At 69.2% G+C, this 57,671-nt stretch carries 41 protein-coding genes and 2 tRNA genes (1 of these 43 running past the window's edge); 9 read left to right on the top strand and 34 right to left on the bottom strand.

Annotated elements, in window-relative coordinates; all coding sequences use genetic code 11:
- A protein-coding gene (gene leuS, locus ACWCPF_RS04890) for a leucine--tRNA ligase (protein ID WP_451043532.1) crosses the window boundary here: on the bottom strand, positions 1-246 show its 5' end (the start). Its footprint begins 2,649 nt before the window's first position; the window shows 246 of its 2,895 coding nt (coding positions 1-246); the start codon lies at positions 244-246; its stop codon lies off the left edge, out of view.
- A gap of 428 nt (positions 247-674) precedes the next feature.
- On the opposite strand from leuS, the gene ACWCPF_RS04885 reads away from it, so the two are divergent.
- The gene (locus ACWCPF_RS04885) at positions 675-1,979 is read left to right on the top strand and encodes a cytochrome b/b6 domain-containing protein (protein ID WP_451043531.1); all 1,305 of its coding nucleotides are present in this window, start codon (positions 675-677) and stop codon (positions 1,977-1,979) included.
- A complete protein-coding gene (locus ACWCPF_RS04880; RefSeq protein ID WP_451043530.1) occupies positions 1,976-3,586 on the top strand; it encodes an NADH-ubiquinone oxidoreductase-F iron-sulfur binding region domain-containing protein in 1,611 nt (536 codons plus the stop codon). Before ACWCPF_RS04885 ends, ACWCPF_RS04880 begins: the two co-directional genes overlap by 4 nt.
- Before the next feature lie 135 nt (positions 3,587-3,721).
- Here ACWCPF_RS04880 and ACWCPF_RS04875 read toward each other — a convergent pair.
- The 4 genes from ACWCPF_RS04875 to ACWCPF_RS04860 all read right to left on the bottom strand — a co-directional run bounded on the left by ACWCPF_RS04875 (position 3,722) and on the right by ACWCPF_RS04860 (position 5,882).
- Positions 3,722-3,794: transfer RNA gene (locus ACWCPF_RS04875), tRNA-Ala, on the bottom strand.
- Positions 3,795-3,899: 105 nt separating this feature from the next.
- On the bottom strand, positions 3,900-4,133 hold the full coding sequence (locus tag ACWCPF_RS04870; RefSeq protein ID WP_005479297.1) for a hypothetical protein: 234 nt from the start codon (positions 4,131-4,133) through the stop codon (positions 3,900-3,902).
- Positions 4,134-4,136: 3 nt separating this feature from the next.
- Entirely contained in the window at positions 4,137-4,310 is a 174-nt protein-coding gene (locus tag ACWCPF_RS04865) for a hypothetical protein (RefSeq protein WP_329217253.1), read from the bottom strand.
- Between the two features lie 69 nt (positions 4,311-4,379).
- On the bottom strand, positions 4,380-5,882 hold the full coding sequence (locus ACWCPF_RS04860; RefSeq protein WP_451043529.1) for an MFS transporter: 1,503 nt from the start codon (positions 5,880-5,882) through the stop codon (positions 4,380-4,382).
- A 94-nt stretch (positions 5,883-5,976) separates the two neighbouring features.
- On the opposite strand from ACWCPF_RS04860, the gene ACWCPF_RS04855 reads away from it, so the two are divergent.
- The gene (locus ACWCPF_RS04855) at positions 5,977-6,930 is read left to right on the top strand and encodes a helix-turn-helix transcriptional regulator (RefSeq protein WP_451043528.1); all 954 of its coding nucleotides are present in this window, start codon (positions 5,977-5,979) and stop codon (positions 6,928-6,930) included.
- An 89-nt stretch (positions 6,931-7,019) separates the two neighbouring features.
- On the opposite strand, the gene ACWCPF_RS04850 is transcribed toward ACWCPF_RS04855, so the two are convergent.
- From ACWCPF_RS04850 to ACWCPF_RS04820, 7 genes are all read right to left on the bottom strand, one after another.
- Positions 7,020-7,092 (bottom strand) — tRNA-Ala (locus ACWCPF_RS04850).
- Positions 7,093-7,210: 118 nt separating this feature from the next.
- Positions 7,211-7,885: a histidine phosphatase family protein gene (locus ACWCPF_RS04845; RefSeq protein WP_451043527.1), complete on the bottom strand. Its 675-nt coding sequence runs from the start codon at positions 7,883-7,885 to the stop codon at positions 7,211-7,213.
- Complete coding sequence (rsfS, locus tag ACWCPF_RS04840) at positions 7,882-8,328, bottom strand: ribosome silencing factor (RefSeq protein WP_451043526.1); 447 nt, start codon at positions 8,326-8,328, stop codon at positions 7,882-7,884. The genes ACWCPF_RS04845 and rsfS overlap by 4 nt, the downstream gene beginning before the upstream one ends.
- A gap of 141 nt (positions 8,329-8,469) precedes the next feature.
- A complete protein-coding gene (locus ACWCPF_RS04835; RefSeq protein WP_451043525.1) occupies positions 8,470-10,359 on the bottom strand; it encodes a LytR C-terminal domain-containing protein in 1,890 nt (629 codons plus the stop codon).
- Between the two features lie 17 nt (positions 10,360-10,376).
- The gene (gene nadD / locus ACWCPF_RS04830; protein WP_451043524.1) at positions 10,377-11,003 is read right to left on the bottom strand and encodes a nicotinate-nucleotide adenylyltransferase; all 627 of its coding nucleotides are present in this window, start codon (positions 11,001-11,003) and stop codon (positions 10,377-10,379) included.
- Between the two features lie 114 nt (positions 11,004-11,117).
- Complete coding sequence (locus tag ACWCPF_RS04825; protein WP_451043523.1) at positions 11,118-11,282, bottom strand: hypothetical protein; 165 nt, start codon at positions 11,280-11,282, stop codon at positions 11,118-11,120.
- A gap of 109 nt (positions 11,283-11,391) precedes the next feature.
- Complete coding sequence (locus ACWCPF_RS04820; protein ID WP_451043522.1) at positions 11,392-11,553, bottom strand: hypothetical protein; 162 nt, start codon at positions 11,551-11,553, stop codon at positions 11,392-11,394.
- 124 nt (positions 11,554-11,677) lie between these two features.
- Between ACWCPF_RS04820 and ACWCPF_RS04815 the strand changes: the two genes are divergently transcribed.
- Positions 11,678-12,823, top strand: coding sequence for a M48 family metallopeptidase (locus ACWCPF_RS04815; RefSeq protein WP_451043521.1), 1,146 nt, complete (start codon positions 11,678-11,680; stop codon positions 12,821-12,823).
- A 24-nt stretch (positions 12,824-12,847) separates the two neighbouring features.
- Here the strand turns inward: ACWCPF_RS04815 and ACWCPF_RS04810 are convergent, their stop codons facing one another.
- The 5 genes from ACWCPF_RS04810 to proB all read right to left on the bottom strand — a co-directional run bounded on the left by ACWCPF_RS04810 (position 12,848) and on the right by proB (position 17,914).
- A complete protein-coding gene (locus tag ACWCPF_RS04810; protein WP_451043520.1) occupies positions 12,848-13,942 on the bottom strand; it encodes an SCO2583 family membrane protein in 1,095 nt (364 codons plus the stop codon).
- 123 nt (positions 13,943-14,065) lie between these two features.
- Entirely contained in the window at positions 14,066-14,650 is a 585-nt protein-coding gene (locus ACWCPF_RS04805; protein ID WP_451043519.1) for an SCO2584 family spore wall biosynthesis protein, read from the bottom strand.
- Between the two features lie 117 nt (positions 14,651-14,767).
- Positions 14,768-16,054 carry a glutamate-5-semialdehyde dehydrogenase gene (locus tag ACWCPF_RS04800; protein ID WP_451043518.1) on the bottom strand — a complete coding sequence of 429 codons (1,287 nt, stop codon included), beginning with the start codon at positions 16,052-16,054 and terminating at the stop codon, positions 14,768-14,770.
- 59 nt (positions 16,055-16,113) lie between these two features.
- A complete protein-coding gene (locus tag ACWCPF_RS04795) occupies positions 16,114-16,650 on the bottom strand; it encodes a hypothetical protein (protein ID WP_451043517.1) in 537 nt (178 codons plus the stop codon).
- A 157-nt stretch (positions 16,651-16,807) separates the two neighbouring features.
- A complete protein-coding gene (gene proB / locus ACWCPF_RS04790) occupies positions 16,808-17,914 on the bottom strand; it encodes a glutamate 5-kinase (RefSeq protein WP_451043849.1) in 1,107 nt (368 codons plus the stop codon).
- A 235-nt stretch (positions 17,915-18,149) separates the two neighbouring features.
- Between proB and ACWCPF_RS04785 the strand changes: the two genes are divergently transcribed.
- Positions 18,150-19,553, top strand: coding sequence for a polysaccharide pyruvyl transferase family protein (locus ACWCPF_RS04785; RefSeq protein ID WP_451043516.1), 1,404 nt, complete (start codon positions 18,150-18,152; stop codon positions 19,551-19,553).
- Between the two features lie 48 nt (positions 19,554-19,601).
- Here the strand turns inward: ACWCPF_RS04785 and ACWCPF_RS04780 are convergent, their stop codons facing one another.
- The 14 genes from ACWCPF_RS04780 to ACWCPF_RS04715 form a co-directional block, all read right to left on the bottom strand.
- The gene (locus ACWCPF_RS04780; protein WP_451043515.1) at positions 19,602-20,831 is read right to left on the bottom strand and encodes a glycosyltransferase family 2 protein; all 1,230 of its coding nucleotides are present in this window, start codon (positions 20,829-20,831) and stop codon (positions 19,602-19,604) included.
- Between the two features lie 174 nt (positions 20,832-21,005).
- Positions 21,006-23,126 carry a hypothetical protein gene (locus ACWCPF_RS04775; RefSeq protein WP_451043514.1) on the bottom strand — a complete coding sequence of 707 codons (2,121 nt, stop codon included), beginning with the start codon at positions 23,124-23,126 and terminating at the stop codon, positions 21,006-21,008.
- A gap of 158 nt (positions 23,127-23,284) precedes the next feature.
- Positions 23,285-24,784, bottom strand: a complete 1,500-nt coding sequence (locus ACWCPF_RS04770) for an SDR family NAD(P)-dependent oxidoreductase (RefSeq protein WP_451043513.1) — start codon at positions 24,782-24,784, stop codon at positions 23,285-23,287.
- Positions 24,785-25,069: 285 nt separating this feature from the next.
- A complete protein-coding gene (locus ACWCPF_RS04765; RefSeq protein WP_451043512.1) occupies positions 25,070-26,296 on the bottom strand; it encodes a hypothetical protein in 1,227 nt (408 codons plus the stop codon).
- A gap of 192 nt (positions 26,297-26,488) precedes the next feature.
- A complete protein-coding gene (gene obgE, locus ACWCPF_RS04760) occupies positions 26,489-27,925 on the bottom strand; it encodes a GTPase ObgE (protein WP_451043511.1) in 1,437 nt (478 codons plus the stop codon).
- Positions 27,926-28,091: 166 nt separating this feature from the next.
- On the bottom strand, positions 28,092-28,349 hold the full coding sequence (gene rpmA, locus ACWCPF_RS04755) for a 50S ribosomal protein L27 (RefSeq protein WP_363168531.1): 258 nt from the start codon (positions 28,347-28,349) through the stop codon (positions 28,092-28,094).
- A 14-nt stretch (positions 28,350-28,363) separates the two neighbouring features.
- Positions 28,364-28,684 carry a 50S ribosomal protein L21 gene (gene rplU / locus ACWCPF_RS04750; protein ID WP_007381993.1) on the bottom strand — a complete coding sequence of 107 codons (321 nt, stop codon included), beginning with the start codon at positions 28,682-28,684 and terminating at the stop codon, positions 28,364-28,366.
- A 212-nt stretch (positions 28,685-28,896) separates the two neighbouring features.
- Complete coding sequence (locus ACWCPF_RS04745) at positions 28,897-29,334, bottom strand: SUKH-3 domain-containing protein (RefSeq protein ID WP_451043510.1); 438 nt, start codon at positions 29,332-29,334, stop codon at positions 28,897-28,899.
- An 8-nt stretch (positions 29,335-29,342) separates the two neighbouring features.
- On the bottom strand, positions 29,343-36,236 hold the full coding sequence (locus ACWCPF_RS04740; protein ID WP_451043509.1) for a polymorphic toxin-type HINT domain-containing protein: 6,894 nt from the start codon (positions 36,234-36,236) through the stop codon (positions 29,343-29,345).
- A gap of 237 nt (positions 36,237-36,473) precedes the next feature.
- A complete protein-coding gene (locus ACWCPF_RS04735) occupies positions 36,474-40,076 on the bottom strand; it encodes a LamG domain-containing protein (protein WP_451043508.1) in 3,603 nt (1,200 codons plus the stop codon).
- Positions 40,077-40,192: 116 nt separating this feature from the next.
- Entirely contained in the window at positions 40,193-41,791 is a 1,599-nt protein-coding gene (locus tag ACWCPF_RS04730; RefSeq protein WP_451043507.1) for a VCBS repeat-containing protein, read from the bottom strand.
- A gap of 95 nt (positions 41,792-41,886) precedes the next feature.
- Positions 41,887-43,383: a VCBS repeat-containing protein gene (locus tag ACWCPF_RS04725; RefSeq protein ID WP_451043506.1), complete on the bottom strand. Its 1,497-nt coding sequence runs from the start codon at positions 43,381-43,383 to the stop codon at positions 41,887-41,889.
- Between the two features lie 285 nt (positions 43,384-43,668).
- On the bottom strand, positions 43,669-44,283 hold the full coding sequence (locus ACWCPF_RS04720) for a Uma2 family endonuclease (protein WP_451043505.1): 615 nt from the start codon (positions 44,281-44,283) through the stop codon (positions 43,669-43,671).
- A 54-nt stretch (positions 44,284-44,337) separates the two neighbouring features.
- Complete coding sequence (locus tag ACWCPF_RS04715) at positions 44,338-44,784, bottom strand: ATP-binding protein (RefSeq protein WP_451043504.1); 447 nt, start codon at positions 44,782-44,784, stop codon at positions 44,338-44,340.
- A gap of 247 nt (positions 44,785-45,031) precedes the next feature.
- On the opposite strand from ACWCPF_RS04715, the gene ACWCPF_RS04710 reads away from it, so the two are divergent.
- Together ACWCPF_RS04710 and ACWCPF_RS04705 are read left to right on the top strand one after the other, a co-directional pair.
- On the top strand, positions 45,032-45,886 hold the full coding sequence (locus tag ACWCPF_RS04710) for a helix-turn-helix domain-containing protein (RefSeq protein ID WP_451043503.1): 855 nt from the start codon (positions 45,032-45,034) through the stop codon (positions 45,884-45,886).
- Positions 45,887-45,896: 10 nt separating this feature from the next.
- Positions 45,897-46,073, top strand: a complete 177-nt coding sequence (locus ACWCPF_RS04705; RefSeq protein WP_451043502.1) for a DUF397 domain-containing protein — start codon at positions 45,897-45,899, stop codon at positions 46,071-46,073.
- A 108-nt stretch (positions 46,074-46,181) separates the two neighbouring features.
- Here the strand turns inward: ACWCPF_RS04705 and ACWCPF_RS04700 are convergent, their stop codons facing one another.
- The 3 genes from ACWCPF_RS04700 to ACWCPF_RS04690 all read right to left on the bottom strand — a co-directional run bounded on the left by ACWCPF_RS04700 (position 46,182) and on the right by ACWCPF_RS04690 (position 54,099).
- Positions 46,182-46,646, bottom strand: coding sequence for an SUKH-3 domain-containing protein (locus ACWCPF_RS04700; RefSeq protein ID WP_451043501.1), 465 nt, complete (start codon positions 46,644-46,646; stop codon positions 46,182-46,184).
- 75 nt (positions 46,647-46,721) lie between these two features.
- On the bottom strand, positions 46,722-47,138 hold the full coding sequence (locus ACWCPF_RS04695) for a hypothetical protein (RefSeq protein WP_451043500.1): 417 nt from the start codon (positions 47,136-47,138) through the stop codon (positions 46,722-46,724).
- A 46-nt stretch (positions 47,139-47,184) separates the two neighbouring features.
- On the bottom strand, positions 47,185-54,099 hold the full coding sequence (locus ACWCPF_RS04690) for a polymorphic toxin-type HINT domain-containing protein (RefSeq protein WP_451043499.1): 6,915 nt from the start codon (positions 54,097-54,099) through the stop codon (positions 47,185-47,187).
- A gap of 797 nt (positions 54,100-54,896) precedes the next feature.
- On the opposite strand from ACWCPF_RS04690, the gene ACWCPF_RS04685 reads away from it, so the two are divergent.
- The gene (locus ACWCPF_RS04685) at positions 54,897-56,660 is read left to right on the top strand and encodes a D-glucuronyl C5-epimerase family protein (protein WP_451043498.1); all 1,764 of its coding nucleotides are present in this window, start codon (positions 54,897-54,899) and stop codon (positions 56,658-56,660) included.
- A 117-nt stretch (positions 56,661-56,777) separates the two neighbouring features.
- Positions 56,778-57,383, top strand: coding sequence for an acyltransferase (locus ACWCPF_RS04680; RefSeq protein ID WP_451043497.1), 606 nt, complete (start codon positions 56,778-56,780; stop codon positions 57,381-57,383).
- Positions 57,384-57,671: the final 288 nt, after the last annotated feature.

The following is a 57,671-nucleotide window of genomic DNA, read 5'->3' as shown; positions in this document are numbered from 1 at the left end:
GGGGTGGCCGACGTGCAGGCCCGCGCCGGAGGGGTACGGGAACATGTCCATGATGAACTTCTTGGGCCGGGCGACCAGCTCGGGGTCGCCGGCCAGGTCGCCCTTCGGGTTCGGCGCGGCGTACGTGCCCTCGGCGTCCCAGAAGTCCTGCCAGCGTGCCTCGATCTCGGCGGCCATGGCAGCCGTGTAGCGGTGCGGCGCGGCCTCTGCCGGGACAGCGGCGGCAGCGGGGTTCGTCTCGCTCATGGTCCTCAAAGCTCCATCGATCGTCTCTGCCAGCGGCCTGTCGTCCAGGAAACGAAAAATCCCCTCGCACAGGAGGGGACGCCGCGCCGATTCCGAACCGTCCGTTCACCGGCGGTCGGGACTGATCAGCGCGGCTCGCTAAGCAGAAGGCGTACAGCACGCATGGCGCTAGGGTACCGCAGGCCTTGAGCACGCGGCGACGCGCTTACGTATGCATGGTCGCGACAACGTTGCTGCAACCAGAATCGATGGGGCGAAGTTGAATCAAGGTCAAGGGTTACTTCGCGTAACAGTAGCTAAGGGACATCACAACAGCCACATTGTCGTTTCATAACAACGCAATAACTCAAACCTCGTACCCATCGGTATGGAGCCACTTAGAGTTCGGCAGCGGGACCGCTTTCCCGAAACTGCTCGGAGTTGCCCCCATGAACCCTCGTCGTAACAGCTCGCTCCCCAAGCCGGGTCAGTCGGTCTATGGGGTGGTGACTGCTGTCGCCCTGATCCTCATACCCGTGCTCGTGCTGGTCGGAGGTGACCAGTTCCAAGCATTCCTGAACTTCGGCGCGGGTGTGCTGTCCCTCGTCTCGCTCAGCTGCTCGGTGATCTGGGGCCTGGTGGCCCAGGACCGGATCTTCCTCAACACCCGCCAGCGGATCATCGGCCAGGCGGTGCACCGGACGATGGCGGTCGGCTCGATCGCGTTCCTGCTGCTGCACATCACGACCAAGATCACGCTCGACCACACCCAGCTCATCGCCGCGATCATCCCCTTCTCGCTGGGCTTCACCGGGAGCGCCGGCCTGATCGGCCTCGGCTCCCTGGCCGGCCTGCTGATGATCTTCGTCGGCATCACGGGCGCGCTGCGCAGCAACTTCGCCGCGCCCGCCGAGGTCGCCGCCCGCTGGCGCGCCATGCACATGTTGGCCTACCCGGCCTGGTGCGCCGCGCTGATCCACGGCCTCTACGCCGGTCGCCAGGCCAAGCCGATCTTCACGATCCTGTACGGCCTGTGCCTGCTGGGCGTCATGGCCGCCCTCGCGCTGCGCGCCGCCCCGCGCCCCTTCAAGCGCCAGGTCGCCGACCGGTTCGGCGCGATCCTCGGCGGCGTCGAGGACCGCTCGGCGATGGACGGCCTCGAGGCTTCACGCGCACGCGTGGGCGAGAAGGGCTCCTCCGGGCTGCCCGGCTACGAGGGCCGCTCGGGCCGCTCGTCCGACACGATGAGCTCCACCCGGATGACCCCGCCGTCATCGCCGCTGTACGACACGCCCGCCACCCCCGAGCCGGCGAACGGCTTCGCGGCCGCCTACCGCGCCGTCAACACACCGCCGCGCGGGCAGCAGCAGCCCTACGCGGCCGACCAGACGGCGCGCATGAACATGCCGTTCGACGTACAGCCCACGCAGGCGATGCCGCGGGCCGACAACGGGGGCAGCACCACGGGCAATTGGCCGATCCCGTCCCCGCCGCCGGTCGGCGAGGCGCCTCCGTCGGCCTACGACCCGCTCCAGGACACGGGATTCAACATCCCGGCCTATGGCAATTCGGGCGCTCCGGGGTACGGCGGAGGTGATGTGTACAACACCGGTGAGACGAACCCGCAGTACGGCGCGTACAACCAGAACGACACGTACAACAGCGGTCCCGCCAATGAACCATCGCCCGGCGCGCCCTTCGACGCACCGGGTTCGGGCGAACCTTGGAACACGCCTTCCGGAGGCTATAGGTGAACGAGGCCCTGCCCGACGTCCCAGAAGTCCGCGTGGTCGGCCTTCCGCAGCTCACGTCGGGTTTCGACCTTGTCGAAAGACTGGATCTGCCCATGCACCTGAAGGTGCATGGGCCGCTCGAACCCCTGGGCGGAGAAGCCCTCGCGAAGCTCTCCGAGAACATCAACCTGAAGGGCCGCGGCGGCGCGGGCTTCCCCTTCCACAAGAAGCTGCGCTCGGTCGCCGAAGCCGCGATCAAGCGCGGCGTACGGCCGGTCGTCGTCGTCAACGGCAGCGAGGACGAACCGGCCTGCCGCAAGGACACGGTGCTCATCAACCGTGCCCCGCACCTCATCCTGGACGGCGCTCTGCTCGTCGCGGAGGCGCTGGGTGCCCGCACGCTCGTGGTGGGGGTCACCCGTGAATCGACGCAGCGCTCCATGGAGGCGGCGCTCTCCGAACGCGGCCTCAGCAACGGCCGTAGATCGGCCCTGAAGGCGTTCGTCCAGCGCAACCCGATCCGCATGGTCACCGGCGCCGCCGCATCGCTGATCCGCTCCATCGACGGCGGCCCGCCGATCCCGCCCGGCCGCAAGGTCAGCGCCTCGCAGAACGGCGTCGGCGGCGCGCCCACCCTGCTCTCCAACGCCGAGACGTTCGCCCAGCTGGCCATCGCCGCCCGCATCGGCCCGGAGCGCTACGGCAACACCGGCCTGTACGACGAGCCGGGCACCGTCATGCTCACGGTCTCCGGCGCGGTCGCCCGCCCGATGGTGATCGAGGTCCCCACGGGCGTGCCGCTGCGCTACGTCCTGCAGCTCGCCGGCGCTCCGCCGGTGCCCCAGGGCGTGCTGACCGGCGGCTACCACGGCAGGTGGATCGACGCGGCGACGGTCAACGAGGCGGTCGTCTCCCGCAACTCCCTCGACGCGGTGGGCGGCGCGCTCGGCGCCGGCGCGATCCTGCCGATCAGCCAGGAGACCTGCCCGCTGGGCGAGTCGCTGCGCGTGGCGCAGTGGCTGGCCGACGAGAGCGCGGGCCAGTGCGGCCCCTGCTACCTCGGTCTGCCGGCTGCCGCACGCGGCATGGAGGACATCATCAACGGCGGCGGCCCGGCCGCCCTGGAGGCGCTCAAGCAGGTCGCCAAGAACGTCAAGCGGCGCGGAGCGTGCTCGCACCCGGACGGCTCCGCGATGTTCCTGGAGTCGACCATCAAGGCGTTCACCGACGACCTGGCCGCGCATGTCCTGGGAAATGGCTGCGGACGGCCCGTGGAGGGCGTTCTGCCGCTCTTCGAGGCCGGCACGGCCCCGGCGGGCATCACGAGCGGCAGCGCGCCGGAGGAGAGCGGCTCGAGCCGCCAGAAGATCTTCGTCGACTGGACGCTGTGCCGTGGCCACGGCCTGTGCGCCGACATCCTCCCGGAGGTCTTCCAGCTCGGCGCCGACGGCTTCCCGACGGTCGCGCAGGCGAAGGTGCCGCAGTACGCGGAGGCCAAGGCGCTGCGCGCGGTGCGCCGCTGCCCCGCGCTGGCGCTGCGCATCGAAGAGGACACGCGCGCGCAGGCGCCCGCCCGCAACCTCCCGGTCCTCTCCCAGGGCCGCGGCCGCCGCGCCCTCGGCCGCTGAGCGACACGACGACGACAAGGGCCGCCCGTTCTCGGGCGGCCCCTCGCGTTTTCGCCCGGGAAGCCCGGGAACGCAAAAAAGAGGGAACGCAAAAAAGATCCCGCCGGATCGAATCCGATCCGGCGGGATCTGCTGTGGAGCTAAGGAGAATTGAACTCCTGACCTCCTGCATGCCATGCAGGCGCTCTACCAACTGAGCTATAGCCCCTTGCGGTGTTCCGCGGGTCTCCCCGGCGGCGACGCCAACATTACCGGCCCAGGGGGTGGACCACCAAATCGTTTCCGCCCTGTCCGGTTTCAGCCGGTTTGACGGTCAAGCGGTGACGAACGAATAGAACCGTTTGAGCGTGCAGTGCTCCTCCAGGAGCCGGCCGTAGATCGGCTCGCCCTCCAGCTCACGGTAGGTCTCGATCGGGTCGCCTTTTATGATCAGCGCCCGCGCGCATTCCTCGCACCAGTACTGGTAGTCGGCGTTGACCGGCTCCATGTCACGAACGATCGGGGTGCCGCTGCCGCACCAGTCGCACTTCCGCCTGTGTGCACCCATCGATCAGCTCCAGCTGTGGCCGCAGGCCGTGCACACGTAGGAAATCCCGCCGTTGTCACCGAGAACCTGGGCCACATGGCCGGAACCGCAGGAGGGGCAGCTGAGCCGCGTGGCCTTGTCCCGTGTCAACGCCGCTTCGGAGAGGTGGCCGACCTCTCCGAGGATGCTCGCAGGCATCGCTACTCCCTCCCGTCGGGCCGCGCCCCCTTCCGGCCGTTTGATTCTGCCACGGCCGGGCCAATACGGTCAGCGACGCCTCAGTACCAGTCCGGACACGGCACCCGAGGCGGCTGTCGTAGCGAGCGCGAACATGCATGTGAGAAGCGCTTCCGAAGAGGTATACGCCTCCGGGGCCCCAAGTGACTCAAGCCGGTTGAAGAACAGTGTGCCGAAGACCGCCACCCCGATCAGCTGCCCGAGCTGGGTGACCGTGGCGAGCAGCCCGCTGGCGTCCGCCGCGTCCTCGGGCCGCACCGTCGCCAGCGCCCCGGTGAGCGTCGGACTGAAGGCGAGGGCGAGCCCGACGCCCACGCCCGCGTACGCCAGGTACAGCCACGCGCCCCCGTGGCCACCGCCGTCGAAGGCCAGCCCGACGCCGGTCACGGACAGCGCGGTGCACGCGAACCCGGCCGGGATCAGGGACCGTTGCCAGGACGCGGGCCACTTGCGCCAGGTCAGGCCGACCGCCCCGAAGACGACCGCGGTCGGCGCGAAGGTGAGACCGGCGCGCAGTGCGCTGTAGCCGAGGCCTCCCTGGACGTGCAGGGTCAGCACGAACAGGAAGCCGCCGTTGACCGCCATCACCGCCATGATGCGCAGAACCGCGAGCCCCATCCCGGGGTGACGCAGCACACGGGGCGCGATCAGCGGGGAGCCGCCGCGACGGGCCAGCCGCGCCTCGTAGGAGCAGAACAGGACGAACACCAGCGCGCCCACCGCCAGCGACAGCCAGGACCACCAAGGCCAGTCCTCCTCCTGCCCGAGCACGAGCGGCACGGTGACCAGCGAGACGGCCGCGCCCAGAAGCACGAGCCCCGGCCAGTCCAACCCGCGCGCTCCCGCACGCGCCCCTGCCGCCGCGTTCTGCTGTCGCACGCCCCCGCCACGCGGCAGGACGCGCCTGCCGACGGCCAGCAGGACGAGGCCCACCGGCACGTTGACGAGGAACACCGGACGCCAGCCGGCGCCCAGCAGATCGGCGCTGACCAGAACGCCGCCCACCACCTGCCCGGCCGCCGCACCGACGGCCAGGACCGCCGCGTAGGCGCCCAGCGCGCGCACCCGGGCGGCGCCGGTGAACGTGCGCTGGATCAGGCTGAGCACCTGCGGGATCATCACCGCCGACCCGGCGCCCTGCACCAGCCGGAACACGATCAGCTCGGTGCTGCCCCGAGCCAGGCCGCAGGCCAGCGAGGCGGCCGTGAAGAGGGCGAGCCCGACGAGGTGGACCCGCCCGTGCCCGAACCGGTCGCCGAGCCGCGCGCCGGTGATCAGCAGCACGGAGTACGTGATGGCGTATCCGGCGACGACCAGTTGGAGGTCCGCGCCGGAGGCGTTCAGGTCGGAACCGATCGTGGGGGCCGCGACGTTCACGATGAAGACGTCGAGCAGTGCCATGAACTGGGCTGCGAGCAGGACCGCGAGCAGCCGCCGAGGCCGATTGTCAGTGCCAGGGTCTTTACTGGCAGCAGGAGTTGAATCGGGTGGAACAGGCGCGGGGACCGGGCTCGTTCGAGGTGTCGTCGTCATGGCGACGAGCGTGCGGGGGATCCGGTACGGGTGCCGAGAGCCCGCTGATGCTGGTACCGACAGCACCTGGCAGGGGACGGACGGGGGATCGACCATGGGGGACGTGACGATGAGGGACGCGACGGCGGAGACACGAACGGGCAGGCAGGGCAAGGAAGCGGCCGAGGCGACAGGGGGGAGGAAGCCCGGGCCGGGGGCGGCGCATCGACGCCGGCCCGAGCTGGCGGCCTTCCTGCGCAGCAGGCGGGCCCGGGTGACACCCGGCGACGCCGGAATGGCGCCCGGGCTGCGCCGCCGCACTCCGGGGCTGCGGCGTGAGGAGGTCGCCCAGCTCTCGGGCGTGGGCGTCACCTGGTACACGTGGCTGGAGCAGGGCCGGCCGATCAACGCCTCGGCGCAGGTCCTGGACGCCGTGGCGCGCACGCTGCGGCTCGACCCGCCGGAGCGGGAGCATCTTTACCACCTGGCGGAGGTGCCCTGCACCTCCGCGCCGGAAGCCCTGGTGCAGAGCGTGGGCCCGGAGATCCAGGACATCATCGACGCCCTGGCGCCCCGGCCGGCGGTGGTCTACAACTCGCGCTACGACATCCTGGCCGCCAACCCCGTCTACCACGACCTGTTCCTCGCTCCGGCGGCCGAGCTCGCCCCCCGGGTGCCGTGCAACGCCCTGTGGCGGCTGTTCACCGTGCGGGAGGAGGACAGCCCGCTGGTGTTCCGGGACCAGGAGCTGCCTGTGATGGTGGCGACCCTGCGGGCGTCGTACGGACTGCATGCCCGCGAGCCCGTCTGGGAGGACTTCATACGCAGGCTGTCGGAGGCGAGCCCGCTGTTCGCGCGGCTGTGGGCGTCCGGTGACGTGGCGGAGCCCGGCAGCCGTGTGAAGGTCTTCCGGCACGCGGTCGTGGGCGAACTGAGGATGACGTCCACGTCGCTGTCGATCAACGGGATGCCGGAGTCCCGGATCGTCGTCTACACGCCGAACGACGAGGAGACGGAGCGGCGCACGGCCCGGCTGTGGAAGGAGGCAAAAGGAAATCCCGCCCCTTGAGGGACGGGATCTTCTCGGAACGATCTCAACCGATCCCAATCGATCTTTGACAACTCAACAGAGTGTCGGCCGACCGATCAGACGATCAGTGGAGCTAAGGAGAATTGAACTCCTGACCTCCTGCATGCCATGCAGGCGCTCTACCAACTGAGCTATAGCCCCTTGTGCCACGCGGCCGAAGCCGTATGGTGTTTCGCCCCGCTCGGCGGGGCGAACAAGAAGAACTTTAGCCTGCGACCTGCCGGAAAGTGAAATCCGGGTCCCGGCGGCCGCCCGGCGCTCAGTCGTCGTCGCCGAGCACCGGCTCGGGCAGGGTGCCGGCGTTGTGCTCGAGCAGCCGCCAGCCTCGGGCGCCCTCGCCGAGGACGGACCAGCAGCAGTTGGAGAGACCGCCCAGGCTCTCCCAGTTGTGGGAGTCCAGGCCGAGGAGACGGCCGATGGTGGTCCGGATGGTGCCGCCGTGGCTGACGACGACCAGCGTGCCGTCCTCGGGCAGCTTCTCGACGTGCCGCAATACGACGGGGGCGGCCCGGTCGGCCACCTCCGACTCCAGTTCGCCGCCGCCGCGGCGGACCGGCTCACCGCGCTTCCACGCGGTGTACTCGTCGCCGTGGCGGGCGATGATCTCGTCGTGCGTCAGCCCCTGCCAGACGCCCGCGTACGTCTCGCGCAGGGCCTCGTCGTGGGTCACCTCCAGGCCGGTGAGCGCGGCGAGCTCGGCGGCCGTGTTCGCCGCCCTCGACAGGTCCGAGGCGACGATCGCGTCGGGCTCGAGGGAGGCGAGCAGCCGGGCGGCGCGGCGGGCCTGAGCCACGCCGGTCTCGGTCAGCTCGACGTCCGTCGTGCCCTGGAAGCGGCGCTCCACGTTCCAGGCGGTCTGGCCGTGCCGCCAGAGGATGACGCGACGGCCACGGCCCGGCTCGCGGGCGGCGGCCGTCTCCGCGGCGGCGGTCATCGCAGCTCCCCGTACTCGGCGGCGTCTTCCTCCTCGGCCTGCAGCTTGGCGTGCTCCTGGGCCTTGCCGCGGGTGGCCTTGGCGTCGGCGGGCAGCTCCAGCTCGGGGCAGTCCTTCCACAGCCGTTCCAGGGCGTAGAAGACACGCTCTTCGCTGTGCTGGACGTGGACGACGATGTCGACGTAGTCGAGCAGGATCCAGCGGGCGTCGCGGTCGCCCTCCCGGCGGACGGGCTTGGTGCCGAGCTCCTTCTGGAGGCGCTCCTCGATCTCGTCGACGATCGACTTGACCTGGCGGTCGTTGGGCGCGGAGGCCAGCAGGAAGGCGTCCGTGATCGACAGCACGTCGCTGACGTCGTAGGCGATGATGTCGTGCGCGAGCTTGTCGGCGGCCGCCTGAGCGGCGGCGGTGATGAGCTCGATGGAGCGGTCGGTGGCGGTCACTACGTGGCTTTCCCTAGGCGGACACTTGTCCTCAAGGGTCTCACGGTCCGCCGACGGCACCCCACGTGATGGAGGGATCACACGCGGGGGCCGCTTCCGATCGGCCCCCGCGAGTCCTCCCCCGTCCGGGTCGTCACCGGGTCACTCGGTCGAGGTGGGCTCGTAGTCCTCGCCCAGGACGACCGCCACGTCGGCGTTCGCGGCGACGCTGCCCTTCTTCACGACGCTGTCGTCCAGGCCCAGGGTCTTGGCGACCTCGGTGGCGTTCGCCTTCTGGCCGGCGTCGGCGTAGAGCACCTGCGAGGTGGCCTTCGTGTCCGCCGGGGCGCCGGCGTCCCGGAAGGTGAAGCCGCCGTTGAGGAGCACCACGCGCGCGTCCTCGGTGTTGTCCCTGGTGCCGCTGGCGTTCTGCACGGAGACGCTGACGGCCGCGTCCTTGTCGGGGCTCTTCGCGGCGCCGCCGAGGACGTCCTTGACGACGCCCGCGCTCGCCTCGGCGCTGAGCGTGCCGTCGCTCTGGACGGGCAGCAGGGCGGTCTTGTAGTCGCCGCCCTTGGCGAGGTCGGCGAGCTTGGCGAGGAAGGCGCCGAGATCGTTGTCGGTCAGCGACGGGTCCAGGATCTGCGCCAGGGTCTGCACGGTGACGGTGGCGCCCTCCGCGTCGGAGGACACCTTGCGCATCACGCCCTGCATGACCTGGCCGAACCGCTGCAGCTGGGCGTTCTGGGCCTCGCCCGCGGCCCGGTAGGTGGCGTAGGCGACGGCCATCTTGCCGCTGAGAGTCTGGTCCTGTCCCTTGTTGACGAGTGCGGCCGCGCCCTTCTTGGCGTCCGGGTCGGGCACGGCGGTGTCGGTGTCGACCTCGATGTTGCCGACGAGGTCGACGAGGTTCTGCAGGTAGGGCGTGTCGAGCCGCCAGGTGCCCTGGATGTCCGTGCCGAGCACCGTGTCCAGCGATTCGCGCGTCCCGGCGGAGCCGTCGTCGTCGACGGACTTGGCCAGCGTCGTCGTGGTGCCGTCGTCGTCCGTGACGACGAGGGAGTTGGGCAGCAGGACCGTGGTGGCCCGCTTGGTCGTGGCGTTGTCCACGAGCAGCACCGTGGAGGTGCCTCCCGCGGCGGTGTCGTGCAGATGGACGACGACCACGTCGCGCTTCTGGGCGGCGGTGGCGGTCGTGGCGCCCGTGTCGGAGCCGGAGGACGAGGACGACAGGCCGGGCAGCTTCCCGGCGTACCCGAGGTAGCCCACTCCGCCGACCGCGACCAGCGCCAGGACCACGCCGAGGGCGACGATGCGGCTGCGGGCCCGGCGCTTGGCCTCCTCGCGGCGCTCGGTGCGGTTCTCGGTGAAGTTCAGCCAGTCGATGACGTCCTCGGAGTCGCCGTCGGGCTCCTCCACGAACGCGAACTGCTCGGTGTGGTACTCCCGTTGAGGCTGCCCGGAGGCGGCGCCGGACGTGCCGCGCGCGTCAGCCGCCGCGGCACCGCCGTCGAGGACCGCCCCGACCGCGGGGCCGGCCCCGGAGTCGGCCGCGGGCTCGGGCTCGACCGGACCGGCCTGCTGCGGGATGTAGGCGGTCTGCTCGGCGCCGCGGGGCTGCTCGCCCCGGGGCTGCTGTCCGCCGACGGCGGTCTGCCCGTAGGGGTCGTACGGGGCCTGGGTCGCGGTGCCGTAGGGGTCGTAGCCGACGGGGGCCTGCCGGCCGGTGTCGTACCCGGGGGTGGACGGCTGCTGACCCGTGTCGTACGGGTCGTAGCCGGGCTGCTGCTGCCCGCCCGTGTCGTACGGGTCGTAGCCGGGCTGCTGCTGCCCGCCCGTGTCGTACGGGTCGTAGCCGTACCCCTGCCGACCCTGCCCCTGCCCTTGCCCCTGGTGCTGCTGTCCGCCCTGCTGCCCGTACGGGTCGTAGGACTGCTGCGGCACCTGCTGGGGCGGGACCTGGACCTGTCGGTAGACGGGCTGCCCGTACTCGTCGTAGCCGACGAGTTCGTACTGGTCGGCCCCGTACCCCGCGTCGTATCGGTCGTTCACCGGTACCCCCTCTCGGCTCAGTCGCCGCGGTACAGCTCGCGCTTGTCGATGTAGCGCACGACTCCGTCGGGCACCAGATACCAGACGGGGTCTCCCTTGGCGACTCTCGCACGGCAGTCCGTCGAGGAGATGGCGAGAGCGGGCACCTCGACGAGCGAGACACCGCCCTCGGGCAGACCGGGATCCGTGAGGTTGTGCCCGGGCCGGGTGACGCCCACGAAGTGCGAAAGGGAGAACAACTCCTCGCTGTCCCTCCAGGTCAGGATCTGACCGAGGGCGTCGGCGCCGGTGATGAAGAAGAGGTCGGTCTCGGGGTTGAGGGCCCGCAGATCGCGCAGGGTGTCCACGGTGTACGTGGGACCGCCGCGGTCGATGTCGATACGGCTGACCGAGAACTGGGGGTTCTCGGCGGTCGCGATGACCGTCATCAGATAGCGGTCCTCGGCCGGGGAGACGCTGCGGTGCGTCTTCTGCCAGGGCTGACCGGTCGGAACGAACACGACCTGGTCCAGGTGGAACTGCGCGGCGACCTCACTGGCCGCCACGAGGTGTCCGTGGTGGATCGGATCGAACGTCCCGCCCATGACGCCGAGGCGGCGCTTGCCCGGGTTCCGTGGGCCGGTAGGCATGTCCTGCTCTCCCATGCGTGCAGACCCTACCGGCCGGGTCCAGGGGCCCCGGCCGATGCTTGCCCGGAGCGTCCCGCTATGCCGGACTGGCCGTCGGTGAACACGTGATGTCTCGGCGGTCGTGAGGTCTCAGCGGTCGCGGTTGAAGCGGGTGGTGATCCACAGCAGGAGCAACAGGATGAGGAGGGCGCTGCCGCCGGTGACCCACGGTTCGAGGCTCTCGTGGTTGCCACCGTGCTCTTCGCCCTCGGCTGCGAGGGTGACCAACTGGGCGGCGGCGCTGTGAAGGCTCATCTTCGGCAGTACCTATTCAGTGAGGGCGGGATAAAGACGTCGGCCCATCGTAAGCGGGAGGCTCGGCGGCGATCACGCCGACTCCGCCATTGGGAACCTTCCCGCCGGCTCAGTCGTCCTTCCGCTTGTAGCCCCGCAGCAGGAACCACGCGGCGAGCACACAGCCCAGGACCATCACGATCAGTACGACGCGGAGCAGATTCCCCGCCCCCTGCTGCTGGGCGGCGCCGGCGGCCTCGGTGAGCCAGGCGGCTGCGGGGTGGTGCTCCATGGCGCGGGACTCCTTCGGTGTAGTGCCCGTCCACGGTAACTCCGCCTAGGCTGAGCTCTGCTTCGGGGGCGCAAAGGACCGCACAAGGTCCGTAAAGGGTCATGTAAAGGCCACAGAGACGCACATGGGGGAAGACATGTCCGACGACGGCCACGAGCAGGACGACACCGCTCACAAGAACGTGCCCAGCAGGCAGCGCAGGCGCTTCCCGGAAATCTCCTCCCGTGCGTACGAGCACCCGGCCGACCGCTCCGCCCTGGTGGCGCTGCGCAAGCTGAGCGGCTTCGACACGGTGTTCAAGGCGCTCAGCGCGCTGTTGCCCGAGCGCAGCCTGAGGCTGCTCTTCCTGTCCGACTCGGTGCGGGTCTCCGACCAGCAGTTCACGCACCTCAATGACATGCTGCGGGACGCCTGCCAGATCCTGGACCTGAAGAAGGTCCCGCCCATGTACGTCAACCAGGACCCGCAGCCCAACGCGATGTGCATCGGCCTGGACGAGCCGATCATCGTGGTCACCACCGGGCTCGTCGAGCTGCTCGACGAGGAGGAGATGCGCGCGGTCATCGGCCACGAGGTGGGCCACGCGCTGTCCGGGCACGCCGTGTACCGCACGATCCTGCTGTTCCTGACGAACCTGGCGATCCGGGTCGCCTGGATCCCGTTGGGCAACCTCGCGATCATGACGATCGTGACGGCGCTGCGCGAGTGGTTCCGCAAGTCGGAGCTGTCCGCCGACCGCGCGGGTCTCCTCGTCGGCCAGGATCTGAAGGCCTCGATACGCGGCCTGATGAAGATCGCCGGCGGCAACCACCTGCACGAGATGAACGTGGACGCGTTCCTGAAGCAGGCGGAGGAGTACGAGGCCGGCGGCGATCTGCGCGACTCGGTGCTGAAGATCCTCAACGTGCTGCCCCGCACCCACCCCTTCACCACCGTGCGCGCGGCCGAGCTGAAGAAGTGGGCCGAGTCCCGCGACCACCAGCGGATCATGGACGGGCACTACCCGCGGCGCACCGAGGACAAGGACACCTCGGTCACGGACTCCTTCCGCGAGTCGGCCACCCACTACGCGACGAGCGTCAAGAGCTCCAAGGACCCGCTGATGAAGCTGGTCAGCGATATCGCGGGCGGTGCGGGCGACCTGGGCGGCCGGGTGCGACGCGGCTTCGGCGGCTTCACGTCCTCGGCGCCGCCGCAGGACGGGTCGCCGCGGAACGGCTCCGCCGACCCGGACGGCCCGACGGACCCGCCCCCGGCCGACAGGAGCTGACGGCCTCCCCCGGGCGGCGGGGGCTCACACCTTCGGCTGGACGCTCGTGGCCAGGGCTCCGCACAGGGACGCCGCGCCGTCGGTCGCGTAGGGGTCCGTGCCGGCCGGGCCGCCCGTCTTCGCGGTCTCGCCGGCGAGCAGGGGGCGCAGATGGTTCGTGGAGTCCTCGGCGCAGGAGAGCGGGCCGGCCTGGACGTAGGACATGACCAGCTGGACCTGGTGGGTGCGCAGGTCCTCGCGGTCGAAGCGGAAGTGCAGCTCGCGGCGGACGGTGAAGAGGGAGGCCGGGGCGTCGGCGGCGGCGCCGGTGGGCCGTAGGGCGTACACGAGGGTGTGGTCCGCCGTGACCTCGAGGGTCGAGGAGTCGGTCTCGGCGGCCTCCAGTGTGCCCCGGACGCGGATCTTGCTGTCGGCCAGCTGCGCCTGCGCGGGGTCGAAGCGGATCAGCCAGCCGGTCGGCGCGTGCCGCCCGTCGGCGGCCGGGTGGCTGAAGCTCTCGTCGAACTGGTCGAGCTGGTCGGCGTCGATCAGGGCGCGCACGGGCCGCACCTGCTGTCCGGTGAGCACCTCCGGGTAGAGGGAGGAGTGCACGATGTACTCCTTGGCCGTGGTCAGGGCGGTGACGACCTGGCTGTCGGAGAAGTGCGCGGTGCGCCGGGAGGCGGGCAGCGCGATGCCGTCGGCGCCGACGCGGAACTGTGCGGCGGGGCTGCGCGCGAACAGCGACTCGGGGTCGGCCGCCCCGGGCACCACGCCCTGCGGGGAGAGCGGGATGACGGTCATCCGCAGGGGCTCGACGGGCCGGCGCGCGGCCGGGCTCTGGTAGGGGTTGCGCAGGCCCATGTAGACGGCCGTGCCGAAGGCGACGGCGATCAGCAGGACCAGCAGAAGCGCCTGCCGGGACAGGCTCCGGCTTCGACCCCGGCCCCGGCTCCGGCTCAGGGGCGGACGGGTGCGGACGGCGGGCGCGTGGTCGGCCATGCGCTCCTGTGCGGAGTACTCCTGGATACGGGCAGCGCGGACGAACGATTCGTCGAAGACGACGGATCGGTACTCGTCCTCTCCACCTGCGGGAGCGCCCTCGGGTGTTCCCTCCGGTGGGTCTCCAGGCCCGGCCATACTTTCAGAGTAGGTCGCACGGAGCCCAGGTAAACGCCCTGCTGTACGACAAGTTCTGACAGGTTCTCACCAGCTCCGACCCCGCCCGCGGAGCCCTCGCACGCCCCTGCGCCGCACATGCGTTCAGGGCGTGCGCGGGACCGCCGAGACGGGTGGCTGGGAATAGTCGGCGGAGGCGGACGGCGGCGGCACGGTCCCCTGTTCGAGGCCGGTCGTGGCGGGCGGCGGCACCTGGTCCCGGCTGCCCGAGGACGCGCCCCGGTAGACCGCGGCGAAGGCCAGCGCGACCATGCCGACCCCCATGATGAGGGCGAGGATCCAGGCCACCGGGCGATGCCAGCGGACCAGCTTGCCGTAGGTCCCGGGGGCGCCGTAGCGGCCCTCCCAGGCTTCGGGGAGGTCGCCGTCGTCCAGGTCGTCGAAGTCGGGATCATGGCCGAATTCACCGGGTCCGTCGGGGCCGTAGGCGTCGTCGTAGCGGTCGCCTCTGGCGCGGGATCGGCGGGCTTCGGCCTCGGAGGCCTCGGCTCTCGCCTCCGCGGCGGCAAGGAGGCGTTCGACGGCGGTCGGCTCGTGCACCACGGCCGCCTGTACGAAGGCCTCGTCGAAGACCACGGAGGCGAACTCTTCGTCCGACACCCCGCGGTCGTGATCGTCGTCGGGCTCCCAGCCGTCCGGAAACGGCATACCCCCCACGTCCTCCGGCACAAATCCAGAGTAGACCTGGGGGGTCAATTTGGGCAGACGGTAGGGAAATTCATCCGCCGGATGAGACGCCTCTCACGGCGTCTCTCACGGCGTCTCTCACCGCGTCGCCGTGGGGGCTCAGCGCCGTACGTGGCCGTCGCCCGTGACGATGTACTTGGTGCTGGTCAGCTCCGGGAGGCCCATCGGGCCCCTGGCGTGCAGCTTCTGGGTGGAGATGCCGATCTCCGCGCCGAAGCCGAACTGGCCGCCGTCGGTGAAGCGGGTGGAGGCGTTCACGGCCACCGTGGTGGAGTCGACCAACTGGGTGAAACGGCGGGCGGCCTGCTGGGAGGTGGTGACGATGGCCTCGGTGTGGCCGGAGGTCCACAGCCGGATGTGCTCGACGGCCCGGTCCAGCGAGTCGACCACGGCGGCGGCGATGTCGTGGGAGAGGTACTCGGTCTCCCAGTCCTCCGGGGTCGCCTCCACGACGGTCGCCCTGGAGTCCTTGGCGTACGCCAGCACGCGCTCGTCGGCGTGCACGGTGACGCCGGCCTCGGCGAGGGCGTCCAGGGCGCGGGGCAGGAACTCGGGGGCGATGTCCTGGTGGACGAGGAGGGTCTCGGCGGCGTTGCAGACGCTGACCCGGTGCGCCTTGGAGTTGATCAGGATGTCGATCGCCATGTCGAGATCGGCGTGGGCGTCGACGTAGACGTGACAGTTGCCGGTGCCGGTCTCGATGACCGGGACGGTGGACTCCGTGACGACGGTCTGGATGAGCGAGGCGCCGCCGCGCGGGATGAGGACGTCGACCAGCCCGCGGGAGCGCATCAGCTCGCGCACGCTGTCGCGGCCCTCGCCGGGCACCAGCTGCACGGCGTCGGCGGGCAGCCCGGCGCCGCCGACCGCATCGCGGATCACCCGGACGAGGGCGGTGTTCGACTCGAAGGCGGAGGACGAGCCGCGCAGCAGGACGGCGTTGCCGGACTTCAGGCAGAGTGCGGCGGCGTCCACGGTGACGTTCGGGCGGGCCTCGTAGATGATGCCGACGACGCCCAGCGGGACGCGGACCTGGCGCAGGTCGATGCCGTTGGGAAGGGTGGAGCCGCGGACGACCTCGCCGACCGGGTCGGGCAGCGCGACGACGTCGCGCACGTCCGAGGCGATGGCCCGGACCCGCTCCGGGGTGAGGGTCAGCCGGTCGATCACCGATTCGGCGGTGCCGGCCTCGCGGGCCTTGGCGATGTCCTTGCCGTTGGCCTCGACGATTTCGCTCGTACGGACCTCCAGCGCGTCCGCGATGGCGAGCAGCGCGTCGTCCTTGGCGGCCCGGGGCAGCGGCGCGAGGTCGGCGGCGGCCGCCTTGGCGCGGTAGGCGGCACGGGTGACCGGGGACATGGAGTCGTACGGGGAGAGCGTGGTCATAAGGGAAGCGTAGTGCGCCGCACGGGCCCCTTCACCGTTCGTTCCACACCCCGAGACCGTCAGTAGGGGTGAACCCCGACGGGGGTCGCCGGGGCCGGGCCGTAGCCCTCGGCGATGCGCTGGTGGTAGGTCTGGCGGTCGATGACCTCCAGGCCGACGATCTCCCAGGGCGGCAGCCCGGCCGTCTGGCGGTGCTCGCCCCACAGGCGCAGGGCGACGGCGGCCGCGTCGTGCAGGTCGCGGGCCTCCTCCCAGTACCGGATCTCGGCGTGGTCGCCCGCGTATCTGCTGGTCAGGAGGAAGGGATGGTCATGGGCGAGCTGTTCGAGAGCGCGCCGGACCTCCTTCAGCGGGGCCTCCTCGCCGGAGACGCTGAGGGTGACGTGCCACAGCCGGGGTACGTCCACGGGCCGGCCGCCCTTCGACTCGGCGACCTCCTGGGCCCGGTACCGCTCACCGGCCGCCACACTGGTCAGGGCGCGCTCCTCGCCGGGCGCCCGCGACGGCGACGTCGAACCGGCCGCACGCGAGGCTGCCGCACCGGTCCCGCCGGTACTCCCATGGGCCGCTGCCACCCCAGGGCGCACTCGTCTCACGACGGCCTCCTTTACGCAGCGCTCGTGCGGATCGCGTCCCGCGGTGGCCCGCGGACTCCCGCAGCAGGTGTCCCTGAGACAAAGTTGAGCAGGCCGCACGGCTCCGTGGGGCGGTTTCACGGAACGTCCCCCACCGGTACGGACCGTTCGAGCGTGTTTACGGGTGCAGGATCACCAGGTCGTCCCGGTGGACGACCTCGCGCTCGTACTCCGCGCCCAGTTCCCGCGCCAGTTCCCTGGTCGACCGGCCGATCAGCTGGGGGATCTCCTTGGCGTCGAAGTTGACGAGACCGCGGGCCACCGCGTGCCCCGAGACGTCCCGCAGCTCGACGGGGTCGCCGGCGCTGAAGTCGCCCTCGACGGCGGCGATCCCGGCCGGCAGCAGCGACTTGCGCCGCTCGACGACCGCGCGCACCGCGCCGTCGTCCAGGGTCAGCGACCCCTGCGGGGTGGACGCGTGCTGCAGCCACAGCAGCCGGTCGGCGGAACGCCTGCCGGTGGAGTGGAAGAAGGTGCCCGTGTCCCCGCCGGCGAAGGCGTCGGCCGCGTGGACGGCGCTGGTGAGGACCACGGGGATGCCCGCGGCGGCGGCGATCCGGGCCGCCTCGACCTTGGTGACCATGCCGCCGGTGCCGACGCCCGCCTTGCCGGCGCTGCCGATCTCGACGTGGGCGAGATCCTGCGGCCCGTGCACCTCGGCGATCCGCGCGGTGCCCGGCTTGCCGGGGTCGCCGTCGTAGACGCCGTCGATGTCCGAGAGCAGCACGAGCAGGTCGGCGTGGACGAGATGGGCGACGAGCGCGGCGAGCCGGTCGTTGTCGCCGAACCGGATCTCGTCGGTGGCGACGGTGTCGTTCTCGTTGACGATCGGGAACGCGCCCATCGCGAGCAGCTGGTCGAGCGTGCGGGAGGCGTTGCGGTGGTGGGCGCGCCGGCTCATGTCGTCGCTGGTCAGCAGTACCTGGCCGACGCGGACGCCGTAGCGGGCGAAGGAGGCGGTGTAGCGGGCCACCAGCAGGCCCTGGCCGACGCTGGCGGCGGCCTGCTGACGGGCGAGGTCCCTGGGGCGGCGGCGCAGGCCCAGTGGGGCGAGTCCCGCGGCGATCGCTCCGGAGGAGACGAGGACGATCTCCTTCTCTCCCCCGCTGCGGCTCTTGGCGAGGACGTCGACGAGCGCGTCGACCCGGTCGGCGTCGAGCCCGCCGGAGGCGGTGGTCAGCGACGAGGAGCCGACCTTGACCACGATCCTGCGGGCCTCGCCCACGGCCTGCCTTGCCCCTGCCACCTTGTTGTTCGCCCCTTGCCTAGGTCCGGCTGCCGGTTTGGCAATCTACGCGAACGGGACGCGGGCCGCTCCGGGGTTTCAGCTCGCGGACAGCCCGGACGGCGTAGTCGTTCGTTCACCCGTTGCGTACGGCAAAGCGGTCGTATCGGTTCCCCATAGGATTTGAAGAGAACACAAATTTATTTTGAAGTTTGTGTCACCTACAGTTCGCCCTGTGAAGCGCATACTCCTCAGATCGGGGAAGAGCCCCTTCGACGTGGTCCCCGTCGAGGAAGCCCTCCACCGCGACGTGATCGCCACCAACGCCGGCAACCTGATCTTCAGCGACGCCGCGCACAAGATCCTCACCGTGCCGGACACCGAGGTCGTCTCCAACGGCATGCGGACCGAGGTGAAGGCGGCGGCCCAGATCAACGAGGAGTACGACGCCTTCGTCGTGCCGCTGGCCAACGCCTTCCGGCCGACCTTCGAGCCGGGGCTGCAGCGGCTGACCCGGCTCATCGGGAAGCTGAAGATCCCGGTCGTGGTGCTGGGCGTCGGCGCGCAGTTCGGCGTGACCTACAGCCCGGAGCGGCTGAAGCCCATGGAAGCCAGCGTGCGCGCCTTCTGCGCGGCCGTGCTGGAGCACAGCGCCTCCATAGGCGTGCGGGGCGAGTTCACCGAGCGCTACCTCAACGACCTGGGGTTCCGGGACGTCGAGGTCATAGGCTGCCCGTCGATGTTCCTGCACGGCGACCGGCTGCCGGTGGAGAAGAAGACGGCGGCGCTGACCGCCGAGTCGCGGATCAGCGTCAACGGCTCGCACACGGCGGTGCGCGGCGGCGGTCTGCACAAGGTGATCGCCCGCGCCCACGAGCGCTATCCGAACCTGCTCTACATAGGCCAGAACCTCAGCGACGCCAAGCAGCTGTACTGGCGGGACGTGGACTCCGTGGGCGGCCGGGTGGTCGAGATGCCGACCCACCCCGACCACCCGATGTACCGGGAGGGCAAGGCGCGGGTCTACATCGACCCGGTCACCTGGATGGACGACCTGCGGGAGTTCGACTTTTCGTTCGGCTCGCGCATCCACGGCAACATCGCGGCCCTGCTGGCCGGTACGCCCGCGACCGTGCTGGCCTTCGACTCGCGCACGCTGGAGCTGTGCCGCTACTTCGAGATCCCGCACCGGCTGCTCAGCGAGGTGCCCGAGGACCTCGACCCGGCCGACCTCTACGAGGAGGCCGACTTCACCGCCCTCACCGGCAACCACAAGGGTCGCTTCGACCGGTTCGCCGCGTTCCTGGACAAGAACGGGCTGCAGAACACCTTCACCCACGGGGACGGCGGCGCGGCCTTCGACAAGAAGCTCCGCTCGCTGTCCTTCCCGGCGGGTGTGCGCCCGTGGAACGAGGCCGACGTGGCCTCGCTGACCAGCCGGTTCGGCTGGCTGCACCACCGCATCCACGAGCTCGACTCCCAGAACGCCCAGCTGAAGCGGGACCTGGCGAAGAGCCGGACCGGCGCGCGGGCGGCGGCCAAGGCCGCCTCGGTCATCCCCTCGCCCTCGATCTACCGCCGCGCCAAGCGCGCGGTGGGCGGCCCGCTGCGCCGCGCCCTGAAGCCGAACAAGCCCTGAAGCAGAACCAGCCTTGAAGCCGAACCGGCAGACCGCTCACGCCGGCCCTCACGCCGCCGCGGTGCCGCCCGGTCGCACCGTTCGCCGGCGGATTCTGCTGAGCCGGCGGCGGACCTTGCGCGTGAAACCGCGCAGCATGGCCTCGGCGGGGTCCTCGCGCCAGCCCGGGTAGGCCTTCGCCTCGCGGGGTTCGGCGAGGTAGACCCGGTCGGGGAGGCCGGCCGCCGCCGAGCCGTAGTGCGGGTAGGCCAGATAGAGCTGGGTGTTGCGCCGCTTCAGGACCGGGTCCGGCTTGCTCTTGGCCACGATGAACTCCAGGACGTCCGCCAGGAGGTCGGGGCGCTGCCGGGCCACCAGTTCCAGGCGCAGCCGTTCGTGGACCAGGAGGCGTTGGGCGACGCCCTCGTTCCAGTACGCGTCCATCAGGGGCTTGGCCAGTTCCAGCTTGGTGCGGCGGATCTCCTCGTCGTTGCGCAGGAAGACGGGCCCGAACTGTGGCAGCACGGTGACGAGGAAGGGGCGGACCATCAGCACGTCCCGTTTCGCGCCGGGCGGGACCAGCCGCTCCAGCAGGCCCATCAGGGCGCGCGCGGAGTCGAAGCGCAGGGTGTAGCTCCCGCTCTTCGTCACATGCTTGCCGTCGGTGCGGCCCACCAGGTAGTAGCAGGTGTAGTCGGCGACGACGGAGACTCCGTCGGCCCGCAGATACGCCTCCATCGTGAACAGCGCGTCCTCGCCGGTCCACAGGGACTCGTCGAAGCGCATGCCGTGGCGTTCCAGGAACTCCCGGCGGAACAATTTCTGCGCGCTGAGGGTGAACTTTATGTTCGAGGAGTAGACGTCCGTACGCTCGAGCGTCTCGCCCCACATCGACCTCGGCGGCTTGCGGTTGATGCCCTCGACCCGGCCGAGGACCACGTCCGTGCCATTGCGGTCGGCCATGGCGACCATGCGCTCCAGGGCCTCGGCGCCGAGCCGGTCGTCGGCGTCGAGGAAGAAGACGTACCGCCCGGTGGCCTGGGCGAGGCCGACGTTGCGGGGGCCGCTGGGGCCGCCGGAGTTCTCCTGCCGGATCACGGTGACGGACAGCGGCACGCGGGCGGCGAACTCCTCCAGGCACTCCCCGGTGCCGTCGCGGGAGCCGTCGTCGACGGCTATGACCTCCAGGCGCGCCGGGTCCAGGGTCTGCGCCTCCACCGATGCCAGGCATTCGACCAGGTACGGCATCGCTTCGTACGCCCCGATGATCACGGTGACGTCAGGCTGCGCAACGGACATTTTCCCTCTCACCACGCACCGGTTTCCGACAAGAACGCTCTGGATACCAGGTAGACGGAGGATGAACGGGGCGGGTTGCCTGGATTGCGACACGTGTTCCACATCACAGGATGCACGAAAAACCGGGCCCCCGGAGAGCGATCTCCGGGGGCCCGGCCTGAGGAAACACGGACGTCAGGCGGTTGTCACGCCCTTGGTCAGTTCCGCCTCGTCGTCCGGTGGACCGTCCGCCCCGCCGTCCGCGCCGCCGAGCGCCGCGCCCGCCAGGGAGCCGAGGCCCACGTTGCGCGCCTCGGCCTTCAGGGCGAGGTCGGTGACCGCGGTGTCGAACCGTTCCAGCGAGGTGGGCCGGTCGGGCCCGAGCAGGTACTCCTTGAGTTCCTTGCGGTCCTTGGCCAGCGGATCGCCGGCCGGGTCGCGGACCGCGTCCAGCAGCTGGTCCAGCTCGGCGGCGCCGTTGCCGAGGATCACGGCGGCGCGCACCGCGGTGTTCTGCCGCTTGAACTCCTCCGCGCCGAGCTCCGCGGAGTCGGTGACCGCGTACGGCTTGCCGCTCGCGATGAAGTCGGAGACCACGCTGGAGATGTCGGAGACCATCGCCTCGGAGGCGTTGAAGCAGTCGTACAGCCGGGGTTCGGCGCCGGTGACCACCCGGTGCTCGAAGGTGGGGAAGGAGCTCCAGTAGGTCTCGTTCCACGCGGCGCGCAGCCGGGCGGCCTCCTGGTGCTTGCGGACGTCGACGATGCCGTCGCGGCTGGTCACGGCCTCGTCGGCGCGCTCGTCGAAGGCCAGCGAGAGGCTGTCCAGCCGGGCCTTGAGCCGGGTCAGCTCGGTCTTGGCCTTGGCCTGGGCCGCCCGGTCCGCGGTGAACCGGGAGTCCTCCGCGCGCTGGGCTGCGGCCTTCTTGATCAGGGCGATGATCCGCCGGTGGGCGGCGCCGGCCTTGGCGTTGCGCATGCCCGTGAACGGGTGCGGCTTGTACACGACACGGACCGGCGGCTCGGCCTCGACCAGCTTGCGCACGATGTTCTCGCCGGCCAGCAGGAGCGAGGTGTTGCCCGGACTGTCGTCCCAGCCCTCCCAGGTGGGCGCGTAGAGGATCGTCGGGATGCGGTCGGCCGGGATGCCGTCCGACGCCCGGATCGGCGCGAGCTGCGGGCGGCCGACCTCCACGATGTCCTCGTCGCGGATGCCGACGTCGGCGATGGCGTAGCGGTCGCGGCCCGCGCGGCCCGCGGTCCACACCTCGTCGTAGACCTTGCTGAACGGGTTGACGCTGGCGACCTTGTCGCTGTCGCCGTGGCCGATGAAGACGTGCTTCATGGTCGGCACGCGCAGCAGGTGGATGTTCTTGCCGACGTTCGCGCAGTACAACGCGACCCGCACCATGGACAGGTCCATGTTCATCAGGTGCACCCCCCCGGGCACGCAGATGACAGGGACGGAGGTGGGCGCCATCCGCTCCAGGATGACGCGCTCGCGCAGGATGACCAGCGGCCGGGCCTCCATCTGCTCCAGCGTCTCCAGCCACATGTTGACCTGGTAGGCGGAGTCGTCGGAGCCGGAGAAGTACAGCACCGTCTGCGGCCGGTACTCGCGCAGCCAGGCGCTGACCGTGTCCAGGACCTTGCCGGCCTTCGGCGGCAGCCGCCTGGCCCGCAGGTGCGGCACGAGCGCCAGGACGTACAGCGCGCCCAGGCCCAGGGTGACGGCGATGCCGACGTACCCCGGGAGCACCTCGACCGAGCCGGAGCCGGAGTCGCTGAAGGCGCACACGAGCAGGCCCACGACGGCGGCGAGGTCGAGGTGGAGCATCTTCACGGTGGCCCGGTTCAGCAGCAGGCGCGGCGGGGCGTCCGGTATGGCCAGCCGGGAGGCCAGGTCGACGTTCCTGGTCACGACCGGCATCTGGCGGCGCTTGCCGATCAGGGTGATCAGCGCGCCGTGCGGAGCCTGCAGACCGAAGAACACCGTGAAGCACGCGATCGCCGCGTAGAAGACCGGCTCCTGGGAGAGGTCGAGTCTCGCCAGCAGCAGGATCAGCAGCAGCTCGCGGACGAGGAACCGGGTGGACAGACCGGCCCGCACCTTGGACAGGAGGCCGATGAGGCGACTGCCCTTGCGGTGGAGGTAGAGGTCCGCCAGGTACGTCACGGCGGCCGCGGCGGCGAAGGCGGGGGCGCTCGGCACGAGCGCGGCCGCCATGAGGCCGGGGTAGCCCAGCATCATGAGGACCGCTGCGGCCAGTTCGGCCGCGCTGCCCACCCGGGCTACGCGAATAGCGGTGGATATCACGGAGAAACCTGCTCTGGGAGGGGGCCGGTCATAGGTACTTAAAAGTCCGGAAAATCCTTTTTGAAGGTTTCGGGAGTTTTACGGATTCAGGCCTCCGTGAATTCTCCGTAAACGGGGAGCCACAGAGGCCTGAAAAATCGATGGCTATTTGGTCACGATTATGCCACGCCGTTCTGTCGGTCCAGTACGTCGGCCAGCGCCTGCTCGAAGCCGGACGCCTTGCCGGCGGCCGCCGTCGGGTCCTGCTGGCGGACGTCGATGACATGGCCCGTGAGCTCGGAGAGCAGCACGTCGAGCGAGGTGCGGGCGACCGCCTCGGAGGAGAGCAGACTGCCCGCGGGCTCCTGGCCGAAGGCCTTGGTGCGCATCGGCGTCGCCGTGCGTTCCGGGTTGACGCAGTTCACCCGGATGCCGTCACCGGCCCACTCGTCGGACAGGGCCTGGGTGAGGTTCACCATGGCGGCCTTGGTCGAGGAGTAGAGGCTGTACTCGGCCCGGCCGCGGGTGTAGCTGCTGGAGGTGTACAGCAGCAACTGGCCCTTCGTCTCGGCGAGATACTTGTAAGCCGAACGTGCGATCTGCACCGGTGCCAGGTAGTTGACTTTCAGCGCTTCCTCGATGGTCGCGTTGTCCGTCTCCGCCAGCTTTCCGATGCGCAGCACGCCCGCGGTGTTGACGACGTAGTCGATGCGCCCGGTCTCGCTGTAGGCCTTCGACAGGGCGTCGTCGACCTCCTCCGGGTTCTCCACGTGCGTGCCGGTGGTGGACCGGCCCAGGGCGTAGACCTTGGCGCCGTGCGCCTCGGCGAGTTCGGCGATGTCCTTGCCGATGCCGTACGAACCGCCGAAGACGACCACGGTCCGGCCGGTGAGCAGTTCGCGGTAGACCTCCTCGCCGTTCTGCTCGGGGGTGGCGGAGGAGGCCAGCTGGAAGAGCTTGTCGGCGATGAAGACGTCGACGGGCTGGGTCACCTTCATGTTGTACTCGTCGCCCGCCACGACGTGGATCGGCACGTCCGGCAGGTAGCGCAGCACGACGGTGCAGTCGTCCGTGGCCTGGAAGTTGGGGTCGCCCGCCGCCACCTCGTAGGCCCGGCGGATGGTGGACAGCTTGAACGCCTGCGGGGTCTGGCCGCGGCGCAGCCGGGAGCGGTCCGGGATCTCCGTGATGAACTCGCCGTCCTCGCCGTGCGTGCGCGTGACGATGATGGTGTCCGCGGACGGGATGGCCACGTCGACCGCCTGGTAGCGCTCAAGCGCAGCGACGCAGTCGTCGATGACGCGCTGCGAGAGCAGGGGGCGCACGGCGTCGTGGAAGAGGACGTTGAGGTCCTCGCCGTCGGCCAGCCCCTCGCCCAGGGCGGCGATGGCGCGCTCGGTGGTCTCGTTCCGCGTGGAACCGCCCTCGATGATCGCCCGGACCTTCCGGAACCCGGCCTTGGACACGATCTTCTCGACGTCCGGCACATAGCCCGGGGCCATGAGCACGATGATGTCGTCGACCGAGTCGGCGTTCTCGAAGGTGGTCAACGTGTGCTCGATGACTGCCTTGCCGGCGATCTTCAGCAGCTGCTTGGGAATCGACAGACCCACGCGCTGGCCGGTGCCACCGGCCAGGATCACTGCGGTGGTACGGGGCTTGGCTATCAGCTGGGACACAGAAGACCTACCTTGAGACGACAGGGACGCGGAAATGGTCCCACTTGCGGTTACCGCGATGCAAGGTGAGTGCCGTTCGCTGCAAATGTGTACGCAACCTGGCATTCACCTTGCGTCGCTGACGATGCCGAGACACCGATGCGGCTTCCCAGGGAAGCTCCCGGAAATCCTGTGAGTAACTCCACAGGGGTAACGCATTGCCGAGAGTGACATGTGCCGTGACATGTGTAGCGGCATGTGCGGCACATGTGTGACGTGGCTGACTCTAACGGCTGCGGAGAGGTGTCAGCGCCGCCGCAGCCGTTTGAGGCAGCGGTGCCCGAGCACCCGCACGAGTTCCTTCGACGAGGTCTGGTGCACCGGGCGGGCCGAGGCCCCGCCCGGCCCTGCGGCCACCGCCGCGAGCGCTCCGTACAGGGCGTGTGCGGCCACCTCGGGAGCGATACGGGCCTCCCCGGCCGGCTCCCCGGCCCACTCCCCCGCTCGCTCCCCGTTGCGCTCTGCGGCCGGCTTCGCCGCGGGCTCGGGCACGGCGGACAACAGCCTTGGATCGCCGATCACTTGCACGCCCGTCAGCGCAATCCGATCGGCCATCCGGGCGCCGATCTCGGCGGCCGCCCGAACCGCCCAGCGGGGTGTGGATATCTTCACATCCCGAGGCGTGGGGCTACATATGTTCTTCATATGGATGACCGCGCCGTTGCGCACCAGCCTGGAATAGAGCTCATCGGGAAGTCCATTACTGCGGAATTCCTTGTTGAGACTCCTCAGCATTTCGGTCTCGGCCAGCGTGAGAGAGCGATTCGCGGTGTCCGGAACAGGCTGCAGAAGATTCCGCGGCAGTCCTAACAGCGCCTCGAAGGTGCGCATCAGCCCGCCCCGGTCCCGGTCGTCGACCACGACGACGGTGACCCGCTCGGCGCCGACCGCCCGCACCCACCGCTCGACCAGCCGGTCGTGCCGGTGCCGACGCCAGAAGCTGGGGTTGGGCTTGTCGTAGGGGGCCTTGCGGAGCATGTGCTCCAGCCATTCCTCGTAGCCCATGCGCAGACCGTTCTGCACGTACTGCTGCCACTGCGAGGGCATGATCTTCGCCAACGGGCGTACGGTGACCAGGACATGGACCCGCTCCCCGCCGAGCTGCTCGACGATCCGTTCGATCGTCGCGTCGTCCGGGGCGTCGGCGAAGAACTCGCTGCTGATCACGGAGGTCCGGCTGCCGGAGGCGTGCACCTGCTCCACGAGCCGCGTCCAGTGCCGCTCGGTGGGCCGGGCGTCGCCGATCATCCCGGTCCGGGCGCAGGCGGCCAGCACGGCCTGCATGGGGTGTCTGCTGCGCGCCGGGAACTCGACGCCGTACGCCGGCAGCTTCTCCTTCGCCGCGAACAGGGCGCCCTGGATCGAGGTCGTCCCGGTTTTGTGCGGGCCTATGTGCAGCAGGCGCGTGCCGGGCGGCAGCGCGGAGAGCTTCGCGGGGGCCGCGGCGTCATTGCTCGTACAGTCCGTCTCCATGGTCAATGGACGGTAAGAGGACTTCCTTGGCGGACGCTGAGAGAACCCTTGGCCGCAGATGAGTCCCGGGCTCCGGTCAGCGGTTTTTCCGGCCGGGATTTTCCCACCGGCCCGCCTTCGCGGCCTTCGCCCGCCTCCGAACAGCCGACGAGGCCGCCCCCTGTGGGAGACGGCCTCGTCGGGGCACGGACATCAGAAGGGCTCGAAGCCCTCGAACTCCTGAGTCGCCTCGTCGCGTTCGGCCTGCTTGTCCCGGCGGCGCTGGGTCGCGGGACGCGGCTCCTCGAAACGGTGGTCCTCGCCGCGGCGGCCGAGCATCTCGGCGCCGGCCGTCAGGGACGGCTCCCAGTCGAAGACGACCGCGTTGTCCTCGGGGCCGATGGCCACGCCGTCGCCGCCGCGGGCGCCCGCCTTCATCAGCGCGTCCTCCACACCGAGGCGGTTGAGCCGGTCGGCGAGGTAGCCGACGGCCTCGTCGTTGTTGAAGTCGGTCTGCCGCACCCAGCGTTCGGGCTTCTCGCCCCGGACGCGGAACAGGCCGTCCTCCTCCAGCGTGACGGTGAAGCCGGTGTCGTCGACCGCCTTCGGACGGATGACGACCCGGGTCGCCTCCTCCTTCGGCTTGGCCGCGCGCGCCGCGCCCACCATCTCGGCGAGGGCGAACGACAGCTCCTTCAGGCCCATGTGGGCCACCGCGGACACCTCGAAGACGCGGTAGCCGCGCTCCTCCAGCTCCGGGCGGACCATCTCGGCGAGGTCCTTGCCGTCCGGTACGTCGATCTTGTTCAGCACCACGAGCCGCGGCCGGTTGCCGAGACCGCCGTACTGCTTGAGCTCCTCCTCGATGATGTCGAGGTCGGAGAGCGGGTCGCGCTCGGACTCCAGGGTCGCGGTGTCCAGCACATGCACGAGCACACTGCACCGCTCGACATGGCGCAGGAACTCCAGGCCGAGGCCCTTGCCCTGGCTGGCGCCCGGGATCAGGCCCGGCACGTCGGCGATCGTGTAGACCGTGGAGCCGGCCGTGACGACGCCCAGGTTCGGGACGAGGGTGGTGAACGGGTAGTCCGCGATCTTCGGCTTGGCGGCGGACAGCACGGAGATCAGCGACGACTTGCCGGCGCTCGGGTAGCCGACGAGAGCCACGTCCGCGACCGTCTTCAGCTCCAGGACGATGTCCTGGAGGTCGCCGGGCACACCGAGCAGCGCGAAGCCGGGCGCCTTGCGGCGGGCCGAGGCCAGCGCCGCGTTGCCGAGGCCGCCGCGGCCGCCCTGGGCGGCGACGTAGGACGTCCCGTGCCCGACCAGGTCGGCCAGCACGTTGCCGGCCTTGTCCTGGATCACGGTGCCGTCCGGGACCGGCAGGATCAGGTCCTGGCCGTCCTTGCCGGAGCGGTTGCCGCCCTCGCCGGGCTTGCCGTTGGTGGCGCTGCGGTGAGGCTTGTGGTGGTAGTCGAGGAGCGTGGTGATCGACTGGTCGACGACCAGGATCACATCGCCGCCACGGCCGCCGTTGCCCCCGTCGGGGCCACCGAGCGGCTTGAACTTCTCACGGTGGACGGAGGCACAGCCGTGGCCTCCGTTACCCGCGGCGACATGCAGTTCGACGCGGTCCACGAAGGTGGTCATGTGGGTGCCTCCAGCACTACGAAAACGTCAGGGTCCGGACGAAGAACGTCGGGGGTCCAGCTATTGCTCTGTCTACTGCTCTAACACGCGAAAGGCGGACCCGCCTTCCCGGAAGGGAAGTGAGGTCCGCCTCGCGAAATGTTCGGTCTGTGTCTAAGCCCTGGGCTCAGGCAGCGACCGGAACGATGTTCACGACCTTGCGGCCACGGTGGGTGCCGAACTGCACCGAACCGGCCTCGAGGGCGAACAGCGTGTCGTCGCCACCGCGGCCGACACCGGCGCCCGGGTGGAAGTGGGTGCCACGCTGGCGGACCAGGATCTCACCCGCGTTGACGACCTGACCGCCGAAGCGCTTCACGCCGAGCCGCTGGGCATTGGAGTCGCGACCGTTCCGGGTGGACGATGCGCCCTTCTTGTGTGCCATGTCTCCTCAGTCCCTTACTTCGCAGCCGCGGGGATCTCAGTGACCTTGATCGCCGTGTACTGCTGGCGGTGGCCCTGACGACGGCGGTAGCCGGTCTTGTTCTTGTAGCGAAGGATGTCGATCTTGACACCCTTGTGGTGGTCCACGACCTCGGCCTGGACCTTGATGCCGGCCAGCACCCACGGGTCGCTGGTCACAGCGTCGCCGTCGACAACGAGCAGGGTCGAGAGCTCGACCGTGTCGCCAACCTTGGCAGTGGAAATCTTGTCAACCTCAACGATGTCGCCGACAGCAACCTTGTGCTGGCGACCACCGCTGCGCACGATGGCGTACACGCGGATCTCACTCTCTCGCTCTGGGACGGCATCCCCGCAGTCCAGCCACCCGGGAACGAACACGGGCGGCCTCTCCCGACCACCGAGGTACCGGTACCCGGGAGGAAGAGGGTTTACGAGGATGTGGCAGGTCAATCGACACGCCGAGGGTCAAGGCTACGGGGCCCGGCTTGAGGGGTCAAACCGGGCCCCGTGGCCTCAGTACTGCACGCTCAGCCGGGAAGCTGCATCTTCTCCGACTTCACGCCCCTGATCAGGTTCTCCAGTGCCTCGTCCGAGGGGCCCAGTCGGAACGCCCAGGCAGCCAGCAGGTACAGAACGCCGTCCTCGTCGATCCCCAGGAAGAACTCCGTCCCGACCTCCCCGAGGGGGAGGAACCGGCGGCCGAAGCGCTCGGACAGGTCCTCGAACCGGTCCTCCTCGCCCACGGCCAGTTCCGGATCGATCTCGAACGGCTCCCGGGCGCAGCTGACACCCGGCCCGCTGACGTCGACCGACAGACCGCCGAACTCCGCCAGGAACCCTTCGGCGGCCGCATGCCAGGACAGACCGGGAAGCAGCTCCTTCCAGGACTGGATGTCGGCCCGTCGACCGGGAAACCAGCCGGAGCGACGCAGCACGTCCTCCGCTTCGGATGAAAATCTCGGCATGTTCCTCATCATGTCAAGAACTCGATGTTCCAGTGCTCGACGAGCACCTTGCAGCTGTCGCACGGACCGATGCCCACCTGGAAGTTCTTGTTGGCCCTGGCCCGTCCCCGCACGGCGGCCGCAGAGGCTCCCGTGGGGTCCTGGCCCGAGTTCAAGGCCTGCGTGAGGCACTCCACCAAGCCGCATCCACCGTGGTTGTTGCCCTGGGCGTCGGCGGGGATGCTGTCGAGAACCGACTGCACCTGAGGATGCACGGCTCGATCCCCGACGCCTCCGTCGCTGTGCGCCATCAGCGGCTTCTGCTCGCCGATCTGCAGTGCCTCGATCACCTCGGGCCGCTTGCTGTTGGACATGTCCGCGACGCGATCCGCCTCGGCCATGACGGCTGCCACGGGGTCGTTCTCGGTACCGCAGTTGTGCACCAGCAGCGGAGTCGCCCCCGCGTGCACGTAGTACGTGTGCACATCCTCGACCGTCAGGTCGTGCGTGCGCTGACGCTCGTCGAAGGCTCGGACGGCCGTGAGTTCGACCGTGTCGCCGTTCGCCGCGTGCAGGCGCATGCCCGGCTTCAGGTCGCCGGCCTCGATCCAGGTCTGTGCGGACTCGGACCAGAAGGGGTGGGTCGTGGTGGAGACCAGCGACTCGGGCGCAGTCGACTCGCCCTTGATCGTCAGGTCGACGAAGTGCTTGTCGTCCTCGGTGACGATCGTGCCGACGACCTCGCGGACCGTCGTGCCACCCGTCTTCGGATCGGTGGCGGCGATCTTGTCGCCGAGCTTCACCTTCTCGATCGGCTTGGTCTTGCCGTCGGCGAGCAGGACCTTGGTGCCGGGCAGGAAGCTGTGCTTCCCGTTGACCGGGCAGGAACCGCTCTCCTCGTTCTTCTTCCGTTTCTTGAGGGCCTCGGCCGCCCGCTTCTTGGCGTCCTTGAGTTTGTCCCCGGCCTTGACCAGCCCCGCCTGGGCCTTGCTCACCGCCTTGCCGGCGTTCCACAGGCCCTTGACGCCGCCGATGAGATCGCCGACCAGGCCGGCGACCCGCTTGGCGAGCTTGATGCCCTTGGCCCAGTTCCAGGGGGCGCCGTACTTGGCGAGGATCTTGCCCGCCAGGCCGCCCGCGAAGCTGCCGGCGACGTTCAGCAGGGTCTCGCCGCAGGATCCGACGTCACCGGTGGAAATGCAGTCCAGGGCCGCGTCCACACCGAGGATGTCACGCGCGATCTTGACCAGGGCCTTGCCCGCGGACTTGATGCGCTGCTTGGCCGCGGACTGCTGCCCCTGGGCCTGCGAGACGTTACGGGAAGCCTGGTCGTAGTCCGACTGGGCCTGCTCCTCCTCGGTCTTCGGGAAGTACGGCTGGCCGCCTCTGCACTCGATCAGCCCCTCCCGGCATTCCGGGATGATCATGCCGCTGGGGTCGGCGTGCGTGACCGGCGAGTTGTTCGCGTACGCGTAGCCGTTGATCTGCTGTGGCTGCGTGTAGTCGATGACCGGGTCGGACGAGATGAACTTGCCGATCGTGGAGTCGTACTCCCGTGCGCCCAGGTGGGTCAGGCCGGTCGAGGCGTCGATCGTGCCGCCGACATAGCCCTTCTCACCGGGCCAGACCCCGACCTTGACGCCGCGATCCACGCCGTAGGGGTCGAAGCGGCGCTGGGAGATCACGCCGGTCGCAGCGTCGATCGCCAGCTCGCCCGTGCCGTGGTGGTCGGCGGCCGTGAAGGACACCTTCGCGGCGCTGCGGACGGCGACGGTCTGGCCGACGAACTCGTAGTAGCGGGTCGTCTCCTTCTTGGTGCCGTCGGCCGACAGCTTCAGCTCGGTGCCGGGCAGGTAGACCGTCGTACCCGAGGGGTCCTTGCGCACCAGGCGGTTGCCGGAACCGTCGTAGACGTAGCTCGTCTTCGAGCCGTTCGCCTCGGTGACCTCGGTCGGCTTGCCCTGGATGTTCCACGCCAGGGACTGGGCGTTGCCGCCGATGACGCGCTTGGTGGTGTTGCCCGCGTCGTCGTACTCGTACGACGACTGCCGGGCGCCGGTCGGGGTCTGCTCGGTGACCTTGGTGACCTGGTGCGGTCCGTCGCCGAGCACGCCCGCGCCGCCGTACTCGTAGCTGCGGGTGATGTTGTTCGCCGCGTTCAGTGACGTGTCGTGGTTGACCTCGGACGTGCGGTTGCCGATCGCGTCCGTCTCGTACGACTTCCAGTACGGAGCCGGACCGCCCAGCGCGCTCGAACCGGCGGCGGAGTCACAGGCCGTGGGCCCGGTACCGTCCACCGGGGTGGTGGAGCCACGGGTTCCGGAACCTGCCGCAGTCGTCGCGGTGGCCGACGGCGTCCACGCGTCCTGCAGTCGCTGACGACTGTCGTAGGCGAAGCACTGCACATCCGGCGAAGCGGAGTTCGCCGTGTCCGCGATCGACAGGACGTTGCCCGCCTGGTCGTAGGAGTACCGCGAGTCCTTCGCCGGGGCGGTCGCACCGTAGACGTCGACCAGCGAACGGGTCAGCCGATCGGTGCCCTTCTCGTAGTTGTAGGTCTGCCAGACCTTCTTGCCGCTGCCGGTGCTCAGCTCCAGCTGCTGCACGAGGCTCTTGCCGGAGTAGACGGTGTTGGTGACGTACGAGGTGCTGCCCGTCATCGTCGTCGGACGCTGGAGGCTGTCGTACCCGTAGGTGAGCACCTCCGCCGGCAGATCGCCCATGGCCGGCAGGCCCGTGCTCTGCACGGTGCCGTCTCGGTTGTACGCGGCGCTGAACACGTAGGTGCCCGCCAGGGATCCCTGGGAGGCAGGGACCTGATAGGCGGTCTTCAGCGGGCGGTAGAACTCGTCCATGGACTGGACGGCGCTGGCGAAGTAGTCCGTCGGTGAGAGATAGCTGAAGTAGCCGTAGGCCTGCCCCAGCCAGCCCGCTTTGTCGTACCGGGTCTCGGTGAGTTTGGTGCCGGTGCCGGAGTCGCCCTGCCAGGTCGTCAGGACCCGGCTGAGGCTGTCGTAGACCGTGGTCACCTTCTGCTCACGGGCGTCGTACGTGACGCTCGGCCGGTCCAGCTCGTCGTACTCGGTGCGCGAGGTGCCCGCGTCCGGGTCGATCGACTTGGTCTTGCGGCCCAGCTGGTCGTACTCGTAGCGCCACACGTTGCCCTTGGCGTCCGTGACGGACTCCAGGTTGCCCGCCACGTTGTACGTGTACTTCGTCGAGTCGTAGGGCACGCCTGCGGCCGGTGACGCGCCGCGGTAGCTCCGGATCTCGCTGACGTTGCCCTGGCCGTTGGTGACCGTGGTGGTGGGCACGCCGCCGGTCGGCGGGTCGACGCTGGTCAGCTCACCGTTGTAGGTGGTCGTGGTCCGCCACTGCTCAGCGCCGGAGACGGCGAAGATCTGCGCGGTCGGCCGGCCCAGACCGTCGTACTCCATGAGGCTCTGCTGGCCGACCTGGCCGTTGCTGACGAGCAGCAGCTCCTCCGAGGCGGCTGCCGCCGCGTTGTACGTGGCATTGGTCTTTCTGACGTTGCCCGTGCCGTCGTACCACGTGTCGGCGACCATGCGCGTGCCGTCCACGCCCTCGGTCTGGATCTGGCGCGGCCTGAGCATGCTGTCGTACAGCTGGTACTCGGCGCCGTAGCTGCCGTCGTTCTCGATCTTCTCCGTCTTGATCGAGGTGACCTTGTCCTTGCGGACGTTGTACGAGTACTTGATGCTCGGCGTCTGGGTGGACGCCCGGTCCGCCAGCCAGACGGAGGTCAGCCGGCCCAGCGCGTCGTAGGCGAGTTCGGTCCGCTGGCCGTTGGGGTCGGTCTGACCGGTCGACATGCCCCAGGCCTGGGCGTAGTCGGTGATCGTGTTGTGGCCCAGGGCGTTGGTGACGGTCGTCTTCGACAGCAGGCCGTTGGTCTCGGTGTAGACGGTCTTCGTCTGCTCCGTCGTCGATACCTGCTTGGCGTCCTTCTGGGTCAGCGGTCGGCCGTAGGCGTCGTAGGTCGTCACGCCGGTGACCTGGTACGTGGCCGTGGTGCCGTTGTGCGACGTCAGCCGCTCGGTCTTCGTCGCGTCACCCTTGGTCGGGGTCGCTCCGAAGGCCCCTCCGTCGTAGGAGGTGCGCTCGTCCGCCAAAACCTGGGTCTTGCGGTCGGGCGTCGTCGCGCACTTCACGGACACGGACTCGCTGCGCGCGGGCAGCGCCAGGAAGTTCTTGGCCGTGTTGTCCGCGTACGTGGTGCGCGTGCAGGTGTCGTCCTTGGCGGTGGAGACGTCGCCCTGGTCGTCGACCGTCAGCACGCGGCCGGTGCCGTTCGCCGTGTCGTAGGTGGTGGTGGACTTCGTCTCCAGCCAGGTCCCGTCCGACTGCAGGTTGAAGCCACGTCCCGTCTGGGAGCGCACGATCACCGCATGGGTCGTGCCCCAGCTCGGGGTCTGGGTGGCCGTGTAGTGCTTCCACGGAGTCTGGATGGACTTGGCGACCAGCTTGGCGCCGTCGTAGGTGGCGACCTCCAGTTCCTGGCCGGTGAACTCCTCCTCGTCGGTGTACGAGGCTCCCGTGGAGTCCTTCACCGTGACCGAGCGCGTATTGCCGTCCGCGTCCTTGTCGCCGTCCATGCCCTGCATGAACGTGTAGTCGACGCGGGTCTTCTGCGCATCGGAGCTGCCGCTGGTGACCTTGACCTTGCCGTAGCCCTGCCAGCCGCCCCAGGTCAGGTACTTGGCGTCGGTGATGCCGTCCGGCTTCGCCTTCCGCCAGGCCGCGTCGCCCTGGTAGTCGTAACGCGTGACCATGCCGTCGCTGCCGCCGGTGCGGTCGGTCTCGATGACCGCCGACACGACGTACTTGTGGAACCAGTCCGTGATCGGGTCGGTGTAGCCCGGCGGGGCCCACTTCACCGGATAGCAGCGCTTGACCGACTCGCCCGGCTTGGGGAGCGAGGCCTTGGTGCAGTCGGTCGGCGCGTAGGTGACGTCGAGCTGCGCGCCCGTCTCGCTGAGGACCATCGAGAGGCGGAAGCGGTAGAACGGGGCGATGTTGTCGCCGATCGCGTCGACGCGGTTGGCGAGCTGCTCGCCGAACAGGTCGACGGACGGCAGCTTCACCGCCGTCCCGACGCGGCCCTCGTGCTCGATCTTCGACAGCCACAGCGTCTTGGAGTCGTCGCCGTTGTCCGTGAACAGGTGGGTGAGGCTCCAGGCGTCCACGTCCTGGTAGGTCGTGGCGTCCTTGCGCATCTGCGTGACGACCGACGTCAGCCGCTTCGTCGTGAAGAACGTCTGGACGGGCGAGGTGCACTTGGTGGCTGCCTTGCACTCCTGGTCGACCGGGACGTCCGGCCAGTAAGCAGCGTTCGCCTTCGTGCGCTTGCTCTCGGCGCAGTCGAAGTCGGCCGTGGGCAGGCAGCGTTCGGCGGTGTTGAAGACGACCCGGGCCGGAGCCTTCGCCGCGTAGGCACTGCCGTCCCGCTGACCGTAGTCGATCCGCTTCAGCCAGCCGCCGCGGTGGTACGCGGTGCCGTTGACGTCCGTCTTGCCGTTCAGCGCGTAGTAGTTGGTCTCACGGTCGTAGAAGTAGGACATCACGTTGCCGTGCGTGTCCTTCACGTAGTCCAGGCTCCAACGCCACGCCTGCTGGCAGTTGGCGCTGGTGAACGTCGCGTTGTAGCAGGGCTCACCAGCGTCGTCGCCGAAGACCGGAGCCGTCCAGACCGAGTTGGTCTCCTCGTTGCCCGTCGCCCAGCCCGGCAGCCGGTTCAGACCGAAGACGTACTCGGTCCCGTCGGAGGTCGTGACCTTCCAGTGCTCGCCCTTGTCGTCGGCGCTGCCCTCGTCGCCGTTGGTGGCGCCCGTCAGCCGCTCGACCTTGGAGCCGTCGTCGGAGGACATGTGCCACTTGCCGGTGGTGTCGTCCTTCACCAGCTCGCCGGCCGAGCCGTTGAGCATGATGGTCGCGTTCTCGAACGCCCAGCACTGCTCGCCGGAAGCGTCGTGACCGTCCTCGGAACAGGGCTTGTAGCGGCGCTCGATGTAGCCGGGGTCGTAGGAGAAGCCCTCACCGACCCAGGAACCCTGGTTGTTCGTCGCCGAGGTACGGCCGTCCGCCGACTGGGAGGAGTAGCCGAGGCCCACTGTGGGGGTCAGGCCGCCGGGAGTCGGGACGGACCGGAAGGGATAGTTCCAGTTGAATGCTCCGGACGAGGTGGCCACGCTCCAACTGGCCGACGGAGCGAGCGCCGTGGCCTTGTACGTGCCCTGCGCGCTGGAGGGGCCGGCGGCGACCGCGACCAGGGACGTCGCGGTGCCCGCCATCGTCGAGACGCCCTCGGCGGGGGCCGGTGCGGCGGTGACGTCTGCGGAGACGGTGCCCGTCTTCACGTCGTTCACCGTGGCGAGCGCCTTGGGCAGCTCGGGGCAGGCCTTGCTGCCCGGCGTGGCGACCGCGGCGCAGGCCGGGAGCTGGACCAGTTGGAGACGTGAGGCGTAGGAGCCGCCGAAGCCTTCGGCGAACTCCGAGTAGTCCACGGTCAGTCGGACCTTGGCGGCCTGGTCCTCGCCGTCGGCGCGCTCGACGCCGAGGAGGACTCCGGCGCCGAGCGTTGCGGCGCGCTGGGGGTCGAGGACGTCGACGCGCACCTTGTCGACGTCCAGTGCCTCGGCCTTGGCTTTGCCCTTGGCCGTCGTCTTGGCCTTGGGCTTGCCGACCGTGATCGGCAAGCCGCCGGCCTCCGCCGACGCCCCCAGCTTCACCTCGGCGCCGCCCTGCTTGGGCCACACCGCCTTGTCGAGGCCCTTGACCGCGGCCTTGCGCGCCGGGTCGGAGGGACGGGACTTCGCTTTCGCGGCGGACCCCTTGGCGGGATCCCCGTCGTCCTGGACGCCGGGACTGCTGGTGCGGCCCCGGTCGCCGTCGTCGAGCGCCAATGCCTGAACCGACGACGCAGACAGCGCGAGCGTAAGCCCGAGCACTGTCGCGGCATACGCCGGTCTGGGCATGCGGCGGCTCAGAGAGCGGCCACGCAAAAACATTCGGCAACTTCCTGATCGAAGGGAGAACGGAATGAAGGAGAACGGAATGAAAGAAAGGAGAAAGAAGCTGGTCGGCAGGACAGGTGTGCCGGGCCCTGAAAGGACCCGGCACACCTCAGAGCTGAGCTCCTGTCACATATCGCTGACGGCCGTCAGCGCGGCCATCTGCTGCACGGCGATCTGATCGGCGGCCCCGCTGTAGGCGCGGACTTCGTCGATCGCGCCGGCGAAGTACTCGCTCGCCCCGCGCAGCGAACGGCCCACCTGAAGGCCGCCGGTGGCGGACCACAGGGTGTTCTCCACGCCGTAGGCGCCGGCGACGAGCTGACCCTCCACGTACAGGCGGATCGAGTTGGCGAAGGCGTCGTAGACCACCGCCAGGTGCTGGCCGGAGCCACCGGTGTCGGGCAGTTCCTGGTCGTCGGCGAAGGTGACGATCGCGGGAGTGGCCACGTCCGACTTGGCGACCACGAGCTCCCACAGCCCGGTGCTCGCCTGGTAGCGGACCTGGAAGCGGTTCGCGTTGGCGCCCGGCAGGGACAGCACCGTCTGCGACTTCGCCGGGTCCAGCGAGGTGAGCTGGGCGCGGGCGGACACGGTGAAGCTGGTGTTGCCCACGACCGGGGCGGTCGCGGTGGACGCGTAGTCCCCGTCGCCGTCCAGGACCAGGTTGCCGTCGCCGACCAGGGCGGCCGGGTCGAACAGCGGGTCGAGGGGGCGGTAGATGGACGCGTTGCCCGCCAGGGTGAGGGCCTGGCCGCCGCCGGTCTCGGCGGAGGCGCCGTTGCTGGCGTCGTCGAGCTGCCAGTAGCCCTTGCGCGTCGGCTTGACGGTCATCAGCTCGGCGACCTCGGTCGCCAGGACGACGCGGTCGAAGACGCGGACCTCGGCGAGGTCACCGGTGAAGTTGTCGCGGTAGCCGCTCTTGGCCGTGGACCGGCCGATCTGCAGCGGACCGTACGACTTCCAGGTGGAGCGCCGTGCGACGGACGCCTTCAGGTCCTTGTTGATGTAGAGCTGGAGCTGCGGACCGCCGGTCTTCTGCGCGTCGTAGACGCCGGTGAGCAGCACCCATTGGTCCTTGACCACAGAGACTCCGGTGGAGACGGCCTTCCACTCGCCGAGCGAGTCCACGTCGTTGACCGGGACGGAGAACTTCCAGGTCTGCGCGGACGCGTCGTAGCCGAGGGTGAAGCCGGGCTCGCCGGTGCCGTCCTGGCTGATCACCGACATGTTCTTGTCGAGCGCGGTGGGCCGGACCCAGGCGCTGACGCTGAAGCTCTTGGCGGAGTCGAGCACGCTCTCGCTGGTGTCGAGGTAGGACTCGGCGGTGCCGTCGAATCGGGCCGCCTTGTCGGCCTTCCCGCCGGGACCGTCCACGCCGAACGTGACGGCACTGCCGGCGGTCGCCGAGTACTCGCCGCTCTCGTCGTGGGCCTCGCCGCCGGCCTCGTCGGCGAGGTTCCACTGGCCGACGACCGGCCGGCCCTCGGCCACCAGGAAGTCGTACGAGTTGCTGGAGGCGTGCGTCGCCTTGTCGATGGCGATCACCTCGAGCACATGCCGTCCGGCCCGGGTCGGCACCCACTGGGTGGAGACGGAGCCGCCTCCGGTGGCCGGGGTGAGGGTGGTCAGCGCGGCGCCGTCGAAGGAGTACTGGTACTTGACGACGTCGGTGTCCGGGATGGAGTCGTTCGGGTTCGGCGAGAAGGTGAAGGTGCCGTAGGTGCCCACGCCGTCGTGGTAGACGGTGTCGGACGGGTACTGCTTCGACAGCACGTTCGGCTTGCCCGGCCACGTCTTGTCGTAGATGAACTCGCAGCGCTGGGCGGGGTCGCCGTCCGAGCTCCACGGGCCGTTGCCGTCACCGTCGTTGGCGCGTGCGCTCCAGTAGATGACGGTGTTCTGCGGGATCACCGACTTGACGGTGTGCTCGAACTTGGTGTTGGTGGTCGGGGAGAGCGCGTCCTTCGTGATGTAGGTGTACGAGCCCGGGGTGGTCCCGCCCCACTCGATCTTGAACTCGACCTTCACCTTGTCGGTCTGGCCGTTGCCGTGGTCGGGGTCGCTCGCGATGGCCCGCAGCTTCGGCAGGGAGTCGACGTAGGGGCGGCTCGTGCCCCACTTGCACACGCCACCGGGGTCGGTGGACATGTCGGACGTCTTGATCTGCCGCGGCAGGTTGTTGTACGAGACGGACAGGTAGGCGTTGCCGCAGATCCGCTTCCACTCCGCGAAACGGGACTCGTCCGCCGCCCGCAGGCCCAGCGTCATCGAGTTCCAGCCGCCTGCCGCAGCCGCCGCGACCTCGCTGGTCAGCTCGGTGTTGGTCTTCAGATTGCTCTCGAAGTGCAGGTTGGCCTGGCTGGAGCAGGAGGTCGGGGAGATCGCCTTGTCGACGGTCCCGATGTGGTCGTCCCAGTCGTCCGAGGTGTTCGACCAGTTGCTGGACGAGTTGAGCGTGTAGTTCGCCCCGCCGATCCGGTAGAGCCGGATGGGCTCGGCGGTCGGGGTGGCGCTGTAGATGTGCTCGACGCGGGCGGAGAACGTCGCGCCCAGGATCTGCTTCCCCTTGTAGAAGGAGAGCGGCATCGTGAACATCACGCGGCGCGCGTTGACGCCGTTGCAGGAGACCGGGTTGTAGTCGGTCGGGCACTTGCCCACGCCCGCACTGCCCGAGTACTTCCAGTCCTGCTCGGTGGGCATCCCCGACATGACACCCGTCCACGCGGTGCGTGACGTGGTGCGCTGGATCGGGTCGATGACGACCGGGAAGACGGTGCCCGCGCCCTTCAGCAGCTTCTGGTCGGGGACCAGCCGCAGTTTGCCCTTGCCGACCTCGACACCGAGCGGGGCGACGCGGCCGCCACCGCCGGGGCCTTCGAGGGCGGGCTCGACGGCTGCCTCGGGTCCGGGCGTGGCCGTGGTGCTCGCGTCCGCGCCGGCCGAGGCGGCCTTCAGCGCCTTCGCGACGGCCTTGGGACCCTGCTTCCTGCTGACGGCCTCCTGTACGGCGGCCGAGTCCCACATCGTCGGCTTGCCCGCCTGGAACACGGTGCCGCCGACGACGGAGTCCTCCGCAAGGATCGCCCCGGAGGCGTCCTCGGTGACCTTCAGACCGTCGGTCGCCATGCCCAGATCGAGCTGGGCGAGCCTCGGATCGGCAGCCGCCTCCGGCGTCTTGACCACCAGCAGATGACCGAAGCCGTCCGCCTCGGCCCGCACCGTCAGATCGACGCCGGGCAGGGCGTCGACGTAGGTGGCGGTCTCCCCCTCGACCTTGGGCGCCGACAGCTTGCCGTACGGCCAGGTCAGGGCGAACTCACGGCCCGCCCGCTGCATCGTCACGAACGGCTTGCCCGCCTGACCGGCAGAGAACGTCAGATCCACGGTGGCGGCCTTCGGCCCCCAGCTGCCGTCCGACCGCTTCACCAGCGTGGCGTCGACCTTGACCCACTTGCCGCCCTGCACGGTGCGCACCGGCTCGGTGTACTCACGAGCGGTGAAGGTGCCGTCGGGCTCCGCGAAGATCTCCCGGCGCTCGGTGCGCAGCCCCACGACCTCGGTCTTCTTGCCGCTTTCCTTGGCGACCGCCATGGCCTGCTGCTCGGTCACCGTCGGCTGGTCGGCGGCGACCGGTGCCGGTCCCGCCGGTGCGCCGCCCGGCAGGACCGCCAGGGTCCCGGCCGTCACCGCACCGGTGACGGCAGCCGCGACGGCGGCACGCAGCAGCACGCCACGCCGTATCGGTCTCGGTCTCTGTGTGTCTGCGGACACGCGTCCACTCTCCCGTTTGGTCAGATCAGTTGCGTCAAGTTGTTTGCGAGAAGCCGGTCGTCCGTCGTGGGCTGTCATCGGACCGCCGTCCCGAAGGCGGCGCCGCCGGCGGGGATGCCGCCCTCACCGGGCTTCCACGTCTGGGTCGGCGGTCCGCCTGACGTCACGTTCCACGGGAAGCCGTGAACCGCGCGCCCGGCGGCCGGTCCGTAGGGCACGCCCACGTACAGCAGCGAGGGACTGGAGCCGAGGCCGAGGCCGGCGTACGTCCGGGCCGACGGCCCGGAGGGAATGCCGTTGCCCGGTTCGATCCACGCGTCCGAGGCGCCGGGCGCCCCGACCATCGGAAGGATCTGCACACCGCCGGCCTCCGGGGCCTCCTCGGTGGCCTCTTCGCCGGGAACGCCCACTGCGAGGCGCATCGTGGCCGCCGTGCTCACCACGTTGGTGGTGGTGTTCACCGCCGCGAGCTCCTGGCCGAAGAAGTCGCCGGGCTCGGCGTCTCCCTCGACGCCCTCGACGTTCTGGTCGACCCAGTTGAGCAGGACGACCGTGCCGTCGGCCTTGACGTGGTAGACGTGCACCGCTCCCGCGTCGACGGTGGTACCGAGGTCCTCCCCCGGCACTCCGACCGCGAGGACCGAGTCGGTGATGGTGGCCGCACCCGTCGGACGGTAGGGGGCCATCGCGAGGGCGGCGCCGTACCGGTCGTCGGTCTGGGCGGCCAGGTCCGGGTTCGTTCCGATGGTGCGGGCCTGGCCCATGCCGAAGAGCGGGTCGGGGATGCCGTTGGCGTTGATCGACGGCCTGAAGGCCACGACACCGCCGGCGAAGCTGACCGTTCCGATGCTCTCTCCGGGCGCGCCGACCACGAAGTGGCGGTCGGTGGCGGAGATCGAGGCCCCGAAACGGTCGTAGGGCTCGGCGTCCTCCCACACCCCGGTGGTGTCCTGGCCCACCGACGCGGCCTGGAAGTCGGTGCCGTAGACGTAGCCGATCACGCCGATGTCGGCGCCGGCCGCGCCGTCCTCGCCCGGAACTCCGATGACCAGGAAGGGGAATCCGGTGGTCGAGGTGCCGGCCGCGACCGCGTAGCCGAGCCAGTCGTCGGTCTCGGGGCCGCCGCCCAACGGCTGGGTCTCGCCCTGGATGAAGCCCCTGCTGTTGAACTCCGACCCGACGGCAGTCGTCGAGCCGTAGATCACCTGGACGTAGCCCGCGTCCTTGACGGTGCCGACGTCCTCGTACGGGATGCCGACGGCAAGGTCGCTGCAGCCGTCCTTGTTGGCGTCGTAGACCGCGAGCGAGAAGCCGAACTGGTCCCCGTCCTCGGGCGCGTCGGCCACGTTGGCGGTGTCCTGCGAGATCTCGACGACGCCCTTGCCGCCGCCGAGCACGACATGGACCAGGCCCGCCCGCGCATGGCCCGAAACGGTCGCGTCGGGATCGGCTATGGCCGTGTCCCGGACCCCGTCGCCGTTGAAGTCCGGCGAGGCGCCGGCCGTGCAGGCCACGGCCGCCACGGCCGGGGTGCCGGCGGCTCCGAGTCCGAGTCCGCACAGTGCTGTGATGAGTCCGGCGGCAACGATCCGCCAGGCCCTCCCCGTGTGCGGCACCTGTCTGCTGCCGGGTGCGGCGCAGCGCTGTGCCGCCACATGTCCGTATGCGGACATGGGTTCCCTCCCCGTGTTCTGTGGTTCTTTCACCTGCTGGCCCGCGTGGCGTCGCGTCCGTCGGACGTCCGGGTCCGACGGCCGCGACGGTGTGGTCAGCGGACGGTGGCTCCGAAGGCGACGCCGGTGGCCGGCACTCCGCCCTCGCCCGGCTTGATCGTCTGGGTCGGGGCTCCGCCCGATGCCACGTTCCAGGGGAAGCCGTAGACCGCGCGGGTCTCCGCCGGGCCGTAGGGCGCACCGACGTACAGCAGCGAGGGGGTGGCGGCCAGGGAGATGCCGGTGAACATGTGCGGCGCGGGCGTCGGCCCGGCGCCGTAGCCCGGGTCGATCCAGTTGTCGGAGGCGCCGGGCGCGCCGACCAGCGGAACGATCTGGACGCCGCCCTTCTCCGCGTGCTCCTCGGACGACTCCTCGCCGGGCACGCCGATCGCGAGCCGGGTGGTGGTGGCGGTGGAGGTGGCGTTCGGGGAGGAGTTGACGGCGGCGAGCCGCTTGCCGAAGAAGTCGCCGGCCTCGGCCTCCTGGTCCACGTCGGCCGTGTTCTGGTCGATCCAGGCGGTCTCGGTGAAGGTTCCGTTGGCGGCGAGTTTGAAGACCTGGACGGCGCCGGCGTCGACGGTCGTCGCCAGATCCTCGCCCGGAACGCCCACGGCGAGCAGCGACTCGGTGGTGGAGGTCGCGCCGGAGGCCCGGTACGGGACCATGGCGAGCGCGGCGCCGAACTGGTCGCCGACCTCCTCGGCTCCCGAGATGACGTCCTGGTCCTGGCCGAGTCCGCCGAGCGGCTTCGGGGAGTCGGCGGTCAGCGCATGGCTGAAGAAGCCCACGCCGCCGGCGAAGGCGACGGTGCCGAGCGCCTCGCCGGGCGTGCCGACCGCGAAGTGGGTCGGGGTCGCGGCGAGCGTGGAACCGAAGCGGTCGTCCTGCTCCGCGGATCCGGGCACGTCTCCGGCGGTGGTGGTGTTCTGATGGACGAAGGCCATCGTCATCGCCGTGCCGCTGAGGTAGTGGAAGCCGCCCGCGTCCTCGATGTCACCGATCGACTCACCGGGGACGCCGATGATCAGGAACGGTACTCCGGCCGACGTCTTGCCCGCCGTGACCGCGTAGCCGACCCAGTCGTCGGTCTCCGGGCCGCCGCCGAGCCGCGCGCCGGTGCCCTGGTAGAACTCGATCGAGGCCTTGCCGGCGTTCAGCCCGCTCGTGGAACCGTAGATCACGTGCACGACGCCGGAGTCGGGAACGGCGCCGATGTCCTCGTACGGGTCGCCGACCACCAAGTCGCTGCAGCCGTCGAGGTCGGCGTCGTAGACCGCGAGCGAATAGCCGTACTGGTCGCCCACCTCGGGCACACCCGGAATGGTGTCCAGGGCCTGCGAGAGGGTGAGGACACCCTTGGCGCCGCCGTAGACGACCTGCACCTCACCCGCTTTGGCCATGCCGCCGACGGTGGCCTCCGGGTCGGCTATCACCGTGTCCCTGACCCCGTCGCCGTTGAAGTCCGACTCGACACCCGAGGGACAGGTGACGGCGGCTGCGGCCGGTCCGCCCCCGAACCCGAGCCCCCAAGTCAGCAGTACCCCTGCCAAAACCGTGACGGATCCACGCCGCCACACTTTCCCCACCGTTGACACAGACGCCCCGTAGTTAAAGAGGAACTAAAGAAGGTCAAGAGATCATCCCTTTACATGAAGTGCACATGCAACACCTGTCAGATTCCCGTGAACATGACATGAATCACAGAAGATGCATGTTAGTTTCCGGACGCGCGGCATATGCCGGACCGCCAGCCGGCTCGGACCGCCTTGACAGGTGGATGGGCGTGGGCGTGGGGCGCGGGTGGGGGCGTGGGGCGTCGAACTAGGCATGCCGAACTAGGAGTTACCGGCCTCGTCGCCGGTGTCGGTACCGGTCAGCAGGAACCCCGTGGTGTCCAACTCGAACTCGAAGGGCGCCGGAATCCACACGGGCCGCCCGAAGGGAACGTTGGTCCGGGACCGGTACCCCTTGGGAGACGGATCCCACAGGACGTTGATCTCCCCGACCCCCATATCGAGAAGCAAATACACGGGGACGATCCGCCCGTACGTCTCCATCTTGTCGATCCAGTCGACGTCCTTGGTGGACTCGGACGTCAGCTCTGCGGCAAGGGAGAGAGCGGCACCGTCGGCGTGCCGACCTTCGGCGTCGAAGGCGGACTCGTCGGCGACGTGCAGGTCAGGCCCGCACGCGCGCCCAGAGCCGGGGAAGGCGAAGAGAATCGGAGCCACGTCCACCTCGTGCCCCTCCGGGACATGCGGCTCCAGCTGAAGCCGCAGCGACTTCATGACTCGCATGTAGCGCAGTTCCGGCCCCGGGGACACGACGATCTTCCCCCGGACGAGTTCGGCCTTGTAGCCGGCAGGCGTGTCCAGTTCCTCGACGATGCGGAGCATTTCCTCGAAGGGTCCGCTCGGAGAGGTGTCCATGGTCGTGGGGCGCTCGGTCATGACGGTCAGCACGATAGCGCCACGCTGTGACAGCCGCCCGCCCCTCGGCCATGCTCACCCACCGACCTCGCACCACAAAAGCTTCCCGCCACCCCCGAGCGGATACCCACCCCAGGTCTCGGCGTAGTGCGATACGAGGAACAGCCCGCGCCCAGCCTCAGCGTTCGGGCCTGCCGGGACGGGTAGACGGCGGGGCCCGGACCGCGTCCCGAAGGGAGGCGGGATGTGGGGGTTGGCGTCCCAGACGCTCACCCGGAGCCGACCACGACCGAGCCCGCGAAGGCGGAGGGTGGCCGGGCCGGTGGAGTGCCGGTAGGCGTTGGTGACGAGCTCGGTGGCCAACAGTTCGGCCGCGTCCTGGAGTTGCGCCATGCCGTGTCCGGCGAGCACGGCCCGGAGGGTGACGCGGGCGATGCGCGCGGCGCGCGGATCATGGGGCAGTTGGAGGGCGTACGCCCAAGTTGGGACCGCTTCGCACTCCGACGGGGATACGGTGACCATGAACGCCTCCTGCGGTGGGGGAAGTTGGCTCGCTCGACGTTCCGGCCCGACCGGGCGGTGGCAGTGCCGCGCGCTTGCAAGTACGGCGCGGTGCGCTTCCGGGTTATCGGCGGGGCCGGTTGAGCGGCTCGGGACTCACCGTAGGGCAGTTCATGGACTACATTCCATGGACTGAAAGGAATGCAGTCCCTATTGCCCTCGTGTGGGTGACTCGCACGACGCACGTACGAATGGGAAGTCGCAGCCGATGCCGCAACCGAGCCCTCTCCCTACCGCCCGGCGTCGCCGCCTTGGAGTCGAGCTGCGCAGGCTGCGCGAGCGGGCCGACCTGTCCGCCACGCAGGCCGCCGCGCTGGTCGGCGCCACACAGTCGCGCGTCAGCAACATCGAGGCCGGACGCTACGGAGTGAGCGCCGACCGCGTCCGCGCCATCGCCCGGCACTACGACTGCACCGACGAACCCCTGATCGACGCTCTCACGGCACTGACCGGCGAACGCCGGCGCGGCTGGTGGGAGGAGTACCGAGACATTCTCTCCCCCCGAGTACTGGACCTCACCGAGGTCGAGCACCACGCCACCGCACTACGCGTGGCTCACGTCATCAACATCCCGGGCCTGCTCCAGACCGTCGAGCACGCCCGCGCCCTGTTCGGTCACACCGTCCCGCCGCTCAAACCGCACGAGATCGAGCACCGCATCTCGCACCGGATGAAGCGCCAGGAGATCCTGCACCGCGAACAGCCCCCGCCCTACGCGGCGATCATCCACGAGGCCGCACTCCGTATGCGCTTCGGCGACCGCAACACGGTCCGGGCCCAGCTGCACCACCTCAACGAGATCAGCGAACTGGACCACGTCACCATCGTCGTCATCCCCTTCGACGGCGGCCCTTTCCACACCTCGGGCCAGGGCGTCGACTACTTCCACGGCCCGGTACAACAACTGGACACCGTCCAGCTCGACACCGACCACGGCGCGGAACTCATCGACTCACCGGCTCAACTGGAGCGCTACCGCCTCATCCTGGACCGCACCAGCCAAGCGGCTCTGCCACCGGCCAAGTCCCGAGACTTCATCTCCCAACTCGCCCAAGACCTCTGAAGGAGCCCCCATGCCCGAACTCCACTGGCAGAAGTCCACCTACAGCCAGGAGGCCTCCGCCTGCGTCTACCTCGCCACCACCCCCACCGGAACAATCCTCCTCCGCGAAAGCGACGAACCGAAAACCATCGTCACTACGAGCCCGCACCAACTCGGAGCCCTGATAACCGCCCTGCGGAGCCGCTGAAGCAGCGCACTGCAAACAGGATTCATGAAAACGCTCGGCCGGGAAACCCAGCCGAGCGCTCACACATGCGGTTCGTCACCTGGTCGCGCAACCAGCGCCTCCGAGGGCTTACGCCAGCCAGTCAGCCGGCTGGGCACGGCTCCCGGCCCCGTCGCCCTTAACCACATACTCAAGGACGCTGGCGAAGCTCATACCGAGTTCCCAGATGGTGCCCACGGTCACGGCGACCACCCTTCCGGAAGCGCTCACATATGAGCTGAACTGGGACGACCACATGCCCAGAGGTGAGAAGTCCTCCCGGTACCTGTCGCTGATCACCAACGACTCGTCGAACGAGTCGATACCGGCGTCCACCGGATCGATGTGGAGCCGCGAACCTGGTTCACGGCTCGGTGCGCTCCGGATCGTTAGACCACCGAACTCCGCCCAGATCCGCAGCGCCAACGGGTGCGGTTCGTAACCGACGCCCGTGAGCTCCTCCACCCAGCCCGACGTGTCCACGCGCCGGCCTTCACTCCACCCGGCGCGTCGCAGGGCTTCGCAGACCAGTGGGTCGCTACTCGACAGCGTCACTCGTTTCCCGGGCTTTCTCGATCGCGGTCTGACGGAAACGGCCCGGCTCGACGTGTCGAACCGGGCCCCGTGGGGTCACGGTCGGTCCCGGCCCCGGTATGCCTCCCAGGCCATCCAGTGGAGCAGTTGGTCTCTTTCTGCAGGGGTGGCCGGGGGCAGCTTCTCGAAGTCGGCCATCGCGATGTCGAGTCTCCCGAAATCGCATTCGGGCCTGACCCCCGGCTCCAGAACCATGGAGTGGGCGAAAGAAACGACCAGACACATCCAGCTGTCCTCGGGAGAGGACTCCTGGAGGTACGGGACGATCGCGAAGGTCTTCCCCGCGTCCAGATCCAGCCCCCGGCCCTTCCTGCTGTAGCCGCGCGCCTCCGCCGCGGCCATGAGTTCGCGCAGCTGAGGTGGCGACGCCAACCTGACAGCCGCAGGTACGGGCCACCCCAGCCAGGACTGGACCAGCTTCGAACCCGCGAGCCACCCCTTCAGGTTGGGCATCGCACACCTCATTTCCGGATTTCCCGACGATTACTGCGGGGGTTTTCTAGGGGACGACCAATATCTCGGTATCCGGTGTGATACCTGGATAGTTCGGATTGTCCATTCTTCGCAGGGCCTCGCCCAGTCGATGGTTTCCGTTGATCACTTCACCGTCACCGAGTACGACGCTGCCACCCAGCTCATCAGGATCGTTGATCGCTTCCAGAAGACGGGAGTCGTCCATACCGCCGACGTCCCGCATCTTGGTGGAGTCCCCGTAGTCGGGCAATTCGATGTCCCGCAGATCACCGAGCTTCATGGGAACCCTCTTGGCCCGCATGTTCTCGTCGGCCGTCTGCGCCGCGGACTTCTTCCCGCCTCCGAAGAGTTTACCGAAGAAGCCCCCGCCGCCACCGGCCGGACAGTTGTGGACCAGGACCGGTGTGGCCCCCGCCAGCACGTAGTACGAGTGGATCTCGGTGACGGTCAGATCGAAGGTGAGCTGGCTCTTCTCGAAGTGCCGGGTCGCCGTGACCTGGATCGTCTCGCCCTCGGGGGTACGCAGTCGCATGCCCGGCCGAAGGTCGCCCGCCTCGATCCACTCCTCCTCGGAGGCCACCCAGAACGGGTGGGTGGTCGTGGCGATCAGGGCCTCCGGCTTGCCGGACTTGCCCTTCACGGTCAGATCGGCGAAGTACTTGTCGTACTCGGTCACGATGGTGCCGGCCACCTCGCGCACCGTCGTCTTCCCGGTCTTCGGGTCGGTGACGACGACCTTGTCGCCGAGCTTCACCTTCTCGATCGGCTTCGCGCTGCCGTCGGCGAGCAGCACCTTCGTGCCTGGCAGGAAGCTATGGCACTCAGGCTCCGACTTCTTGCTCTTCTCGAGCGCGGCCGCTGCCTTCTTCCGGGCCTCCGCCAGTTTCTCGGTGGCCTTGGTCAGTCCGGCCTTCGCCTTGCCCAGTGCCTTGCTGGCCTTGAAGTAGCCCCTCGCGCCGCCGATCAGGTCCTTGACCAGCCCAACGACACGTTTGACGAGTCTGAGGCCCTTGGCCCACTTCCACGGGGCCCCGTACTTGGCCATGATCTTGCCCGCCAGGCCGCCCGCGAAGCTGCCGGCGATGTTGAGCAGGGTTTCGCCGCAGGCTCCGACGTCGCCGCTGGAGATGCAGTCCAGAGCCGCGTCCACGCCCAGGATGTCCCGGGCGATCTTGATCAGCTCCTTGCCTGCGGACTTCATGCGCTGCTTGGAGGAGGACTGCTGCGCCTGCGCCGACGCCACGTCGGCGGCGGCCGCGTCGGCATCCGACTGTGCGTTGTCGACGTCCGCGTTGCCGGTTTCCTTCTTGTAGGTGCCCGAGTAGGCCGAGCAGTAGACCGGGAAGCAGCTCTCCAGGCCGGACGGGTCGGACAGGGTGACCGGGGTGTTGTCGGCGTACGCGTAGCCGTTGATCTGGTTCGGCCTGGTGTAGTCGATGATCGGGTCGACGGAGATGAACTTGCCGATCGCCGAGTCGTATTCGCGCGCTCCCAGGTGGGTCAGGCCGGTCGAGGCGTCGATCGTGCCGCCGACGAAGCCCTTCTCCCCCGGCCAGACGCCGGTCTTCGCGCCGCGCTCCACGCCGTAGGGGTCGAAACGGCGCTGGGAGATCGCGCCGGTCGCGGAGTCGATCGCCACCTCGCCCGTGCCGTGGTGATCGGCAGTCGCGAAGGAGAGCTTCGCCGCCGTGCGGACCGCGACGGTCTGACCGCCGTAGCTGTAGTAGCGGGTGGCTTCCGTCTTGGTGCCGTCCACCGACAGCTTCAGCTCGGTGCCGGGCAGGTAGACCGTCGTACCGGACGGGTCCTTGCGCACGAGACGGTTGCCGGAGGCGTCGTACAGGTAACTGGTCTTCGAGCCGTTCGCCTCGGTGACCTCGTTGACCTTGCCCGAGTCGGTCCAGGTCAGGGACTGGGCGTTGCCGCCGATGGTGCGCTTGGTGGTGTTGCCCGCGTCGTCGTACTCGTACGACGACTGCCGCGCGCCGGTCGGGGTCTGCTCGGTGACCTTGGTGACCTGGTGCGGTCCGTCTCCGAGAGCGCCCGCGCCGCCGTACTCGTAGCTGCGGGTGATGTTGTTCGCCGCGTTCAGCGACGTGTCGTGGTTGACCTCGGAAGTGCGGTTGCCGATCGCGTCCGTCTCGTACGACTTCCAGTACGGAGCCGGACCGCCCAGCGCGCTCGAACCCGCGGCAGTGGTGCACGCCGAGGGCCCGGTGCCGTCCACCGGCGTGGTGGAGCCACGGGTTCCGGAACCGGCCGCGGTCGTCGCGGTGGCCGCCGGCGTCCACGCGTGCTGCAGTCGCTGACGGCTGTCGTAGGCGAAGCACTGCATGTCCGGCGAGGCCGAGTTCGCGGTGTCCGCGATCGACAGGACGTTGCCGGCCTGGTCGTAGGAGTAGGAGGAGTCCTTCGCCGGGGCGGTCGCGCCGTAGACGTCGACCACCGAGCGGGTCAGCCGGTCGGTGCCCTTCTCGTAGCTGAAGGTCTGCCAGACCTTCTTTCCCGTGCCCGTGGACAGCTCGAGCTGCTGGAGCTGGCTGGTCCTGGAGTAGGTGGTGTTGGTGACGTAGGAGGTGCTGCCCGTCAGCGTCATCGGGCGCTGGAGCGCGTCGTACGTGTACGTCAGCGCTTCCGCCGGCAGATCGCCGAGGGCGGGCAGGCCGGAGCTCTGAAGCGTTCCGTCCCGGTTGTACGTGGAGGTGTAGACGTAGGTACCGGCGAGAGATCCCTGCGAGGCGGGGACCTGGTACGCGGTCTTCAGCGGACGGTAGAACTCGTCCATCGACTGGACGGCCGTGGCGAAGTACTCCGTCGGCGAGACGTAGCTCAGGTGGCCGTAGGCCAGACCCAGCCAGCCCGCCTTGTCGTACTTCGTCTCACTCAGCTGCGTGCCGGTACCGGCGTCGCCCTGCCAGGTCGTGAGCACACGACCGAGCTTGTCGTAGACCGTGGAGGTCTTCTTGTCACGGCCGTCGTACGCGATGACCGGCCGGTCCAGTTCGTCGTACTCGGTGCGCGAGGTGCCCGCGTCCGGGTCGACCGACTTGGTCTTGCGGCCCAGCTGGTCGTACTCGTAGCGCCAGACGTTGCTCTTGGCGTCGGTGACCGTCTCCAGCAATCCCGCGGTGTTGTACGTGTACTTCGTCGAGTCGTACGGCACACCGACGCCCGGCGCGGCGCCCTGGTAGTGGCGGATCTCGGAGACGTTGCCCTGGCCGTCCGTGACGCTCGTCGTGGGCACTCCGCCGACCGGCGGATCGACGTGCGTCAGTTCGCCGTCGTAAGTGGTCTTCGTCCGCCACTGCTCGGCGCCGGAGACGGCGAGGATCTCGGCGGTGGGCCGGCCCAGGCCGTCGTACTCCAGCAGGTTCTGCGAGCCGACCTGCCCGTTGCTGACGAGCAGCAGCTCGTCGGAGGCCGCACCCGCCGCGTTGTAGGTGGAGTTGGTCTTCCTGACGTTCCCGGTGGCGTCGTACCAGGTGTCGGCGACCATGCGGGTGCCGTCCACGCCCTCGGTCTGGATCTGACGGGGCCTGAGCATGCTGTCGTACAGCTGGTACTCGGCGCCGTAGGAGCCGTCGTTCTCGATCTTCTCCGTCTTGATCGAGGTGACCTTGTCCTTGCGGACGTTGTACGAGTACTTGATGCTCGGCGTCTGCGTCGACGCCCGGTCCGCGAGCCACACCGACGTCAGACGGCCCAGACCGTCGTAGGCGAGGTCCGTGCGCTGGCCGTTCGGGTCCGTCTGGCCCTTCGACATGCCCCAGGCCTGGGCGTAGTCGGTGGTCGTGTTGTGGCCCAGGGCGTTGGTGACGACCGTCTTCGACAGCAGACCGTTGGTCTCGGTGTAGACGGTCTTCGTCGCGTCGGTCGTCCCGTACTGCTTGGCGTCCTGCTGCGACTTCGGACGCCCGAAGTCGTCGTAGGTCGTGGCACCGGTGATCTGGTACGTCGCCGTGGTGCCGTTGTGCGAGGTCAGCCGCTCGGTCTTGGTCGCGTCACCCTTGGTGGGCGCCGCCGCGAACGCGAGGTTGTCGTACGAGGTGCGCTCGTCCGCCAGGACCTGGGTCTTGCGGTCGGGCGTCGTCGCGCACTTGACCGACACGCTCTCGCTGCGCGCCGGAAGCGCGAGGATGTTCTTCGCGGTGTTGTCGGCGTAGGTGGTGCGCGTGCAGGTGTCGTCCTTGGCCGTGGAGACGTCGCCAAGGTCCTCGACCGTCAGGATGCGGCCGGTGCTGTTCGCCGTGTCGTAGGTCGTGGTGGACTTCGTTTCGCGCCAGGTGCCATCCGACTGGAGGCTGAAGCCTCGGCCGGTCTGTGTGCGCACGATCGCCGCACGTGTAATTCCCCAGCTATTGGTCTGGGTTGCCGTGTAGTGCTTCCACGGGACGTCGATCGTCTTGGAGACCAGCTTGGCGCCGTCGTAGGTGGCCGCCTCCAGCTGGTGACCCGTGAACTCCTCGGAGTCCGTGTAGGAGGCTCCGGTGGAGTCCTTGACCGTCACCGAGCGGGTGTTGCCGGCCGAGTCCTTGTCGCCGTCCATGCCCTGGAGGTACGTGTAGTCGACGCGGGTCTTCTGCGCATCGGAGCTACCGCTGGTGACCTTGACCTTGCCGTAGCCCTGCCAGCCGCCCCAGGTCAGGTACTTGGCATCGGTGATGCCGTCCGGCTTCGCCTTCCGCCAGGCCGCGTCGCCCTGGTAGTCGTAACGCGTGACCATGCTGTCGCTGCCGCCGGTGCGATCGGTCTCGATGACCGCCGCGACCACGTACTTGTGGAACCAGTCCGTGATCGGCTCGGTGTACCCGGGCGGGGCCCACTTCACCGGATAGCAGCGCTTGACCGACTCACCCGGCGTGGGCAGCGAGGCTTTCGCGCAGTCCGTCGGCGCGTAGGTGACGTCGAGCTGGGCTCCGGTGTCGCTCAGGACCATCGAGAGGCGGAAGCGATGGAACGGGGCGATGTTGTCGCCGATCGCGTCGACGCGGTTGGCCAGCTGCTCGCCGAACAGGTCGACGGACGGCAGCTTCACCGCCGTACCCACGCGGCCCTCGTGCTCGATCTTCGACAGCCACAGCGTCTTGGAGTCGTCACCGTTGTCCGTGAACAGATGCGTGAAACTCCACGCGTCCACGTCCTGGTAGGTCGTGGCGTCCTTGCGCATCTGCGTCACGACCGACGTCAGCCGCTTCGTCGTGAAGAACGTCTGCACCGGTGACGTGCACTTCGTGCCGGACTTGCACTCCTGATCGACCGGGACGTCCGGCCAGTAAGCCGCGTTCGCCTTCGTGCGCTTGCTCTCCGCACAGTCGAAGTCCGCGGTGGGCAGGCAGCGTTCGGCGGTGTTGAAGACGACCCGGGCCGGGGCCTTCGCCGGGTAGACACTGCCGTCCCGCTGACCGTAGTCGATCCGCTTCAGCCAGCCGCCGCGGTGGTACGCGGTGCCGTTGACGTCCGTCTTGCCGTTCAGCGCGTAGTAGTTGGTCTCACGGTCGTAGAAGTAGGACATCACGTTGCCGTGCGTGTCCTTCACGTAGTCCAGGCTCCAACGCCACGCCTGCTGGCAGTTGGCGCTGGTGAACGTCGCGTTGTAGCACGGCTCACCCGCGTCGTCGCCGAAGACCGGAGCCGTCCAGACCGAGTTGGTCTCCTCGTTGCCCGTCGCCCAGCCCGGCAGCCGGTTCAGACCGAAGACATACTCCGTGCCTTCCGAAGTGGTGATCTTCCAGTGCTCGCCCTTGTCACCGACGCTGCCGTCGTCACCGTTCGTGGCGCCCGTCAGCCGCTCGACCTTCGCACCGTCGTCCGACGACATGTGCCACTTGCCGCTGGTGTCGTCCTTGACCAGCTCACCGGACGAACCGGCGAGCATGATCGTGGCGTTCTCGAACGCCCAGCACTGCTCACCGGAACCGTCGTGACCGTCCTCGGAACAGGGCTTGTAACGGCGCTCGATATAGCCGGCGTCGTAGGAGAAGCCCTCACCGATCCAGGAGCCCTGGTTGTTCGTCGCCGAGGTGCGGCCGTCCGCCGACTGGGACGAGTAGCCGAGACCCACGGTCGGGGTCAGACCGCCCGGCGTCGGCACGGAGCTCAGCGGATAGTTCCAGCTGAAGCCGCCCGAGGAAGGAGCCACGCTCCAACTGGACGACGGGGAAAGCGCCGTGGCCTTGTACGTGCCCTGCGCGCTGGAGGGGCCGGCGGCGACCGCGACCAGGGAGGTCGCGGTGCCCGCCATCGTGGAGACGCCCTCGGCGGGGGCCGGTGCGGCGGTGACGTCTGCGGAGACGGTGCCCGTCTTCACGTCGTTCACCGTCGGCAGCACGACAGGCTGCTCGGGGCACGCCTTGCTGCCCGGCGTGGCGACCGCGGCACACGCCGGCAGCTGAACCAGCTGCAGACGCGAAGCATAGGAGCCGCCGAAGCCCTCGGCGAACTCCGAGTAGTCGACCGTGAGGCGGACCTTGGCCGCCTGGTCCTCGCCGTCGGCGCGCTCGACGCCGAGCAGAACGCCGGCGCCGAGCTGTGCGGCGCGCTGCGGGTCGAGAACATCGACACGGACCTTGTCCGCATCCGTCGTCGCCTCGCCCTTCGCGCCGGCCTTGCCAGTGGCCTTGGCCTTCACCTTCGCCTGCGCCTTGCCGATCGTGATCGGCAGACCGCCCGCCTCCGCGGTGGCCCCCAGCTTCACCTCGGCGCCGCCCTGCTCGGGCCACACCGCCTTGTCGAGACCCTTGACCGCCGCCTTGCGCGCCGGATCGGAAGGACGGGACTTCGCTTTCGCCGCGGACCCCTTGGCGGGATCCCCGTCGTCCTGGACGCCGGGACTGCTGGTGCGGCCCCGGTCGCCGTCGTCGAGCGCCAATGCCTGAACCGACGACGCGGACAACGCGAGCGTGAGCCCGAGCACTGTCACGGCCAACGCCGGTCTGGGCATGCGGCGGCTCAGTGAGCGGCCACGGAAGAACATTCGGACAACTCCCTGGTCGAAGGAGAACGTCATGGCATGGAAGGGCAGGCGTGCGTCGAGCCCCAACAGGACCGAAGCCCCAACAGGCTTGTTAAGCAGCGGACATGACAGGGGACATGGCAGGGGACATGACGGGCCCGTCAGACATCGGCCGTTGCTTTGCCGTCAGGCAGGAGATCGACCGGTCGCCGTCGTCGGCCGAGAGGGTTTCGCCGAACAGGCCGGAAGGCCGGGAGAACTCACGCCGCGCACATTTCCCGGACGGCGCCCGCGAAGGCAGCAGCCGTTTCGGCGCTCTCACCGGTCGCGCCGACGGCGCAGTGCCGGTCGGTGGCGGAGACCGAGGCGCCGCCGACGCATCCCGCCGCGTACGCCCGGGATGCAGAAACGATCCCGCTCAGGCCTGACAAGAGAGGTGCTGCTGTTGCGACAGCAGCGCCCCGCCGCCACCCGATACCCATCCCGGACACCCGAAGTCACCGTCCCCCCACAGTCGGATGATCGCCACAGATCTTTTACCGACCTCTTACTTCTCACCAGACATGCATGTCCGACATGATCACATTCAGATAGTCACAGTTTCATCACAGAATTCCTTCAGGCATCGCCAATTACCCCATCTCGCACCCACATGCCCCAATTACCTTCTCCCTCCCGTTCAGCTGAACTTCTTTACTGGTTCGGGGATTCAGGGGTCGTACGGAACATGCGCTGACATCGCGGTTCCGTACGGTCCATCAACATTCGTTGGGGGTAGGCAAGTCATGGCTGGCAAGAGACGTGTCGAGCTGGGGCGCAGGCGGTTCATCAGGGTTGCCGGCGGGTCCGTCGCCGGGGTCGCGGTGGTCGGTGGGGGGACCTTCACCGCGCTGGCCACAGGAGCGCTGGACTCCCCCTCGCCGGATCTGCTCGACGGGGTGCCGCGCTCCCTCGTGCTGAGTCTTCCCGACACCCCGGGCAGCACCCAGCCGCCGGTTCCGGAGCTGCCGGACCAGCTCGGCGAGGGCGTCCTCAGCCCGCCCAGCCCGGGCACGCGGATTCCCTACACCGGTGGGACCGTCGACCCGCAGACCGTCGAGGACTCCGTACCCACGACGCTGCCCTTCGAGTTCAAGACCTCGGGCTACCGGATCGACACCGAGCTCCCCGAGTACATGCGGCCCTGGCGCGACCGGCCCACCACCTGGTCCAACGTCACGCCCAACACCGAGAACGTCTACCTCGACGCCGAGGGCGTCGTGCAGTACCGACCCGACCGGAACACGCCGGGCTACGACCAGCCCGTCACCCAGATCCAGTTCGGGCTCGGCTGCATCTCCAGCTACCGCATCGCGACCGACCCGACCCGCAAGGCGCTCTTCCTGAAGCGCGCCAAGGCGCAGGCGAAGCGGCTCATCGACAAGCGCGTGGAGACGCGCGGCGCCTGGTACTTCCCGTACCCGTTCGACTGGTACCACCCCGAGCACAGCGGCGTGAACTACAAGGCGCCCTGGTACTCCGGCATGGCGCAGGGCGAGGCGATCAGCCTCTTCATCCAGCTGTCCCAGCTGGACGGGGTCACCGAGGAGGAGAAGACCCTCTACAAGGCCGCGGCCGACGGCGCGTTCGCCTCGCTGCTGCGCGGCGACAACGCCAAGCCGTGGGTCGTGAACAAGGACAAGAACGGCTACCTGTGGATCCAGGAGTACCCGGGCGCCGTCGCCGGCACCGGTGACTACACCTTCAACGGCATGATCTTCGCCATTTTCGGCCTCTGGGACTACTACGTCGCCACCGGCAACGAGCTGGCCCTCAAGCTGTACGACGGAGGGGTCACCACCATCCGCGACCACTTCTCGCGGCTGCGTCAGGCGAAGTGGCTCTCCTACTACTGCAACACCCACCGGGTCCCGACCAAGGGCTATCACCAGCACCACATCAACCTGTTCCGCCAGTTGCACTGGCAGACCGGCAGCCCCACGCTCGCGGCCCAGCAGGACACGCTGATCAACGACTACCCCTACGCGCAGACCAACCTGCCGGCGGGCTCGGTCCTCGCGTTCGCCAAGGGCACGCACACGCTGTACAAGCTGAAGACGCAGGGCGCGCCCCTCTACGGCTGGTCGCCGACGATGGAGGACGCCCAGCAGGCGACCAAGAAGGTGACCTTCTCCAAGGCCACCCAGGCTCCCGTCGACGTCCGCCGCCGGATCAAGGGGCGCGGGATCTACTACCGCATCAGCGCCGGCGCGTACGCGGGCTGGTGGGTCGGGGAGTACTACCCGAACGTCTTCCTGCGCGGCGTGTATCTGCCCACCACCTACCGCCCGCAGCGCACCGCCACCTTCCCGGCCAATGTGTCGATCACCTGCATCAAGTTCGGCAGCGACGGCAAGACCGGCACCACGAAGACGGTGAAGTTCGCCAAGAGCTCCAAGGCCCCCTTCGACCAGCGGGCCATCGTCAACGGCCGGCCCATGCTGCGGATCACCGCGGGCGGGCTGACCGGGTACTGGGTGCCGAACGGGCCGGTGCTGACCGACGGGTAGCAGACGAGCGGCCGACGCGCGGCCCGGACGGCACTGTGCCGTCCGGGCCGCGCGTCAACGTCGTCCGCCCCGCCCCGTATGCTCGCCAACCGAAGCCACACACCGGAAGGCAGCAGAGTGAACTACAGGGTCCAGCCCAGCGCGCAGGTAGACGACAGTGCCGAGATCGGCGCCGGGAGCAGCGTCTGGGACCTCGCGCAGATCCGTGAGGGCGCGCGCCTCGGTGAGGGCTGTGTCATCGGCCGTGGCGCGTACGTCGGTTCGGGCGTTCGTCTGGGCGACAACTGCAAGCTGCAGAACTACGCGCTCGTCTACGAGCCGGCCGAGCTCGGCGACGGCGTCTTCATCGGCCCCGCCGTGGTCCTCACCAACGATCACAACCCGCGCTCCGTCGACCCCGACGGCAAGCAGAAGCGGGGCGGCGACTGGGAGGCCGTCGGCGTGAAGATCGCCGACGGGGCGTCCATCGGCGCCCGCGCCGTGTGCGTCGCGCCGATCGCCATCGGCCGCTGGGCCATGGTCGCCGCCGGCGCCGTCGTCACCAAGGACGTCCCGGACTTCGGCCTGGTCGTCGGTGTTCCCGCGCGGCAGGTCGGCTGGGTCGGCCGGGCCGGCGTCAAGCTGATCGCGTGCGCGGGCGAGGCCGACGTGTGGGAGTGCCCGCAGACCGGCGAGCTGTACGACGAGAAGGACGGCGTGCTGGTGGAGCGGACCGCAGGCTGAGCGCTCCGCTGGAAGTGGCCGCGATGTGCCGTCGTTCCGCTGCGGCGCCATCGCGGCCGATCGCGCAGTTCCCCGCGCCCCTTCATCCAGGGCGCTGCCGAACCGCAGCCGAGTTCGCCCGACCCACTCAGCGCCACCGGCCCGCCGGCCCACCGGGTACGAAAAGGGTGTCGGCCGCGTCCAACAGGACGCGGCGCGAACTTCCCTGCTCAGACGTGGTGCGGAGGCCCGTTGAGGCCCCCCTTCACCGCGCCGCGGGCGGGTGCGGGGCACGGTCTCGGCGGCTGC

Source organism: Streptomyces sp. NPDC001858 (genome assembly GCF_053594615.1).
The sequence above is the reverse complement of the archived record's forward strand: the minus strand, read 5'-3'. Positions and strand labels throughout refer to the sequence as shown.

Coding starts and splice junctions, on each gene's coding strand:
- ACWCPF_RS04705 (WP_451043502.1), top strand. CDS start 45,897: ATGCCCGAACTCCACTGGCAGAAGTCCACCTACAGCCAGGAGGCCTCC.
- ACWCPF_RS04695 (WP_451043500.1), bottom strand. CDS start 47,138: ATGCCCAACCTGAAGGGGTGGCTCGCGGGTTCGAAGCTGGTCCAGTCC.
- nadD (WP_451043524.1), bottom strand. CDS start 11,003: ATGGGAGAGCAGGACATGCCTACCGGCCCACGGAACCCGGGCAAGCGC.
- ACWCPF_RS04825 (WP_451043523.1), bottom strand. CDS start 11,282: ATGAGCCTTCACAGCGCCGCCGCCCAGTTGGTCACCCTCGCAGCCGAG.
- ACWCPF_RS04720 (WP_451043505.1), bottom strand. CDS start 44,283: ATGACCGAGCGCCCCACGACCATGGACACCTCTCCGAGCGGACCCTTC.
- ACWCPF_RS04715 (WP_451043504.1), bottom strand. CDS start 44,784: ATGGTCACCGTATCCCCGTCGGAGTGCGAAGCGGTCCCAACTTGGGCG.
- ACWCPF_RS04710 (WP_451043503.1), top strand. CDS start 45,032: ATGCCGCAACCGAGCCCTCTCCCTACCGCCCGGCGTCGCCGCCTTGGA.
- ACWCPF_RS04860 (WP_451043529.1), bottom strand. CDS start 5,882: ATGACGACGACACCTCGAACGAGCCCGGTCCCCGCGCCTGTTCCACCC.
- ACWCPF_RS04815 (WP_451043521.1), top strand. CDS start 11,678: ATGGGGGAAGACATGTCCGACGACGGCCACGAGCAGGACGACACCGCT.
- ACWCPF_RS04855 (WP_451043528.1), top strand. CDS start 5,977: ATGGGGGACGTGACGATGAGGGACGCGACGGCGGAGACACGAACGGGC.
- ACWCPF_RS04730 (WP_451043507.1), bottom strand. CDS start 41,791: ATGTCCGCATACGGACATGTGGCGGCACAGCGCTGCGCCGCACCCGGC.
- rpmA (WP_363168531.1), bottom strand. CDS start 28,349: ATGGCACACAAGAAGGGCGCATCGTCCACCCGGAACGGTCGCGACTCC.
- ACWCPF_RS04745 (WP_451043510.1), bottom strand. CDS start 29,334: ATGCCGAGATTTTCATCCGAAGCGGAGGACGTGCTGCGTCGCTCCGGC.
- ACWCPF_RS04845 (WP_451043527.1), bottom strand. CDS start 7,885: ATGACCGCCGCCGCGGAGACGGCCGCCGCCCGCGAGCCGGGCCGTGGC.
- ACWCPF_RS04685 (WP_451043498.1), top strand. CDS start 54,897: ATGGCTGGCAAGAGACGTGTCGAGCTGGGGCGCAGGCGGTTCATCAGG.
- ACWCPF_RS04800 (WP_451043518.1), bottom strand. CDS start 16,054: ATGACCACGCTCTCCCCGTACGACTCCATGTCCCCGGTCACCCGTGCC.
- ACWCPF_RS04780 (WP_451043515.1), bottom strand. CDS start 20,831: ATGTCCGTTGCGCAGCCTGACGTCACCGTGATCATCGGGGCGTACGAA.
- ACWCPF_RS04870 (WP_005479297.1), bottom strand. CDS start 4,133: ATGGGTGCACACAGGCGGAAGTGCGACTGGTGCGGCAGCGGCACCCCG.
- ACWCPF_RS04820 (WP_451043522.1), bottom strand. CDS start 11,553: ATGGAGCACCACCCCGCAGCCGCCTGGCTCACCGAGGCCGCCGGCGCC.
- obgE (WP_451043511.1), bottom strand. CDS start 27,925: ATGACCACCTTCGTGGACCGCGTCGAACTGCATGTCGCCGCGGGTAAC.
- ACWCPF_RS04865 (WP_329217253.1), bottom strand. CDS start 4,310: ATGCCTGCGAGCATCCTCGGAGAGGTCGGCCACCTCTCCGAAGCGGCG.
- ACWCPF_RS04690 (WP_451043499.1), bottom strand. CDS start 54,099: ATGCCCAGACCGGCGTTGGCCGTGACAGTGCTCGGGCTCACGCTCGCG.
- ACWCPF_RS04885 (WP_451043531.1), top strand. CDS start 675: ATGAACCCTCGTCGTAACAGCTCGCTCCCCAAGCCGGGTCAGTCGGTC.
- ACWCPF_RS04765 (WP_451043512.1), bottom strand. CDS start 26,296: ATGGAGACGGACTGTACGAGCAATGACGCCGCGGCCCCCGCGAAGCTC.
- ACWCPF_RS04810 (WP_451043520.1), bottom strand. CDS start 13,942: ATGGCCGGGCCTGGAGACCCACCGGAGGGAACACCCGAGGGCGCTCCC.